Below are 57,671 nucleotides of genomic sequence, written 5' to 3'. Positions count from 1 at the left end.
AAATAGTTTCTGGCGCGATTTTGTAAAAGTTGGCGAGTGCGCCGACGGCTTGCCCACTGCGATTCATGTAAGTGGATGGCAGTAATAAACGCACGCTGTGATTGCCGATCAATACTTGTGCAGTGCTGCCGGCAAATTTTTTTTCTTCTTGCCAGTTGGCGCGGTATTCGTCGCCCAGCAAGCTGACAAAATCTGCGCCCGCATTGTGACGCGTATGTGCGTATTCGCGTCCGGGGTTGCCGAGGCCAACAATCAGTTGAATGACTTCACTCATCAGTTTTCCCTGCTAAAAAAAAGGCCAGCAACGCGCTGGCCCTTTTCTGTGCGGAGGCGAATTACTCTTCGCTGCCGCCTTTTACTGCGTGTACTGCAACGATAGGCAGATCGTGATCTGCACCGTGTGACAAAGCAACAGACTCAACACCTTTCGGCAGTTTCAAATCAGAAATGTGAATAATTTGATCAACCATGACATTCGCCATATCAATTTCGATGAACTCAGGCAGATCAGCTACCAAACAGCTAATTTCTAAGTCATTCATGCTGCGGCTGATCGCACCGCCTTGTTGCTTAACGCCAGCACAATTGTCTTCATTGATGAAGTGGAAAGGAACGCGGATATAAATTTTGCTGGTAGCGGAAACGCGTTGGAAATCTGCGTGCAAAATGCGTGGTGCAGAAGGATGGCGCTGCAAATCACGCAACAGCACTTTTTGTGCTTGGCCATCGACATTGAGCGTGATGATGCTGCTGTAAAACGCTTCAGATTCTAAACATTTCGACAAATCTTTATGCGGAACACTGAGTGTGGCAGGTTCTTTGTTGTCGCCGTACAGAATGGCTGGAACTTGATCGTTCAGACGACGCAGGCGGCGGCTCGCACCTTTCCCCTTGTCGGCTCTTGCTTGAGCTTGCAGAGTAAAACTGGACATGGTTATTACCTCATTTTGCGGCAGTGCCGCGTGGTTGTTCACTGCATTTGCGACCAATGCAGCGCTGTGGCCATCGTGCGTGTTCGGTCAGTTGAACATCGCACTGACGGATTCTTCGTTGTTGACGCGGCGAATCGCCTCCGCCAACAAACTCGCCATGGATAACTGACGAATTTTGGAACAGTTTTTCATTTCAGCACTGAGCGGAATGGTGTCGGTAACAACCAACTCGTCGATGCTAGATTTTGTAAGATTTTGTAGCGCATTACCGGATAAAACTGGGTGCGTGCTGTACGCCACCACACGGCCTGCACCGCGTTCTTTTAGTGCGTCGGCAGCTTTGCATAGTGTGCCGGCGGTATCGACGATGTCATCCACCAAAATGCAAGTGCGGCCTTCGACTTCACCGATGATGTTCATGACTTCACTGACATTCGCTTTCGGGCGGCGTTTGTCGATGATCGCCAAATCGCAATGCAATTCTTTCGCTACTGCTCGTGCGCGCACCACGCCGCCGATATCGGGTGAAACAACCAGCAAGTTTTCGTATTTTTGTGCGCGAATATCGTTGAGCAACACAGGTGAGCCGTAAACATTGTCTACGGGTACATCAAAAAAACCTTGAATTTGTTCAGCGTGCAAATCGACGGTGAGTACGCGGTCTACGCCGGAAGCCGTCATCATGTCTGCGCAGACTTTGGCGCTGATCGGCACGCGAGCTGAGCGCACACGGCGATCTTGGCGCGCGTAACCAAAATACGGTACGACCGCTGTGATGCGTGCAGCGGAAGCGCGACGCAGTGCATCAGTAATAAACAGCAATTCCATCAAATTGCGATTAGGTGGCGCACAGGTGGGCTGCACGATGAACACATCACCGCCGCGAACATTTTCGTTAATCTCGACGCAAATTTCGCCGTCAGAAAAAGTATTTACTTCGGCGTCACCCAATTTAATACCGAGGCGCTGCGCAATGCGCTGTGCTAATTCTCGGTTGGCGTTGCCAGAAAAAACCATAAAGTTGGACATGAGCGGCACTCGGAATCTATCAGCGCAAAGGAATGGTGAACTGCACAAGTCAAACAAGAAAATGGCAGGGGTAGATGGATTCGAACCACCGAATGGCAGGATCAAAACCTGCTGCCTTACCGCTTGGCGATACCCCTGTAGTCTGCCTCCGGATGCAACAACTGGCAGTGCGCAGGAGATACATTCACTCCTTTTGCTACGAACCCTGATACATCGTTGGGCTTTTTTGCCAGTACAGCTTCAGCGGATTCGCGCGATGGAAAAGCGGCAAAGACGCTGGCACCGGTACCGGTCATTCTGCTGGGTGAAAAAGTGGCGAGCCAAGACAGCGTGTTTTTTACGGCTGGATAGGCTTTTTCCACTACAAATTGGCAGTCGTTGCGCGTGGCAACGGGGCTACCCCCCCGCAGAAAGGCGGCTATTGTGATGGCGGCTGTGTTGCGTGTCAATTCCGGCGCGTTAAAGATTTCTGCGGTGCTGACATGGCAACCGGGTGTGAGTACCACGAACCATTGTTCGGGCAGATCAATCGGCGTGAGTGCGTCGCCCACACCTTCTGCCCAGCTGCTGCGACCTCGCACAAAGACTGGCACATCGGCACCGAGTTGCAGACCCAGTGTGGCGAGTTCGTCTATCGACAAATCAAGCTGCCAAAGACGGTTTAAGCCCAGCAGCGTAGTCGCAGCATCGGAGCTGCCGCCGCCCAAACCGCCGCCCATCGGCAAGTATTTGTCGAGCGTGATGTCAGCGCCCAAGGCGCAGCCTGTGTGTTGTTGCAGAAGTCGCGCTGCGCGCACGATCAGGTTTTGCTCTGGCGGGACGCCTGAAATGTTGCTGTGCAGATGTGTCTCGCTGTCGCTACGCAGCATGAAATGCAATGTGTCGCCCACATCCAACAACTGAAAAACAGTTTGCAGCAGGTGGTAGCTGTCAGCGCGTCGCCCGACAATATGCAGAAACAGGTTCAGCTTAGCCGGTGCGCAAAGTGTCAGCGAAGCCATCAATCCAGTTGCCATGTCTTGATGATGAGCGTGATGCGCAACTCGCCGCGCGTAGCATCAATACGGCCGGGCAGTGTTATACGCGGCGCGGGTTGCTGTGGGTCGCTGAAGTGAATGGTCCAGCCGTCTTGCTCTAGCTCTGCCAGCCAGCCTTCCGCTGCGTAGCTTGCTTTTTGTGGCGAGGGTTTCGGTGCGGGCAGGCCGCGCAGCCACCAAGTCAGTTGTGCGGCGGGCAGCGGCCAGCCGATCAATTGTTGCGATAACTCCTCTACCGATGCTGCGTGTACGCGTTGCTCGCCCTGTTCAAAATTCACATCATTCGGCGTGCCGTGTATGCGTGTGGCTTTCAAACCAGCAGGCCCCGACAGTTGAATATCAAATTGCTCACCGTTCTGTAGCCATTGCAGTCGCGCCGATTCGGAATTGTTCGTCGAGCGCACAGCCAATTTGCCGCTGGCGTCCCAGCGTTGTATCTCGGTGAGGCGTTGCTGTAGCGCGAGATCAGGCTTGCCGTTGGTTGCCATCGGCTTCGTAACGCAACCGGTAAGCAATGCACTGAGCAACAGTAGCAACAGAAAGTGCATTTTGAGAGCAGGTGTTCTTTGCATATAAAGCTATTCTGTGTGCGCGCAAGAGCTGCGTACCATACCCTAGAATGTGCAATGCGTAAAAAGTGAGGGAGTGTATGGAGAATTATTGTGTCGCACAGAATGACACGCAAGCCATGATTGTGGATTGTGCGGGTTATGAAAAAGGTAAGCGTGTACGCACATTAGCAATACACGAGGTGCAAGAATGGATTACACATCCTCATCGTTTTGTTTGGATAGGCTTGCACGAGCCGAGCAAAGAATTGCTACACGAAGTGCAGCAGCAGTTTGGTTTGCACGATCTTGCGGTTGAAGATGCTGTTAACGCACATCAGCGCCCCAAGCTAGAGTTTTATGACGATTCTTTGTTTATGGTTTTGCGTACAGCGCAGAGAAAAAATGACGCAGTTGAATTTGGTGAGACGCATGTTTTTGCTGGGCGCGGCTATGTGGTCTCGGTTCGTCATGGTGCGTCGATTTCTTGTCGAGAATTGCGTGCGCGCTGTGAAAGAATGCCGGAGATGCTCGCCAAAGGCTCAGATTTTATTGTCTATTCTTTGATGGATTTTGTGGTGGATAACTATTTGCCGATCATTGATGAAATGGAAGGAGAGGCCGAACAAATTGAAGGTAATATTTTAGAGGGTCGCGTCGATCGTAAGATGGTGCATCGCGTGTATGAGTTGCGCAGACATTTGCGTGCTCTGCACGGTATGACAGTGCCGGTGATTGATATATCGAGTCGTTTGGCGCGTTTTGATTCGGGTTTAATCGACGATGATATGCGTCTTTATTTTCGCGATATACAAGATCATGTCATTCGTATTGATCACGATATTAATGCTCTGCGCGATTTACTGTCCTCCGCCTTGGAAGCCAACATTATGTCGGCTTCTGTCGAGCAAAATGAAGTGATGAAAAAATTAGCGGCGTGTGCTGCGATGTTGGCTGTGCCGACAGCTATTGCCGGTATTTACGGTATGAACTTTGAATTTATGCCGGAGTTGGAGTGGAAATACGGTTATGTATATGCGCTGGGTTTGATGGCATCGGCAAGTAGTTATTTGTATTACCGTTTCAAGAAGGCCGGATGGTTGTAATGCTATTGAAAACGGGTGAGGTGCATATTTGGTTATTACCGTGCTTGCAAATATTGCCCAACACCTTGTTAGATTTTTTGCCACTGGAAGAAATAAAGCGTGCTGAAACAATGAATAGTGTGCGCAGAAAGAATGAATGGTTGGCGTCACGCGCTTTATTGCGCGCTTGTTTATCGCATTACACGGCAAATGATTCTTTGGCGCTAGTTTTTGAAAAAACAGAAGCTGGAAAGCCTGTGTTAATTAAGCCAATCAGTGACTATGTGTTTAATTTAAGCCACGGACCGCGCTGGATAGCCTGTGCGGTGGCGCGTGCGCAATGCATAGGCATCGATATCGATAGCGAATCGCGCCGTAATCGCACAGATGATATCTCTAAGTACTATTTTCATTCCGCAGAACAAAAAGTTTTACAGGGCTTGCCCGATGAGGTGCAGCGTAAACGACAATTCTTTCGCTATTGGACTTTGAAAGAGGCGTACATCAAAGCGCGCGGTACAACGATTAGCAGCTCTCGTTTGCATGAAATGGGATTTGCGCTACAAGAAAAAGAAAATCCAGAGCCATTGTTTGATTTGCCGGAAGGAAAATGGTCGTTTAAGCAGTGGTACTTTGATCGCGATCATCATTTGTCATTGGCTTGCCATTGGTCGGCGTGCGACACTGGCGCGGACACCACGAAGCTGCAGTATCATTTTTGGCAGTGGCATCCTGAAACAAATCAGCGTACTAATTTTGTGATGAATGAGTCCTAAGTATTATGCAGCAGCCATTCGTTTTAACAGCACAACAAAAAACACGCTTTGATCTATTCGGCTATCTTGTGTTTCGCGGCTTGCTCGCAGATCGTATGCACAGTTTGCGTGCGGCATTTGATCAAGTGTTTGCTGAGGCGCGTGGCGATATTATTCCTTGGGATCATGTAGTGCATCACAATCGCCCGCGACAAATCATGCCAGCGATTGTTGAAAAAAATGCATTGATTCGAGAGTTGGCTAATAGCGATCCGATTGCTTCTATTGTTAGTGGTTTATTGGGTGAGCCGTTTCGGCTATTGGGCAGTGACGGCAATATTTATGATTGCGGCACGCGTTGGCACACCGATATTACTGGGCTGCCTTACAACTGCCGCAATGCAAAAGCGATTGTGTATTTCGATGAAATGCGTGCCGGTGAAGATGCGTTTCGCGTTATCCCTGGCAGCCATCATCACACAGATCGCTTTGCTAAATTACTCAAGAAAAGTATCAAGACGCCAGAAGAAACGGTGGGGCTTTCCCTCACGGAAGTGCCTTGTGATGAAGTGCCAACGCGCCCCGGTGATTTGGTGGTGTTTGATGCACGCATTTGGCACGCAGTGCCTTATGCGGGAAATCGTCGACACATGATGTCTTTTTTATATGTGGACAAAGATTACCAAGAGCAACAAGCGCCGATCAGCGAAGATTATCGTTGATCGGCAGGGTGCTTTATTTCGTGTTGTTTTTAGCTTGTGTTGGCAATAGAGGTCTGTCGCGTTGTTCTAGCATTTCATAAGATTGACGCGCTTTGAGTATGCCCACCCAACGCGGCTTGGCGACAAATTTTTCGCTAAAGAAATCATCCTCTGCATTGCATTCTTTGTATTGAATAGCGGCTAATTTGCACCACCCACTCATAAAATAAGACAGCGATATAGGGCGATGTACAGTGTTTTTTATTGCATTCATATCGTGTTGTGTGGACCAACTCGGTGAAGGCCAAAGAATAAACGGCACATCGTACATGCCGATGGTTGGTTTGCTCATGTCGCGACCGTTATAGTCGCGCACATCAAATACTTCTTCACCGTGATCAGCAAAATACAAAAGAAAACCGTAAGGATCTTTGGCGCGATAAGTGTCGATTAATTGACGCACAACGAAGTCGTTGTAACGCACTGCGTTGTCGTACTCATTGTATAAATGAAAAGCTTCTTTGTTGGTGACGAATGGCGAGGCAGGTTGTTGGCCTGTGAAGACATCAAAAGATTCTGGATAGCGGTATTCGTAGGCAAAGTGTGTACCAAGGAGATGCACCACAATAAATTTGCGCGGCGCTTGATCGGCTAATGCCTCGGCAAAAGGCTGAAGCACTACCTCGTCGTGGCTGTTGGCATTTTGGCGTCTGTTGTTATTTAAAAAGGTAGGTTCATCAGTCAAGTTGGCGAATGCCGTTAGCATCGTGTTGCGGTGCGTTAGTGTTTGTTGGTTGGTGATCCAAAAAGTTTTAAAGCCTGCTTTTTTCATCATTGTGACGATATTCATCGCACTGTAGGCTTTGTTGTATTGCTCCGGCGTTGTGAATGTCAGCGTGCTTGAAAGTGATTCAATGGTGTAAGGGATGTTGGCCACGACATTGTCGTATACCAATAATTCATTGCGAATTTCTTGCAATTTTGGATTGGTGTCGCGTGTATAACCATACAGCGATAAACGGTTGCGATTGGTAGATTCGCCTATCACCAAAACATAAGTTTGTACTGCAGTGTTGTCTGTGCTGGCAATGACAACATTTTTAGCAGCAGCTTCCATATTTTCTTCAATGTGTTCAGCTGCTTGTAGATTTTTTCTGTAATCAGAAAAACTGTGTATGGTGCTCCATGGTTCTGTTGTGGAAAACTTATCCTGTAAATCATCTGCAGAAAATCGATTAAAGCCATCGGAAATAAAAGGCTTGAGTAACAGCGTGGCAGTAAGTGCGATATAAATACCGCGTGCTGTATTGCTGGGTGTTGCTGCTTTTATGCTGCGACGATAAAACCACCAAGGCGGCAAGCAAAAAAGAATACCGACAGGAACCATCCACCAGCGCAAAAACTGTTGCAGAAACTCTATCGATTCCCTTGGTGGGCTTTCCATGATGGCGACAAAAACACTTTGTGACATTTCCTGCTGAAACATCAAGAAATAGCCTACTTTCATCAGAGCGCAGGCGCCCATTACAAAACCGAGAAGCCCGAAAACAATCGCCCAACTGCGGCGCGGCAAAAGGGCGGGCAGTAGTAACCAAGTCAAGCTGTACAGCAGTGCATCGCGCGGACCGGCCCAGCCGGTGTTGTCGGTGGCGAAAACAAGCAGTTGTGGCGCAACAGAAAACCAAGCAAAAAACAGATAGAACATCAAAGAAGGGTGCATAAGTCGAGTGACATCTAGAGGGGGGGGGGAAAGGTGGCGCACTGTATCGGTGGAAGCGTTAAAAAAATGTTAACTAAGGATGCCCGTCGCGTAAGCGTTGGGTGGGAATCACGCTCACACCATCGGCGGTGCATTCAATGCGGCAATCAATGCCGTACACCTTGCGCAAATTGTCTTGCGTTAAAACTGCTGCCGGCGTGCCGTGGCAGTACACCTTGCCGTGGTGCAGCAAATACAGTCGATCGCAAAAGCGCGCCGCGAGGCCGAGGTCGTGCAGCACTACCATGCCTGCTTGCTCACCCTGCGCGTGTGCGCGCAGCAATTCCATGACATGCAATTGGTGGTAGGGATCGAGCGCGGCGACGGGCTCGTCGGCAAACACCATGCGCGGCTGCGTGGCAAAAATCCGCGCCAGCATTACCAGTGTTTGCTCGCCGCCAGAGAGTGTGGTGGCGATGCGCTGCCGATACGCGACCACTTCTGCCATCTGCATGGCTTGTTCGATGGCCGCTGCGTCGGCGGCATCATCTTTCTGCCATAAACCGTGATAGGGCAGTCGCCCCAGTGCGACTACGCGCTCCACGGATATCGGCCACTGCGCACGCGCACCTTGGGCGAGGTAGCCAATCTGCCGTGCGCGCGTGTCCAGCGAGAGCGATTGAAGCGCTTCACCCTGCCAAAATACTTTGCCTTGAGAGCTGGGTTCGATGCCACACAGCAGGCGCAGCAGTGAGCTTTTACCCGCGCCGTTGGGACCGATCAAGCCGATCAATTCGCCGTTGCGCACGTCGATATTGATATCGCGCACGATATCGATGCCATCAATCGCAACCCCCAATGCTTGTCCTGCCAGTAAGGGTGCGTTCATGACCAGTAATTCCGCGAGCGCAAAATCAAATACAAAAAGAACGGGCCGCCGACGAGAGCGGTGACAACACCGAGTTTCATCTCGCCGCCCTGTGACAGCAGTTGCACGGTGATGTCGGCCAAGAGCAGCAAAATGGCGCCGCCCCAGAAGCTCACGCCCAACAAACGGCGCGGTGAATAGCCGACCAAGGGGCGAAGTAAATGCGGTACTACTAAGCCGACAAAACCGATGTTGCCGCTGACGGAAACGGCTGCTCCCACGCTGACTGCCACACCGCCCACCAACCACCAGCGCAAGCGGCGCACATCAAAACCGAGCGATTTCGCGGTGTCTTCGCCCAGCGTGAGCGCGTCCAGAAAACGACCGCAACGCCACATCATCACCCAGCCTAAAGCCATAAACGGCAAGGCGATGGCGACATCGTGCAGACTGCGGTTGGTCACCGAGCCGAGCAGCCAATACACGATTTCTTGCATGGCGTAGGGGCTGGGCGCGAAGTTGAGTGCCATGGCGATCAGCGCGCTGCCGATGGCGTTGATGGCAATGCCGGCGAGAATCAGCGTCAAGACATTGCTGTTGTACGGCACCAGTAAAATCAAACAAATCACGGCGACGCACGCGCCGAGCAAGCCGCCGACGGGCAGCAAATACCAGCCGAGGTTGGCGAAGCCAAAATAAAACATCACCACCGCGCCGAGCGCCGCGCCGTTGGATACGCCGATGATGCCGGGCTCGGCCAACGGGTTGCGCAGCAGACCTTGCAGTGCAGCGCCCGCTACACCCAAAGTGCCGCCGATAAACAGCGCCAGCAGCGCGCGCGGTAAACGCAGTTCGCCAACGATTAAGGATTCCATCGTGGTCAAACCGTGATAGAGATCCGCGATGCCTTTACTAACAGAAATACGGGTCGAGCCGGTATTGAGTGAGAGAAAAAAACACAGCAGTGCGGCGATGATGAGCAGCGTATTCAGTGTGCGTGGTGAGTCTTGCAAATATTTCATCGTTGATCGGCCAACCACGCAATTTCATCCGCAACTTGCGGGCCTGCGCAATCGCGCAATTGTGAAGGCACATACATACGATTTTGTTCAGGAATCATTTGTCGCACAACGGGATGGTTGATGTAACTGTAAGCCAAGGATTGGGATTGTACGCATAGTTATCGATGATGATGCGATCCGGCTGTGCGGTAATCAATTGTTCCAGAGAAATTTGCTGAAAGCGTTGAAAACCCATTTCAGCAGCAAGGTTGCGATAACCCGCTTGCGTCAAAATATCATTTTCTAATGTATCGCTGCCGATGGTGTAACCGTTGGGTGAATAAATCATCGTGCGCGGCGAATATTTATTGTGGTTACGCTGTTTTGCATCCTGAATTTTTTTATCCATTTGTGTGATTAGCGCTTTGGCTTTTTCTGTCTCACCTAACCACTCACCAACTTGAAGTAACATCTGATGAATGCCTGCAACATCGGTAGGCAATGGCATAACCTCCACGCGATAGCCGAGTGCTTTCAAAATGCGAATGGCATCGGGCGAGCCAAAACGCGTGCTGATAACGAGATCGGGTTTGTACGAAATAATTTCTTCGGCGGCACCGTGATTGAGTGGAATATTACCTACAGCTTTCGCCATGTAAGAGGCTTTGGGGTTGGCAGCTTGATAATTGATAGTCGCAATACGCGAAGGATCAACCAACATCAATAAAACTTGATCGGTACACAAACTGAGTGACGCAATGCGTTGTGGTTTCTTATCGGGTGTTGCATTGGCATAACTGCCAGTAGAAACAACTGACAGTAGCAGTGCGAGCCCAAGCAGAAAAAAACGCTTCAAGGTTTGAATACCGAAATGTATTTGAATTGCTGCGAGCAGAGAAATTGTGCTTGCAGGGCACTCATCACACCGCGTTCGCAATACAACAAATAATGCTGTTCTTGATTGAGTTCGATATGGCGTTTGTGCAATTGATAAAACGGCAAGTGCATTACGGTTGTTTCTGCGATGTGCAGCGGTTTTTGTTGTTGCTCGTCGGGGTGGCGAATATCCAACACAATGCTGCCTGCAGGTGCTTGCTGCAAAACTGGCACACTTATCGTTTCTTGTGCGGTGTTGGTGATTTCATCGATATTGGTGGCGACACTATCAGCCACCGCTTGCTGCAATACTTCAAAGTTAAAGAACGCTTCTTCACGCGCAATACGCTCGGCTTTGGCGCGTGTGGTCGGTTTTTGTGAAATCACACCGCAGTATTCGGGAATGTTTTTAGCAAACACTTCGGTACCAATTTTTCGTGCGCAGTCGATGATGTCGGGCTTGTCCATCATCGCCAACGGCCGCAGCACCAACATGTCAGTGGCTTGTGAAATCACAGCGAGATTGGGCAGTGTTTGACTAGACACTTGCGCGACGGCTTCGCCTGTGACCAATGCTTGAATCTCTAACGATTGCGCGACTTGGCTGGCGGCACGCAACATCATGCGTTTCAAAATTACGCCCATTTGCGAATGGTGCACGCGCTCTTGAATTTCGCGCACCACATCGGCAAACGGCACGCTGACAAATTTCACGCGATGCGATGCGCCGTACTTCATCCACAAATACACGGCAATTTCTTTCACGGCAATTTCGTGTGCATCGCCACCGAGATTGAAAAAACAAAAATGCGTGAGCAGGCCGCGCTTCATACTGAAGTAAGTGGAAATTGTGGAATCAAAGCCGCCAGAAATTAGCGATAACACTGATTCTTGCGAAGCCATCGGGAAACCGCCCAGTCCGCGATAATCCTGTTCGACCACATAAAAACGATCGTCACGAATTTCTACAGACACATTGATGTCGTAATGTTTAAGTTTGACGCCGCCCGTTGCGCAGTGTTGATTCAAACCGCCGCCGATGTAACGCTCGATATCAGCGGAAACAAAATCGTGATTGCCTAAACGGCGGCAACTCACGCGAAAAGTTTTGCCGGCCAACAGCGGCTCGTAAAGCTGACGCGTGTGTTGGTAGATGCCATCCCAATCGACAGTGGGCGCAGTCTCCGCATCGGTTTGCACTACATACAACGTAAACTCGTGTACGCACTGAAAATGGCTGATCCCTGGCGTGCGCTGTAAGAGGTCAATAATTTGCGCCTGCACCGTGTGGTCGGCGTGGCTGACGATGCTGAGGTGATCCCAGTTGCGCTCGATGTGTGCATCGGCATCCAGCGGCTTGATCAGGGTGCGCAGGTTGTCGCGCAGCATACGCACCAAGCGTTGACGCACCGGTTTGCTTTTGATGGTGATTTCAGCAAACAGTTTGATGGTGTACTGCATGAGGCGCCGTCCGAACAAGGGGAGCGGCATTATAGGGCAGGGCGTTAGAGGCGAGCGTGGATAGCGTTTTACTTCTAGCACTGTTTTGGTGCATTCGAGATAGGTCTACGCACTTCTATAGTGCAAACACGGATGTTTTTTTTGTCACCCATGCGCCAAAAATAGCCGCGCTATCTTTGCTTCGGGTGATGGCATATATTTTGCACCCCGTTATGTGCTCGAAAACTTTTTCCTTTTTTATACCCCGTGTTATGCGGCTATCCGGAGAAGACCATGTCAGAAAAAACCTTAAAGTTGATTAAAGATCACGATGTGAAATGGCTTGATCTCCGTTTCACTGATACTAAAGGCAAGGAGCACCATGTTACTTATCCAGCGAAGGGCGAAGACGAGAGCCTGTTTACCAACGGCAAAATGTTCGATGGGTCTTCATTGGGTGGTTGGAAAGGCATCAATGAATCCGACATGATTCTGATGCCAGATGACAGCACCGAGGTATTGGATCCTTTCTTCGAAGAGCCAACCGTTATCTTGCGCTGCTCTATCGTAGAGCCTGCCACCATGCAGGGTTATAACCGCGATCCTCGTTCTGTGGCGCAACGCGCGGAAGATTATTTGAAAACCATTTACGGCGCGGATGCGTTTGCCATCATGGGTCCTGAGCCAGAGTTCTTCGTATTTGACGATGTGAAGTGGAAAGTCGATATGTCCGGCTGCAGCGTCAAAATCGGCTCTGAAGAAGCGGCGTGGTCTTCTGATCACAGCTTTGAAAGCGGCAACATCGGCCACCGTCCTGGTGTAAAAGGCGGCTATTTCCCTGTTCCACCGGTTGATTCTTTGCACGAAGTGCGCGGTGCTATGTGTAACGCGATGGAGCAAATGGGCTTGGTGTTGGAAGTGCACCACCACGAAGTGGCGACTGCAGGTCAGTGCGAAATCGGCGTTGGCGGTAACACGCTGGTGAAAAAAGCCGACGAAGTGCAGATCCTGAAATACTGCGTACACAATGTGGCGCACGCTTACGGCAAAACCGCGACTTTCATGCCTAAGCCTATCGTGGGTGACAACGGTTCTGGTATGCATGTGCACCAGTCCATCACTGCGAAAGGCAAAAACATTTTCGCAGGCGACGCCTACGCAGGCTTGAGCGAAACGGCTCTGTTCTATGTCGGCGGCATCATCAAACACGCCAAAGCATTGAATGCGTTCTGTAACCCAGGCACCAACTCTTACAAGCGCTTGGTTCCTGGCTTCGAAGCGCCTGTTATGTTGGCGTACTCTGCGCGCAACCGTTCTGCTTCTATCCGTATTCCTTGGGTTAATAGCGAAAAAGCGCGTCGTATCGAGACTCGCTTCCTGACCCAACCGCCAACCCTTACCTGTGCTTTGCGGCACTGTTGATGGCAGGCTTGGATGGCATCAAAAACAAAATCCATCCTGGTGATGCAGCGGATAAAGACTTGTACGACTTGGAGCCAGAAGAAGCGGCAGAAATCCCAACCGTGTGCTCTAGCCTCGATATGGCGTTGGAAGCGTTGGATAAAGATCGCGAGTTTTTGACCGCTGGCGGCGTGTTCGACAACGACATGATCGACGCTTACATCACCCTGAAAATGGAAGAAGTCACCAAGCTGCGTATGACTACGCATCCAATCGAGTTTGAGATGTACTACAGTTGTTAACTTCAGCTGCTAAGAACAGCTACTAAAAACAGCTGGTTCGACAAAAAAGCCCAGTCAGCGCGCTGGGCTTTTTTTTGTCTTGTGGATACGAGTAAAGTGGTGGGCAAGTGCTGTCTCATAAAGGAGTGAGAGCCATGTTAAAAACGCTAAAGACTTTTTTGATGATTGGGTTGCTGTCAGGCGCGAGCATCGTTGTGTACGCGCAGGCTGGTGATGATGCAGCTAATTCGACCGAGAACGCCGTTATAGATGAGCAGGCGCAGCCTCCGGTGAATCCCAATGTCGTTTATAAAAGCGTCGGTAAAGATGGACAGGTTATTTTTACGGACAAAATGCCGACAGATCGTCCATCCACACCAGTAGAAGTGAAGCAGGCCAATCGCGTACCGCCGCCGAGTGCCAGAGGGGATTCGGCCGAACAAAATAATGAAAAAGTTTCCAATAAGTACGATCGCTTGGTTGTCACCAGTCCCGCCAATGATGATTACTTTGATCAAGAAGCGGCCATGGTCAATTTAAGCGCGATGTCAGAGCCGGATGTGCGAGAACAGCATATCGCCCAGCTGTACTACGACGGCCAGCCAGTGCCAGAGCAAGGATTTTCGTATTCCGTTTTTGATATGGAAAGGGGAACGCACACCGTAGTGGCGAAGATATTGGATAAATCGGGCCGTGTGCTGATTGAATCGGAGCCCGTCAAATTTCATGTGCGTCGCACTTCCATTTTGAATCAACATAAATCCATGCCCATTAACGGTAACAACACAAGCGCTACACCGCCGCCGCCTTCTGGGTTTGGTGGTGCGAAAGGTTTTGGCGGAATGGGTGGTGCAGGCAGTGGTGCAAGTGCGGGTGGTGCCGGTGGCGCTGGCGGGCTTGGTGGTGCTGCACCGACCCCCGCTCCTGCACCTAAAGCAAAACCCGTGGCTCCTTAATTGATAGATGCAGCCTTCACCACGATCTTCTAAGGCTCAATTTCCATCATTGATGCTGGAGCATTTATCCAGTGCAGTGATTTTGTTGGACGACGAACTGCGTGTGCTGCACTGCAATCCTGCGGCTGAAAACTTGCTGGCGGCTAGTTGTCAGCATCTATTGGGGCAGCCGTTGGCGGATTGGGTGCGCGATGCGGATGAGCTGTTGCCGCGCTGCATCACGCTCTGCAAACGCAAACGCCGTTTATTCAACGCCAAGCCAATGTTGTGTTGGGTTTGGCGCGCCAGAGTGTGCCGCTAGATATTACTGCGAGCCCCATTTCTGAGCGCCGTTTGCTACTGGAAATGCAGGCGATTGATCGCTTGCTGCGCATCAGTCGCGATGAAGCATTGTTTCCTCGCAGCAAACCAGTCGCCATTTGGCGCGCGGTTTAGCGCACGAAATTAAAACCCGCTCGGCGGTATTCGCGCAGCGCAGTTGTTATCGAAAACATTGCCTGATGCGGGCTTGATGGAATACACCAATATCATCATCGAAGAAGTAGATCGCGTTTGCGACTTGGTGGATCGCATGTTGGGGTCTCGCTGAGCCGTCATTATCGCCGCTCAATATTCACGAAGTGCTGGAGCGCGCACAGAGTTTATTGCGCGTGGAGTGCGGTGAAGCGATCGCGTTTGAACGCGATTACGATCCCAGCGTGCCGGATGTGTTGGGCGATCGCGATCAGCTATTGCAGGTGGTGTTTCAATGTCTATGCAATGCTGCGCAAGCTTTGCAAGAAAGTGGTACGAATTTTGCTCGAGTAGTTTTGCGTACTCCGTGTGTAACGGCAATTCACCATCGGTAAACAGCAACACAAATTAGTTTGTCGTGTGGATATTGTGGATAACGGTCCAGGTATTCCTGCTGATATTCAAGACACGATATTTTTTCCGATGATTTCCGGGCGCGCAGAGGGGACGGGTTTGGGCTTGGCAATCGCACAATCCATCATGGCGCAACATCGCGGCATGATTGAGTGTGACAGCACGCCGGGCAACACACGTTTTTCACTGTATTTACCGCTGGATGTATAAGTTATGGAAAAGCCAATGCGGCTGATGTTTGGGTAGTAGACGATGATCGCTCGATTCGCTGGGTGCTAGAAAAAGCCTTGGATCAAGCAGGTATTGTGTGCAGAACTTTTGAAACAGGTGATGCGGTACAGCGCGCGTTGAAAGAGCAAGCGCCTGCGGTATTGCTCAGTGATATTCGTATGCCAGGGATAGATGGTTTGGCGTTGTTGCGTGCAGTGAATCGCGATTTTCCTACCATGCCGGTTGTTATCATGACGGCGCACTCGGACCTCGATAGCGCCGTTGCTTCTTATCAAGGCGGCGCGTTTGAATATTTGCCGAAACCGTTTGATGTTGATGAAGTGGTGGATGTAGTGCGCCGCGCTTTATCGCAAGTGCAATCTACAAACAGTGACGAAACTTTTGTTGAGCAATTGCCGACAGAAATGATTGGCGAAGCGCCGGCGATGCAAGAAGTATTTCGCGCGATTGGTCGTTTGTCGCATTCCAACATCACCGTGTTGATCAACGGTGAGTCCGGCACAGGTAAAGAATTGGTGGCGCAAGCTTTGCATCGCCACAGCCCGCGCAGTCAGAAACCGTTTATTGCATTGAATATGGCAGCCGTGCCAAAAGATTTAATGGAGTCAGAATTATTTGGCCACGAAAAAGGTGCGTTTACCGGCGCGGTGACGCAACGGCAAGGTCGCTTTGAGCAAGCCGATGGCGGCACACTATTTTTAGATGAAATTGGCGATATGCCGCACGAAACACAAACGCGTTTGTTGCGCGTGTTAGCAGATGGCATGTTTTATCGCGTCGGTGGTCATACGCCGGTAAAAGTGGATGTGCGCATCATCGCCGCGACGCATCAAAATTTAGCGCAATTAGTACAAGAGCATCGCTTCCGTGAAGATCTTTTTCATCGTTTAAATGTGATTCGTATTCAATTGCCGCGTTTAGCGGAGCGACGAGAAGACATTCCCGCCTTGGCGCGATTTTTTCTCAGCAAGGCGGCGCGTGAGTTGGGTGCGGAACAAAAAACACTGCTACCAGAAACTGAAGCGGCAATGAGCAAGTTGGATTGGCCCGGCAATGTGCGCCAGTTGGAAAACGCCTGTCGTTGGTTGATGGTGATGGCGCCGGGGCGCGATATTCATTCGCGTGATTTGCCGCCAGAAATTATGCAGCAACAACCGTGCAGCGATGCAGTAGCAACGGGTTGGGAGCAAGCGCTGCGCTTGTGGGCAGAAAAAGAATTGCAGCGCGGGCATGAACGCTTGCTGGATGAAGCGACTCCTGTGTTTGAGCGCATTTTGATTGAATCTGCATTGAAACAAACTGCGGGTCGCAAGCGCGATGCTGCCGAACTCTTGGGCTGGGGACGCAACACTTTGACGCGCAAGTTAAAAGAGTTGGGTATGAATGCTGACGATGACGATGGGGCAGAATAAAAAAAAGACGGTTATTTGTCGCTGTCTGCGCGTGTTCGCGTGGGCAGCTAGTCTGTACGCTCCACCGCTTCTCTCTCGGCAGCTTCTTTCACGGAAGCTTCTATGTCGGAAACTACGCACTAACAAATAGCAAGGCAGACATATAATAAGCATTACTTACTATATGCGATGTTTTGCTATGTCATCCCCTCTCTCAAAGCAGCACACCGAGTTGGAAGGCTCTTTTGGCTTTCTGCTGCACGATGTCGCGCGCCTGATTCGCCGCCATTTCAACCATCGTGTGCAGGTGTTGGGGCTGACGCAAGCGCAGTGTCGTGTGCTGCTGCACTTATCGCGCAATGAAGGCATTCAACAAGTGGCACTGGCAGAAATCCTTGAAGTGCGGCCGATGACACTGGCGCGTCAGCTGGACAAGTTAGAGGCTGCAGGCTTGATTGAACGGCGGCGCGATGCTTCAGATCGCCGTGCTTTCTGCCTTTTCCTGACAGCAAGCGCTCACCCCTTGCTAGACCAAATTTGGATCTTGGCTACCGAAAGTCGAGAAATTGCCGTGGGCGAGCTGTCGCCCAATACTATGACGCAATTTATTACCACGCTACAAACCATGAAGGACAACCTGCTCAGGGTCGAGAGTGATGTACTCGGCAGCGCCGATTCTGAGGAGCCTGCACCATGAATACCCGCCGTTTGTTGTTAGTCAGCGTGCCTGTTTTGGCTGGCGTGATTGCCGCGTTTTTTTATCTGACGGGCGAGCGTTATGTCGATACCGACAACGCCTATCTGAAGGCGGATAAAGTCATGGTCGCGTCGGAAGTGTCGGCGAGCGTGAGCGATGTACTGGTTGCGGAAAACGAAGCGGTAAAACAAGGTCAGCCTCTGTTCAAGCTGGATTCTGAACTGTTTGATGCAGCAGAAGCTGGCGCACAAGCCAAGCTCGACAAAGTGCGTACCGACATTGAAGCGCTGCAAGCGGGCTATCGCAGCAAGCGCGCAGAATTGGCGTTGGCGGAAACCAACATCGCTTACGCGGACAAAGAATATCGCCGCGTGGCAGATTTAGTCGGGCGGCACTTTGTATCACAAGTGCAGTTGGATGAGCGCCGTCAGGCCTTGGATTTGGCGCGTCAAAAATTGGCTGTGCTGCAACAGGAAATTGCCAGTGTGTTGGCGAATTTGAATCAGCACCCTGATGCGCCCGTGGATCAATATCCTGCCTATCAAGAAGCAGCAGCGGATTTTGCCAAAGCCAAAATCAATCAAGCGCACACCATCGTGTTTGCGCCTTTCAATGGCGTGGTGAGTCACTTGCCGAAACGCGGACAGTATCTCAATGCCAGCAGCCCCGCTTTGGCTTTGGTGGCGAGTGATGCGCCGTGGATTGAAGCCAACTTCAACGAAACCGATTTAACGCATGTGCGCGCAGAGCAAAAAGTTGAGATCAAAGTGGACACTTATCCCGATCGACGCTGGCAGGGGCATGTCGCCAGTATCAGCCCTGCGAGTGGCGCTGAGTTTTCTATCCTGCCTGCGCAAAACGCTTCCGGTAACTGGGTGAAAGTGGTGCAGCGCATTACGGTGCGCATCGAGTTGGACGATTTGCCTGCGCAAGACGCATTGCTGTTGCGCCCCGGCATGAGTACGACCGTGGTGATTGATACGGAACGCAATCGCTGGCAACGACTATTGCACTGATTGTCTATGACGCCTGTGCAGCGCAAAACTTTTGTCGATCGTTTGCCGCCAAATATTCGGCAGATGTTGCTGGCGGCTGCCGTTATGTTGGCGGCCATCATTCAAATTTTAGATACCACAATTGCCAATGTGGCGCTGCCGCATATGCAGGGCGCGTTGTCGGCAACCGAAGATCAAATTTCGTGGGTGCTGACTTCGTACATCATCACTTCTGCGATTGTGATGCCGATGACTGGTTTTATCGCCGGTCGTTTTGGGCGCAAGCGTTTGTTAGTGACTTGTGTGGTGGGATTTACCGTGGCGTCGGGGCTTTGCGGTATGGCGCAATCGCTGCCGGAAGCGGTCTTAGCGCGCATGCTGCAAGGTGTTTTTGGTGCGTGTTTGGTGCCGTTGTCGCAATCCATTTTGCTCGACACTTTTCCGCGTGAGCAACACGCAAAAGCAATGGCCTTGTGGGGTATTGGTGTGATGGTGGCACCGATTCTTGGACCAACCATCGGTGGTTGGTTGACGGAGTATTACAGTTGGCGCTGGGCGTTTTATATCAATTTGCCCGTAGGTATTTTGTCCTTGTTTGGTGTGATGGCCTTGGTGAAAGAATCACCTTTGGATTACGAACGGCGCTTTGATGTATTTGGTTTTTTTCTACTGAGTATCAGTATTGGTGCGTTGCAGTTGATGTTGGATCGCGGTCGAACACTGTATTGGTTTCAATCACCAGAAATTATTGCGGAAGCTGTTGTATCCGTTGTTACTTTTTATATGTTTATGGTGCATATATTTACGCATCAACGCCCTTTTATTGAACTGGCATTGTTTAAAGATAGAAACTTTAGTGTGAGTTTGGTGCTGATTTTTTTCGTCGGCATCGTGTTGCTGGCGACACTGGCATTGCTGCCGCCTTTTTTGCAAAGTTTGGTGGGTTATTCCGTATTGGATACCGGCTTGATGTTGGCGCCGCGCGGTGCTGGCACGATGTTGGGCATGATCGTTGTGACGCGTTTAATGGATCGTATTGATCCGCGTTTTATTATTGCAACCGGAGGTATTTTTACCTGTGGCTCGCTGTGGTTAATGATGGGGTTCACCGTTGATGTGAGTGAATCTGCGGTCATTTGGGTGGGAGTTTTGCAAGGGGTCGGATTGGGGTTTATTTTTGTGCCGCTATCGACAATTGCTTTTTTGACCTTGGAGCCATCGTTGCGCACCGAAGGGTCATCCATTTTTAGTTTGGTGCGCAATATCGGCAGCAGTATTGGTATTTCCGTGGTGATGACGCAGTTGGCGGATAATGTGCAGCGCAATCACGCTATTTTTTCAGAATACATCACGCCGTTTAATCACAATTTGGATTGGGGAGTGTTGCCGCAAATTTGGAATACCAGCACCGTGCAAGGCTTGATGGCGCTAGACGGCGAGTTGCTGCGTCAAGCTGCGCAGCTGGCCTATTTACAAGATTTCCGGCTGATTATGTGGATGACGGTCGCCATTATTCCGTTGGCATTGATGATGAAAAATACAGGCGCATTGGATGCGCAGGTAGCTAAGCATGATGCAGTGCTAGATTGAGTGTTAGCGAAAACCTAATCGCCTTTTCAAAATCAGCCACAACATTTTTGTGCCAGTTTTTAAGATGGCCAGCTTGCTGCCTGAGTGTTTGGAAATATCGCCAATGCGAGGGCGATAAGTAACAGGAATTTCGATAATTTTTCTTTCGGAACGCAACACTTCCACCATCATTTCTGGCGAAAACTCAGGGCCAACGGCCGATAAATTGTCACGAATAGTAAGGTAAGTATCGCGCCAAATAGCGCGATAAGTGCAGCCGAGATCGGTGAAGCGTGGTTCCTGTCGAATCCAAAAAAATTGCAACACTTTGGCCGCTAATACATTACCCCAGCGCAAAAAAGCATCCATGTTCGCGCCTTGCTCAATCATCTGCTTGGTTGTGCGTGTGCCTATCACCATGTCCGCATCGCGCATATACGCCAAAAATTTTGGCAAATCATCGGCGGTGAAAGACGCGTCACCTTCCATCAACACCAAAATGTCGCCGGTTGCGTTTTGTAAAGCGCAGCGCAGTGCTTCGCCGTAACCGCTTAAAGGTTGTGAAATTACCGTTGCGCCTTTTGCGAGAGCGATTTCTGCTGTGCCATCCGGTGATTGATTGTCGGCGACAATAATTTCATCCACTTTGTCGCGAAAATCTTCAATGACATCGCCGATGGCTGCGGCTTCGTTGTAAGTAGGGATCACTAAACTGACGCGGTATTGGTCGAAGTTTATTTTGCGATATAAATTCATCGCGCTGATGTAATCTTCCGCGTAATTGATATTGCGATAGCCACCTTTCAAAAGAGCGGCGCGCACATCCGCACCTTGTTGTGCGAGTTGCCCAATCACCTCGGTCAATTCCACGCGTCCTGTTTTTGTTGAAGGCGATGTTTTCTCAATGGCGTCGAAAATTTTTGGCGAAAAAATATAAGTGCCGCAACCTAGATAATGCGTCTTCACCACTTCCGGTTTTTCTTCCAGCGCGGTGATGCGGTTGCCATTGACAGTCACTGCATAGTTTTTGCGAATCAGTGTGGTGTCGCCGGTGGTTTTGATGCCACACACCACATCAACCGGTGCGCTGGCGTATTGCAGGAGTTGTTGGTGATTACTGTCGAGGTATAACTCGTCGCCGAGAATGACAGGAAAAGGCTGCTGAATTTTGTCGCGCACCGACAGCAATCCGCGCGCTAAGCCTGCGCCAATATTTTCGCATTCTGCATATTCGATCTGTACGCCGAGTTGGTGGCCGTCACCTATCGCTTTGCGAATCTGATCGCCGTGGTGGCCAATGATCAAAATGATTTTTTTGACGCCCAGTTGCTCGCGCATGATTGAAATGTTGCGCACTAATAGCGATTGCCCGCCGATTTCCAACAGGGTTTTGGGTGTGGCTTGGGTGTAGGGGTAGAGTCGCAGACCTGCGCCAGCGACGGGGATAACGCCAATTTCAAACATCGCCAGCTTCAACCTCGACTGCTGCTGTTATTGATTGTTATACGCTGTTATGTGGCTTCACAGTGCTGAAACGGCGATAATAACAGGCTAATTTGTATTTGAACGAATCCTTCTGATGAAACAGTCCTTGGCTGCCTTGCTACAAACTGCGCTGATGCGTTTGCAAAGCGAAGGCGTTTTGTCTGCCGGTGATTTGCCTGCGGTACAGCTCGATAATACGCGCGACAAAGCGCACGGTGATTTGGCAAGCAATATCGCCATGGTGTTGGCGAAGCAGGCGGGCAAGCCACCACGCGATTTAGCGGCTGCCATCATTGCTGCATTGCCCAACAACGCAGTGGTAGAAAAAGCAGAAATTGCGGGCCCCGGCTTTATCAATGTGTTTTTAGCGCGCGCTGCGCAAACAGCCGTGGTGTCGCGCGTGCTCACCGAGCGAGAACAGTTCGGTCGCAGCAACACAGGTGCGGGGCAGCAAGTGCAGGTGGAGTTTGTCTCTGCCAATCCCACGGGTCCCTTACATGTCGGCCACGGTCGCGGTGCAGCTATTGGTGATTGTCTGTGTCGTCTGCTGGCTGCAACAGGTTGGTCAGTCACACGCGAGTTTTACTACAACGATGCTGGCGCGCAGATCAACAATTTGGCGCGCTCGGTGCAAGCGCGCGCTTTGGGTCTTACGCCCGATGACAGTGCGTGGCCAGAAGACGGTTATCGCGGCGACTACATTACTGATGTCGCCAATGCTTACATGGCGGGCGAAAAAATTGATGCCGACGATCAGCATGTGATCGGTGCAAAAGACGCGCAAAATATTGAAGCGATTCGTCATTTTGCGGTGGCGTATTTGCGTCGCGAACAAGATTTGGATTTGCGCGCCTTCGATGTGCGTTTCGATGTGTTTTATTTGGAATCTTCTCTGTACGCGGAAGGTCGCGTTGAAGCGACGGTGCAGCAGTTAATCGCTAGTGGTCACACTTACGAAAAAGACGGTGCGTTGTGGTTAAAGACAACTGATTTCGGCGATGACAAAGATCGTGTGATGCGTAAAACAGAAGGCGGTTACACCTATTTCGTGCCGGATGTCGCGTATCACTTGAACAAATGGCAGCGCGGTTTTACGCGTGTAATTAACGAGCAGGGCGCGGATCACCATTCAACGATCACGCGTGTGCGCGCTGGGCTGCAAGCATTAAATGTTGGCATTCCTGCGGGTTGGCCCGATTATGTCTTGCATCAAATGGTCACGGTGATGCGCGGCGGTGAAGAAGTAAAAATATCCAAACGCGCCGGCGCTTATGTCACTTTGCGCGATTTGATTGAATGGTGCGGTCGCGATGCGACGCGTTATTTTTTAGTGTCGCGCGCAGCAACATCGCAATTGGTTTTTGATGTGGATTTGGCTGTTGCAAAAAGCAATGACAATCCCGTGTATTACATTCAATACGCGCACGCACGCGTGTGCAGCGTGTTGCGTCAAGCGCAGGAAAAACAATTGCCGTGGGATGAGTCAGCGGGTTTAGCGTCATTGGATCGCTTAACCACTGCGCATGAAACCGATTTGCTCAATACCTTAGCGCGTTACCCTGATGTCGTTGCCAATGCCGCACAGGATTTAGCCCCGCATGTGATTGCGCAGTATTTGCGTGAGCTGGCGGCGGGCTTGCACGCTTGGTACAACACCGAACAGTTTTTGGTGGACGATGCGGCGTTGCGCAATGCACGCTTGGCGTTGGCGGTTGCGACGCAGCAAGTGTTGCGCAATGGCTTGCTGCTGTTAGGTGTCAACGCACCGGAATCCATGTAATGTTTGTGCTTGTAATAAAGTTTGATAGTCAGGGAGTGAAGTTCACCTCATGAGCCACGATTTCGCCCGTAGCCAGCGGATCCGTAAGGAAACTTCTCATCGTCGTTCACCGCAGCGCAAAAAAAGCAGTGGCGTACCTTCGTGGTTGTGGCTGTTAGTCGGCACGCTGGCTGGCTGTTTGATTATGTTTTTGGTGTATCTCTCTGGTGTGCGTCCTCCGTTGCCTGCACCAGCAATGCCTGTAACTACTGCCCCAACAACAACTGCCGTGCCCAGTGAACAACCACCGGCACCGCCCAAGCGCGTTAGCCCTGTATTTGAGTTCTATACCAAGTTGCCGGAAGGTGGGCAGCCCGTAACGGATATCGCTCCTACTGCTCAACCTGAAGCGGCTAACACAACACCTGCGCCAGCCGCGCAAACACAGCCTGCGATCGCCGCGCCTGCAACGACACCTGGCGCGATGACGACGCCAACGCCAGATGCATCGCAGCCCGTCACAACGACTACAGCAGCGCCGAGCGCAGTGGTTACGCCTACCCCTGTGGAAACAACTGCTAAAAAAGCTGTGGAGAAACCTGCAAGCGATACAGCTTCTATGGATCCCATGGAGCAGCTATTGGCTCAAAAAGAGAAAGAAAGACAGGCTAAAGCTGCAGCAAAGCCTGCCCCCGCCGCCAAGCCTACGGCTGCCACTACCACAAACGGTGCGCGCTACTTACAGGCCGGTGTTTTTCGCAATGCGGCGGAAGCCGATAAGCTGCGCAGCAAGCTGTCTCGTCTGGGTGTCAGCTCTTCTATTCGCAAGGTGAATAGCGCGAGTGGCGAGAGCTTGCAGAAAGTCGTGGCGGGCCCGTTCCGCACGAGTCAAGAAGCGGATAAAGCGCGCATCATGCTCAACGGTAATGGCGTGAATACTATCCCCATCAAGTAATACACCTTGAAACAGTGGCAGACAGCCCATAGATAGATTGTCTCTCCCGCTGTCAGGATTTCTCCCTTGGAACAATTTCACGGCACTACTATTTTGTCTGTGCGCCGCAATGGGCGCGTGGTTGTGGGTGGCGATGGTCAGGTATCGCTCGGCAATACAGTGATGAAAGGCAATGCGCGCAAAGTGCGCCGCATCTATCGCGATGAAGTGATCGTGGGCTTTGCCGGCGGCACTGCTGATGCTTTCACGCTGTTTGAACGCTTTGAAGCGAAACTGGAAAAATACCAAGGACATTTAGTGCGCGCAGCCGTAGAGCTGGCAAAAGATTGGCGCACGGATCGCATGCTGCGGCGTTTAGAAGCATTGTTAATCGTGGCGGATAAAACCAGCTCGTTAATTATCACCGGCAATGGCGATGTCATTGAGCAGGAAGATGATTTGTTGGCAATCGGTTCTGGTGGTTCATTTGCGCAATCGGCGGCCACGGCACTGTTGAAAAATACCGATTTATCCGCACGCGATATTGTTGAAAAAAGCTTAGCAATCGCCGCTGATATTTGTATCTACACCAACCACAATCGCACGATTGAAGAAATGGAGTGCGAGCATGTCTAACATGACACCGCGAGAAATTGTCAGCGAACTCGATAAATACATCATCGGTCAACACGATGCCAAGCGTGCCGTCGCTATTGCGCTGCGCAACCGTTGGCGTCGCATGCAGCTGCCTGAAAATTTACGCACAGAAATCACGCCAAAAAATATTTTGATGATTGGTTCTACAGGTGTGGGCAAAACAGAAATTGCGCGTCGGCTCGCCAAATTGGCGGATGCGCCATTTGTCAAAGTGGAAGCCACTAAGTTTACCGAGGTTGGCTATGTCGGGCGCGATGTGGAATCCATAGTGCGTGATTTAATCGAAATTTCGATCAAGTTATTTCGCCAGCGCGCAATGGATGCTGTGCAAGTGCGCGCACAAGATGCAGCAGAAGATCGTGTATTGGATGCGCTGTTGCCCGCAGCGCGCGGTTTAGATCCGCAAGAAAAAGAAACCGGCACGCGCCAGATGTTTCGCAAAAAGTTGCGCGAAGGTGAGTTGGATGACAAAGAAATAGAAATTGAAGTGTCGGCTGCGCCTGTGGGTGTAGAGATTATGGCGCCGCCCGGTATGGAAGAAATGACCAGCCAGTTACAGAATATGTTTTCTAATATTTCCAGCGATAGAAAACAGCTGCGCAAAATGACCGTGCGCTCGGCAATGAAACAGTTGCAGGATGAAGAGGCGGCACGACTGATCAATGACGAAGAAATCAAAACCAAAGCTATCGAAGCCGCTGAACAAAACGGCATCGTGTTCATTGATGAGATCGATAAAGTCTGTCGTCGCGGCGAAACCAGCGGCGCTGATGTCTCGCGCGAAGGCGTGCAGCGCGATTTATTGCCTTTGATTGAAGGCTGCATCGTCTCCACCAAATACGGCATGATCAAAACCGATCATGTGTTGTTCATCGCCTCCGGTGCTTTTCATTTGGCAAAGCCTTCAGATTTGATTCCTGAGTTGCAAGGGCGTTTGCCGATTCGTGTGGAATTAGATTCGCTATCACCGGATGATTTTGAACGAATTTTGCAAGAGCCGGATGCCTCATTGACCGAGCAGTATCGCGCGTTGATGCAAACCGAAGGCTTGCAAATTGCTTTTGGCAAAGACGGCATTCGACGCATCGCGGAAATTGCTTGGGAGGTGAATGACCGCACCGAAAACATTGGCGCGCGGCGTTTGCATACCGTGATGGAGCGATTGTTGGAAAGTGTATCTTTTTCGGCGGGCGATTTAGCGGCGGAGGGCAATACAGTGACGATTGATGCGGCTTATGTCGATCAGTCGCTCGGTGCGCTGTCACAGAATGAGGATTTGAGTCGGTTCATCCTCTGAGCCGACTCTGTTTTTTCTCGGTCAAAAAATAAAAAGAAAAAATAAAAAGAAATTATATTTTTGTCGCTGCCGCCATCGTGCTGTTGAAATCCCAATAAGCGCGCAAGTTGGTGACTTTGCCTTCAGCGTTGACATGATAAATAAACACGCCTTTGGCTTCGATTTTCATGTCGCCCATGGTGTTAAGAATGGAGCCGACATTGGCGCAGGCGATGTCGCTCACGGGATAGGATTCGCGAATATTGAAATCGACATTGCCGGTGGCGATGCACATATCCCAAAACGCAGCGATAGCCTCTTTGCCGCGGTGACCGTTGCCAGTAGCATCCAGCGGTGATTTGCCAACGGGATCTTCAATGCAGGCATCGTCAGCAAAATTATTCACCCAAGCTTCTTTGTTTTTAGCGCGCACTGCGTCAATAGAGCGCTGCGCTGCGGCTTGGGCTGGATTGGTAATGTTGATGTCGCTCATGATTTTCTCTCCTATTAAAAGCGTGCAGTGTTTTACGGTTGTTTATTTGCAGGTAAAGGCAGCGGTTCATTAGCTTTGCCGGTCAGTACGCGTTGCCACAATGTTTTTGCCAAAGGCCAACTGAACAGCGTGTTGATGGTCATCGCGCATTCGTAACTGCATTTGCACTGCTCTTGTACGATTTTTCTGCGCAGTGCGACAGCTTGATTATTCGTCACGATATTTTTGAAATTGTTTTCTGGTTGATCGCCCAATATGTTGCCCACGGTATCCGGCAGCATTTCACAAGCATTGACGCGCCCGTCTTCCCAAATCACATAAGTAAGATCGCCTGCGGTGCAGGGTGTGACAAATTCATTAAAACGCATCACACGATAAATTAATTCTTTTTGTACCGTTTCTTTGGCGCGCACAATCATGCCACCCAAATAGCCAAATGCGGTCATGGTTTTGTGTTGTATATGCCATTCGTAGCGTTCAACAGCAGTTTTATAGGCATCAAGAATATTGATAGAAAGATTGGGTTGTAAAACTTGCGTATCGCGCACCAGATTGATGCTGATTTGGTTGGGTTGAAAAGTATCGGTTAATTCGTCGATGAAGTTGGGGTAAACATGCGCATTGGCTTCATTGACAACGGTGATAATCCCCAGAGAAAGGCGCGGGTAGACGCGTTGAATTTCTTTCAGTTTTTTCCAAGTTTTCAGTAGGTGATGCCAAGAGTCTTTGCCGCGAATGGCGTCGTGAATAGTTCTAGGCCCATCGACAGAAATTTGCACCGTCAACGCGCCGTGATGCATTTGTTGCAGCATGGCGAGTGTGCTGAGATAAGTTTTGTCGGTGTACCAGCCGTTCGTTGGTATGCTCACCATCATTGGTTGGCAATTGCGCATGATGGTGTTGTGAATCTCTGGCAAATCGCTGCGAATAAAAGGCTCGCCGCCACCGAGTGCGTACCACAGTACGGAGCCAATTTCTTGGGTTGTTTTGTTGAGTTGTTGCAGTGATTGTTCACCTGGGTCTTTAAGATCTAGCGTTTCTTTGTAGAAGCAGTGCTCGCAGCGCAAATTACAGCGCGAAGTAACAAAATGAATAATGCTGATTGGCATGCCGCTACGAAATAAAATGCGTTTTGCGAGTGTTGTGGAAAAAGGAATTCTAGTAGAGAAATATTTGATGCGGCGATAAATATGATGAAGCTTTGCTATGACTACACCTGAGCAAATGACAGCGCCCATGCACGGCCATAAAAGTAAGCCGGTGATTTTTTCGCGCCAGCGTGATGTGGTGAACACTTCATGCGCTAGTGCCAGTGGTGATAATAGGCAGGCAATGAGTAATCCTGCTACCCAGGTAGCGGATAATAGATGGCTAAATAAAGTGAACGCCAATATCAAAGGCATAACGCAAGAGATAATCAAGCTAGTTTTGAAGCGAGTACTGAGCTGATTTTCAACACGCTTAAAAATAGCAGGGTTATTACTTTGTGTTTCTTGTGCTAGAAAAGCTTTGTAGCCGTGATCCAACATCAAGCTTTTAAAAGAAAATATTTTTATATGGTTCGCTAAAAAATCTGGGTAGACATTGATATCCACGCCAGCATTGATAGCGCGAATACAAATTTCTTTGTCTTCGTGCATGCGTAAGTGTGGATTAAAAAATCCTATTTTTTTGTAGATATCACGACGCACTAATAAATGTGACGATTGGCCGTAGCGATAGTGATTGCGTGAAAACTCACTCTCAAAACGGTGATGTTGTATGTTGACGATAAAGCGGCTGATGCTGTTGTAATCTTTGCAATCTAAGGTGTACAAACCAAAAGCCATATCGTGTGCATGAGCGAGAGTATGGCGGCGCACAAATTGCCGTCCTTCTTCGGCAAGCACCACATCGGCATCCACAAATAATACATAGTCGCCTTGCGCTTCACGCCAACCCGCATTGCGCGCTGCACCAGGAAAGGCGCGTTCGGTCAGGTGAATTAAACGAACGCAGGGGTGACTCGGCAATGGCGTGGGTTGTGGGCTGGAATCACAGACCAAAATTTCTAGTGGTTCAAGCGGCAGCAGCGCTTGAATGACGCGCGCAGCCTGCCACGCGCCGTACACAGGAATCACGACGGACAATGTGGCAGACGAAGCGAGTGTTGAGGATGTGATGACAGGTTGCATCTTTCCATTTAACCATGCGGATGCAGAAAGCGTCATCTATCGACTTGTCGTAGCATACGATTCGTTTTCAGCGTAACGGAGCATAAAAATGCCTACAAAGTTGTTACAACAGCAGTGGCAGATTTTTCCGATAGCAAAAAAGTATTGTGGTGTTGCGTGGTGTGAGCAGGGTGTAACGCATTTTTTGTTGCCTGAAGATGCGCCAACGCGAATGCGAAAAGAGTTGCAAACAGCTACGAGCCAGCATCTGCCTGCGGCAAAAACGCCTGTGTGGGTTGCGCGTTTGATGCGACAAGTGGCTTTGCATCTCGATGGGAAATCACAAGACTTTTCGGCAATTCCTGTGTTGGTTGAAAAAGCTACGCCGTTTATGCAAGCCGTGTATGACGAAGCGCGACGCATTCCAGCTGGTGAAGTGATCAGCTACGCAGAATTGGCGGCGCGTATTAAAAAGCCAGGGGCTGTGCGTGCGGTGGGAACGGCGCTGGGGAAAAACCCTGTGCCGTTAATTATTCCTTGTCATCGCATCATTGCCGCGTCAGGAAAACTGGGTGGTTTTTCAGCACAGGGCGGCGTGGAGACCAAAAAACAGTTATTGATGGGTGAAGGTGTCGCGATAGAAAAGCCGCAGTACATTACGACGGCTGCGCAATGGCGCGCTGGGTTGCGCTATTTGAAAAAAGACAAAATCTTTCATCAATTACACAAGCAAGTCGGTGATTTTTCATTTAAGCCGCAGCTTAATGTTGAACCGCTAGAAGTATTTATTGATGCCATCGTTGGGCAGCAATTATCCAATAAGGCGGCAGCGACGATTCGTGCGCGCGTCGCGCCTTTGATTGCAAATCGCGGTAAGCCTTGTGCGAAAACCTTGCTTGCTTTGCCTGATGAAGTGTTGCGCAGCGCAGGTTTGTCTAGCATGAAAGTGTCTTATCTCAAAGACCTTGCGCAGCATGTATTGGATGGTTCTTTTCCGTCATCAACCGATGTAAAAACCATGAGTGACGAGCAGTTGGTGCGCTGTTTTTCTGCGGTAAAAGGCGTGGGGCGCTGGACCGTAGAGATGTATCTGATTTTTGATTTGGGACGCGCAGATATTTTTCCCGTCGATGATTTGGGAATCCGCAAAGCGATTGCGCAGCTCTATGATTTGAACGAGTTGCCTCCACCCAAACAGATGGCGCAGTACGCTGAAGCTTGGAAGCCGTATCGCAGTATTGCCTCGCTGTATCTGTGGCGCTTGTTGGATAACTCGTAGCGTTACTTAAATTAAGAATGTGTGATGACCATTGCTGTGACGATCAGTGTCACTAACTCGGCTATCTGTTGCGCGCCGCCCAAGCAGTCGCCGGTATAGCCGCCGATACGCTTGCGGTAGTACCACGCCGCCCAACTGCGCACAACCCACAAACCGAGCAGCAGTGGTAGCCACGCACGCAGCGGCAGTAAGAGCAGTGCAGGTGCGGCAGTGAGTAGAGTGAATAGCAAAGCAGAGCTGTCGAAGTGGGCGGGCGGTGATTTGGCTTGTGCATCTTCGGTGTCGCGCACATAGGGCAAGCTGAGCAGTAACGAGGTGGCGGTGGCGCGGCCGAGCACATGACCAGCGACAAGCGCGTACAGCGCCGTGAACAGCGGCAATTGCGCTAACAGACTGATTTTGCTGGCTAACATCAGTCCCAAGCCGAGCGTGCCGTAGGTGCCGAGGCGCGAGTCTTTCATGATGCGCAGCACCTGCTCTTTCTCCCAGCCGCCGCCAAAAGCGTCGCACATATCAGCAAAGCCATCCTCGTGAAAAGCGCCAGTGAGCAGAATGGTCAAAGCCGTCGCGAGAATCACCGCAGGCACCCAAGGCAGAAGGTGTGCGCTCAGCCATAACAGCAGCGCAGCAATGCCGCCCACCAGCCAGCCGACAGCAGGAAACCAGCGCGCCATGCCTAGCTGCAAGGTGGCATCGTGCCGCACCCAGCGCGCCACAGGCAGGCGTGTGAGAAACATCACCGCCATAAGAAATTGTTGCCAGTGTTGTTGCGGTGTCATTGGTTGTTTTATCCAGTAAAAAATACGCAAATAGGATGAATTCATCGAATCGCGGAGACAAATCCGAAGTAGTTTACTGTAGAATGCCGCGCCAACTGCAGTTCTGCTGCCGGGGAGCCCGCGGTGAAATCCACCAATATCCAAGATCCAGAATATTTCCATAAAGTCGTCGATTGTCAGTACGCCTGTCCGTCACATACGCCTGTTCCAGAGTACATTCGTTTGATTGCCCAAGAGCGTTACGCGGAAGCGTATATGGCGAACTGGGAATCGAATGTTTTTCCAGGCGTATTAGGGCGAACTTGCGATCGCCCTTGCGAACCTGCCTGCCGTCGCGGGCGCGTCGAGGAAAAACCGGTTGCCATCTGTCGTTTGAAGCGCGTCGCTGCGGACAATAAAGGCGATGTGTTGGCGATGATGCCAAAGATCCCTGAACAGAAAAACGGTAAAAAAGTTGCTTTGATCGGTGGTGGTCCTGCTGCATTGACGGTGGCGCGCGATTTGATGCCACTCGGCTACGAAATTGATTTGTACGACAACCAATCTGCTGGTGGCGGTTTCATGCGCAGCCAGATTCCCTCGTTCCGTTTACCAGCGGAAGTGTTGGATCAGGAAGTAAACTTTATTACCGATATGGGTGTGGTGACGCACTACAACACGCATGTCGATAGTTTGAATAGCGTATTGGCGAAAAATTACGATGCGGTTTTTGTTGGCACCGGCGCGCCGCGTGGTCGCGATTTGAAATTGCCGGGCCGTGAAGAAGCGGATACCAATATTCAAATCGGCATTAATTTTCTCGCCAGTGTTGCATTTGGTCACACTACACAAATCGGTAAACGCGTTTTAGTTATCGGTGGTGGTAATACGGCGATGGATTGCTGCCGTACAGCGCGTCGCCTTGGCGGCGAAGATGTCAAAATTGTGGTGCGCAGCCCGTTTGAGGACATGAAAGCCTCGCCGTGGGAAATTGAAGACGCGCAGCACGAAGGTATTCCCTTTTTCAATAATCATGTGCCGAAAGAATATGTCGTCAAAGATGGCAAATTGGTGGGCATGAATTTTGAAAAAGCTGAAGTGACTTACGATGCCGATGGCAAACGCGTCATGAAAGCTACTGGCGAATTTGTATTTTTTGAATGCGACGATGTGTTGATGGCCGTTGGCCAAGAAAACGCCTTTCCGTGGATCGAAGCCGATAGCGGTGTGGCGTTTGATAAGTGGGGCATGCCAGAGTTGGATGCTGTCACTTTCCAATCGTCTAACCCGAAAGTTTTCTTTGGTGGTGATGCGGCGTTTGGCCCCAAAAATGTTATTACTGCGGTTGCGCAAGGGCATCAAGCGGCAATTTCGATTGATTTGTTCTGCATGGGCGGTGATGTACAAAATCGCCCTGCGCCTGGCACCAATTTAATCGGTCAAAAAATGGGTATCCATGAGTGGAGTTACGACAGTGCGATTTCGCACGAGCTCCGCCACCTTGTACCGCACGCGCCGACAGAAAAAACGCTGTCGGATCGTATGTTGGAAGTGGAGTTGGGCTTTGACCGCGACACAGGCTACGAAGAAACACAGCGCTGCTTGAACTGCGATGTGCAAACTGTTTTCACTGCGAGTAAATGTATTGAATGCGATGCCTGCGTGGATATTTGTCCAACGCGCTGCATCACATTTACGCACAATGAAGAAGACGAAGAAACGCTGCGCCAAAACTTGAGTGCGCCAGCAGTAAACCATGAGCAAGCTTTGTATATCGCTGACGGCTTGAGCACAGGGCGCATCATGGTGAAAGATGAAGATGTTTGCTTGCACTGCGGTTTGTGTGCCGAACGCTGCCCAACATCCGCATGGGATATGCAGAAATATCTTTACAGTGTCACCAAAGCTGGCCAGCAGGGTTCTGGCGAGCAGTGTGCGGCTTGAGCCGGGGTGTGATCGTGAAAAAACTCGAAGCAGTCAATGATTTTGTCGTCAAGTTTGCCAATGTAAACGGTACCGGTTCTTCCAGTGCCAATGCTTTATTGGTGAAAGCCGTTTTTCGTATGGGCATTCCTGTTAGCCCGCGCAATATTTTCCCATCGAATATTCAAGGTTTGCCCACTTGGTACGAAGTGCGCATTTCGGAAAAAGGTTATACCGGTCGTCGCGGTGGTGGTTGTGATGTGATGGTGGCGGTGAACCCACAATCTATCGAACGCGATTTTCACGATGTCACACCTGGCGGTTATTTTATTTACGATTCCACCAAGCCGCTCGATAAAAAATTAGTACGCAGTGATATTCATGTTTTGCCCATTCCGTTGATGGAATTGTCGATGCGCGAATACACCGATGCGCGTCAGCGCCAGTTGTTTAAAAATATTATTTATATCGGTGCCTTGGCTGCATTGTTGGATATTGAATTCAGCGTGTTGACTGGTTTGATCGGTGATCAGTTTAAAGGTAAAGAAAAATTGATCGCACCGAATGTCAAAGCCTTAGAGTTGGGATTCAAATACGCAACAGAGCATTTCACTTGTCCGCTGGGCTTACGCTTACAGCGTAGCAACGGTGTAGGTGATCGTATTTTGATGGATGGCAACACGGCTTGCGGTCTTGGTGCTGTTTATGGCGGCGCAACAGTTGCCGCTTGGTATCCTATTACACCTAGCACTTCCGTAGTGGATGCTTACGAAAAATACGCCAAGCGTTTGCGCGTGGATCCTGATACTAGTGAAAGAAATTTTGCCATCATGCAAGCGGAAGACGAATTGGCGGCAATGGGTATGGTTATCGGCGCTAACTGGAACGGTGCGCGTTCTTTTACCGCAACTTCCGGCCCGGGTGTTTCGCTGATGAGCGAATTTCTCGGCTTGGCTTACTTTGCAGAAATTCCTGTGGTGTTGATTGATGTGCAGCGTGCTGGGCCTTCCACCGGCATGCCAACACGCACGCAGCAGTCTGACATCATCGCTGCAGCGTACGCTTCGCATGGCGACACCAAGCATGTGTTGTTGTTCCCATCAACGCCGAAAGAATGTTTCGACATGACGGCCGATGCATTTGATTTGGCGGAGCAGTTGCAAACGCCCATTATCATGCTGACCGATCTCGACTTGGGCATGAATGATTATTTATCGCCGCCTTTGCAGTGGGATGATGCGCGCACTTATCAACGCGGCAAAGTATTGAATGCAGAGCAGCTCGACAAAATTCAAAAGTTTGGTCGTTATTTGGATGTGGATGGCGATGGTATTTGCTACCGCACCATCCCTGGCACACACCCTAGCAAAGGCGCATTTTTTACACGCGGCACTTCACGCGACACTTATGCAATCTACACAGAAGATGGCGATAAGTATGTGGAGAATGTGGATCGCCTGCTGCGTAAATTTGAAACAGCAAAACAATATGTACCTGCGCCAGAAGTTTATCCAGAGCAAGCAGGCGCCAATTACGGCGTGATTTTCTTTGGCACTTCTGCTGCACCAACCGAAGAAGCCTTGGATTTGTTGGCGGAAGAGGGTGTGCGTTTGAACGCGCTGCGTATTCGCGCATTCCCGTTCAATAAAACGGTGGATGATTTTATTGCGCGTCACGACAAAGTGTTTGTGATTGAACAAAATCGCGATGCGCAGTTGCGCACGCTGTTGATGGCAGAAAACGATGTGTCACCGCAGCAAATGGTTTCTGTGTTGAATTACGACGGTATGCCGATTACTGCCGAGTTTATCCGCAGCAAGATTCAGAATTACCTGCAGCTTGCTCCTGTTATTCCACTTCACAAAAGCGTCTAGGTAGTTGCCATGACTTATGTGCGTAGCCGTTTCCAACATCCTTCTGCTCAGCCCAACAGCTTAGGTTTTACGCTGCGCGACTACGAAGGCTCTTTGTCTACTCTGTGCGCGGGCTGTGGGCATGATTCAGTTTCTGCTGCCATTGTGCGTGCGTGCTATGAATTGGCGATAGAGCCACATCGCGTGGCGAAGTTATCTGGAATCGGTTGCTCGTCCAAAACGCCGACTTATTTTCTCGGACAGTCGCACGGTTTTAACTCGGTACACGGGCGTATGCCCTCGATTGCTACGGGCGCAAATTTAGCGAATCGTGATTTGCTGTACATCGGCGTGTCCGGCGATGGTGATACCGCGTCTATCGGTATGGGGCAGTTCGCGCATGTCACGCGCCGTGCGTTGAACATGGTTTACATCGTCGAAAACAACGGCTGCTATGGGCTGACCAAAGGTCAGGATTCCGCTACTGCCGATGTCGGCTCCCTGAACAAAAAAGGCAGCGCGAACCAATATCAACCGATGGATTTGGTGAGCCTCGCGCTGAAACTGGGCGCTACTTTTGTCGCGCGTAGCTTCTCTGGTGATAAAGAGCAGTTGGTACCACTATTGAAAGCGGCGATGTCGCATCACGGCTTTGCATTTATTGATGTTATTTCGCCTTGCGTAACTTTCAATAATCATAAAGGCTCCACCAAAAGCTACGAGTATGTGCGCGAGCATTTGGAAGCCACGGGCGCAGTCGATTTTGTGCCTATGCACGAAGAGATCGTGACCAATTATTTGGAAGGCACGGCGCAGGAAGTTACTTTGCACGATGGCTCTACTATTCGCCTGCAAAAAACCGGCAGCGACCACGACCCGCGTGACCGCAGTGCGGCACTGGCTGCGCAGTTGAAAGCGCTGCATGAGGGCGAGATTCTCACCGGCCTGCTCTACATCGACCCAGAGGCTGAGGAAACGCACGATTTCCTGCGTACCAGCACACGCCCACTCAACAGCATGACCGAAAAAGAGCTGTGCCCGGGTGGTGCCATGCTGGATTTGATCAACTCTAGCTTTCGTTAAACCCTTGACGATATAACGGTTTTCTCTCAAACTTACTCGCAAGTAAGTTTCTTTCTCGTGAGTAAGTTTATGTTCAATCGTGTCTGGACGCGAAGCCGCCTCTACCGTGTGCTGTTCGGTTTTGAAGAGTGGTTCAAGAAGCGTGTTTTTGGCTGTCACAGTTGCGGTCAATGCGTCCTGCGCTCTACCTCTCTCGTGTGTCCGCAAACTTGCCCGAAACAAATGCGTAATGGTCCCTGCGGTGGCTCCATGTTTGGCAAATGCGAAGTGTTTCCGGATCGCGATTGCGTGTGGACCAAAATTCACGAGCGTGCCGACACACAAGTGATGCAAATTTTTGATATGAGCGAAAAAATTGTGCGCATTCAACCAGCAGTGGATTGGTCGATAGTCGGCACATCAGCCGTGGGCAGTATTTTGGAAGGAAAAACAGATAGCGATGGCGGTATTAAATCGCCGCATCCAATACCGAATACACAAATTGACCAGTTGATTGCAAGCAGTGCAGCAGCGGGAGCGGGAGCGCAAGCATGAGCGCACTGTACGAAACCAGTCAGCTGTATAAAAAAATAAAAAATGGTGAGTTTGTTGTCACTGCAGAATTATCACCACCGAAAGTGCCCGATTTATCGCGTTTAGATAAACACTTAGCGCATTACCGTCGCGGCGTGGATGCAATCAATATTTTGGATATGCCATCGGCAACTTTGCGAATGTCGTCGATCGGCACGGCGATCTATGTCAAGCAACAAGGCTTAGAGCCGGTGATGCAGATGACTTGTCGCGATCGCTCAAAGTTAGCGATGCAAGCTGATTTAATTTCTGCTTACGCGCACGGTATTCGCAATATTTTGTGTTTGACAGGTGACTATGTCACTTTTGGCGATCATCCCATGTCAAAACCTGTTTATGACATGGATTCCACCAACGCCATCATGATGGTGAATCAATTGCGCCGCTTAGGAAAATCTTATGGCGGTGGCGCAATCGCTGACAACGCGAAAGAAGAGCCTTTCAAAATGCAGTGGTGCATAGGCGGCGCTGCGAATCCGGCGGGCAATAAACCTGAGCATCTCGCGCGTGCGATGGCAAAAAAAGCAGCGGCCGGCGTGGATTTTTTGCAGACACAACCTGTGTTTGATTTGGATGTGTTTGATAAATGGTGGAAGGCGATGGAGCGTGAAGGCGTGACAAAAAAAGTTGCGATTCTTCCCGGTATTTTGCCGCCGCGTTCGCACAAAGGTTTGGAATTTATGATGAATCATGTGCCGGGCATTTGGGTGCCGCCGCATGTCGAAAAACGCATTCGCGAAGCACAAGATCAAAAACAAGAAGCGCTGATTTTTTCACTCGAAACCATGCGAGTTTTGAAAGAGCGTTATCCGATTGCAGGCTTTCATTTGTACCCCTTGGCGTGGACAGAAAATGTGCCGTACATTTTGGGTGAGTTGGGCTTGTTGCCGCCGGAAAACACAGTAGCGGCGTGAGTAGTTATCTAGGCGGTAAGGCTGTATGAACTCCACGGTTACTCGCATAGAGAATGTACAGTACTTACGCGGTATTGCTGCCTTGGCGGTAGCTTTAGCGCACATTGCTAGCCTACAACATAGCCTTGCGCCAAACACCTCCCCTGTATTGCCTGAGTTTAATGGCTTCTGGGGCGTCGATATTTTTTTTGTGATCAGCGGATTTATCATCGTGTACATCACGCGAGATATTGAAGCGAGTGGTCGCGCGGCGGCTTTGTTTATGCTCAAACGTGCGGTGCGTATTGTGCCAGCGTATTGGGCGTTTACCGTTCTCATTTACTTCTCTGATACGCAGCACTGGTTTAGTGATCAGCCTAATCTTACAAATGTAGCGATGTTGATTAAAAGTCTATTGTTTGTGAAGCCGGGTTTTCCGTTGCTGTTTGTTGGATGGACGCTGACTTTAGAAATGTTCTTTTATGTTTTGTATGCATTAATGCTATGGCGTTTTAATGCTGTTGTACGAGTGTGGCTTGTTGCGCTATTTTTGGCTTCGCTTACTGTTCTACCTATTTTGATTGGACAAGAAAATCGATATATAAAGTTTTATACGCAAACGATATTGCTGGAATTTGTAGTAGGCATGTTGATTGCTTATTTTTGTTTTATGAAACAAAAGCAGTTGCCACAAGTTGTTGCTTGTACTTCGTTTATCATCGGATGGCTTTTGTTGGCTTGTGTTACTTTCTACCAAAAAGATGAAGTGTTAATCTTTCATCGTGCATTTTGGTGGGGAATACCTGCGCTTCTTATTGTGCTAGGTGCTGTCAATATGCAGCTTTTTTGTAAAAGTAAAGTGCTCAGTTTTTCTGGGGCTGTTTCGTATTCCTTGTATCTGTGTCATATGCCTTGTGCATACCTTGCTACACTGTTGGCAAAAAAATATTTCACTGACTCTGTATATTTTTTATTGGCGTACTTGATTTTCGCTATGGTGTTGACGGCAATATTTACGATAATTTCATGGCGATTGTTGGAATGTGTCCCGCAACAGATACTGCGTCGCAGTCTGCGAGGTGCTGCATGATAACTCCGGTATCTGATCGTGCTTTGGTTAATCGCTTGACGAATTATCGCTATCGATTGGATCGCAACAGCGTGCTCAATTTCATGGGCTACGGTGATCCAGAAAAAGCGCGCAAGCCTGTTTTGAAAATTTTGGATGAGCAAATGCTGCGCGCTCACGAATTTGCTGAGCCTTGGGCGGCGGCGATTGAAGTGCCATTGTGCGGCATCGAAAATGACAAAATTCATTTGAAGCGCGGTGTGGAGCAGGTGGTGCTGCACAGCGAGCAGCTACCAAAAATTCTGCGTCACGCGGAATCGGTAGTGATTTTATTGGCGAGTGCGGGCAATGCTGCTACACAAGAATCCAAGCGTTTGATGGATGAAGGAAAGCTGGGGCAGGCATTGGCGATGGATGCCGTGGGTTCCGCCATGGTAGTGGAGGCGATGAAAGCACTTACCGATCAAATATCTGCCGAGGCGCAACAGCGCGGTTACGGCACAACGCTGCGAGTGGGGCCTGGCTACACCGGTTGGCATTTCGGTGATCAAGCGATTCTGTTTCGTTTTTTTGACGGTATGGACGCACTGCCCATTACCATGAGCGATGGCATTATGATGCGCCCTCAGAAATCACTGCTCGGCATGGTGGGCTTAAACCCTGGCGCGAAGAATGCGCCTGAAATTGAACCTTGCCGCCTGTGTGATCTCAAGAACTGTGCAATGCGCAAGGCGCCGTTTCGCGGCGTGGACGCCTAGCGCGTCAGTAAGCGGATTGCTCATGTTGTGCCCAGCATTCTTTATCTAAAATTAGCCTTCGACCTACGGAGAAGTTGTCGATGAACCGACCTAACACTGCCACGCTACTGTTGCGCTGTCCTGACCGCAAAGGCTTGAATGCAGCGATTGCCAATTTGTTGCTGCGCAATAACATCAACATTTTGGATGCGCAGCAGCACACCGATGAAGAGCACAACATTTTCTTTCATCGCGTGTATTTTGATATTGCTGATATGTCTGTCAGCAAAGAAGCATTGAACAAACAATTGGCTGAAGAATGTGCAAAGCACGACATGGAGTGGCAGCTATTTTTTGCTGACCACAAAAAACGCGTAGCCATTTTTGTTTCAAAATATGAACACTGTATTTATGATTTGCTGCTGCGCTACAAAGTGGGCGAGTTGAATTGTGATATCCCACTGATTATTTCAAATCATGAAGATTTGCGTTACTTTGCGGATGTTTTCAAAATTCCTTATTTTGTTTTTCCAATCGCCAAGGAGAACAAACGCGAGCAGGAGCAAAAAGAAATTGCCTTGTTGCGAGAATACAATATCGACCTCGTGGTGATGGCGCGCTATATGCAGGTGTTGTCGGATGAAATGATTGCGGAGTTCCCCAATCAAATCATTAACATCCACCACTCAACATTGCCGGCGTTTAAAGGTGCAAAACCGTACCATCAAGCGTTTGAGCGCGGCGTAAAATTGGTGGGTGCAACGGCGCACTACGCAACAGCCGATTTGGATGAAGGTCCTATCATTGCGCAAGGTGTAGAAGGTAGTTCGCACGAAGATACGATTGATGATCTGGTGCGCAAAGGGCGCGATATAGAACGAGTGACTTTGGCACAAGCGGTACGAGCGCATTTGGATGATCGAATTATTGTTCATGGTCGCCGCACAATAGTTTTTTAATAATTTTTACTTTCACGATAAATAATCAAGGGGTTTGTATGAGCACAAGACTGGATGGAAAAGTAGCCATTGTGACTGGCGCGGCGAGTGGTATCGGTCGCGGCACAGCAGAATTGTTGTTGCAGCACGGCGCGAAAGTTGTCGTTGCCGACATGAATGAAGAAGGCGGCAAAGCCGTGGTTGCGGAATTGGGCGCCAATACACGCTTTTTTAAGTGTGATGTCACCAGTGAAGATAGTGTAAAAGCAATGATTGATTTCGCTGTCGCTGAATTTGGTCGGTTAGATATTTTGCACAACAATGCCGGTGCTTTTGGCGCGCGCGGCACAGTAGAAGAAATTTCTACGAAAGATTTTGACTTTACTTTTGCTTTGCTGGTTCGCTCGGTCTTTTTGGGTTGTAAATATGCAGCGATTCAAATGCGCAAACAGGGCAATGGTGGTTCTATCATCAACACCGCCAGTATTTCTGCGACAACGCCAGGCTATGGCCCGCATATTTATCAAGCGGCAAAAGCGGCTGTGTTGCAGTTGTCAAAAACCTTTGCCTTGGAATTGGCAGAGCAAAATATTCGCGTAAATTGTGTGTCTCCTGGTGGCGTTTACACGCCGTTGGTGGGTAATGCGATTGGTTTGGATCCAGAAACTACGAAAAAAGTAGGTGAAGGGATGGGGGCAACATTGCCGATGAATCGCCCTGGCTATCCTTTGGATATTGCGCGCGGCGTGTTGTTCTTTGCGTCAGAAGATTCGGAATTTATTATTGGTCAAAATATGATTATTGACGGTGGTGAATCACTGGGTAAAAAGTTCAAAGACCAAGGTATTCATTGATTTTTAAGTAGCAATAAAAAAGCAGGCCTAGAGCCTGCTTTTTTTACGACTAAAGAAGGAGATAAATTAGTAGTCGTAACCTTGTTCCCAGTTGTTTTCTTCGGCAACGGAATTGAAGAAATCATCTTCCTCTTTTTCTTCTTCATCGTCAGACCAAAAACCATCTTCCTCATCTTCGGGTATATCGTCCTCTACCGCATTGCCTTCCATATCTTCAATTTGAAAGCCGTCGGCATTTTCAAAGGTTTCTTCTTGGTTTTTTTTACGTTTGGCCATGTTTTTCTCCAGCGGAATACATGCGAATCACTCAGCTTTGCAGGCGTATTGTGGCAGAATACACGCTCAGTTTGATAGCTCAGTAATGGGCGTGGAGAAAAAAATGGCAGATATAAAAATTACCTATTGGGGTGAGATTCCTTGTTCGGTCATGGTGCGCGAAGGGCGCGGAGAACGCTTTAATATTCAATTACCTAAGATTTACATGGTCACTGTCGATGCCATCGCTGTGAAGATTGGCGCAGTGAGCGCTGAGGATTATGCCAAGGGCTTTCGCGTAGAAAAATCAGAGCAGGAAGGTGACCCAGCTACCCTGGCGCAGAAAATTGTGGATGAATTGGTGGCGAAATATCCACGGGAGTGGTTGTGGGAGCAGCGCGATAAAGCGGGCATTGATGCAATAGGGCAGGCGCAAGCTGATGCGGACGCCAAATAGGAGAAAACCATGCGCAGCATGACGGCCTTTGCGCGCACAGAGCGCGCAGAAGTGTGGGGGACTTTGGTTTGGGAGATCCGCTCGGTGAATCACCGCTATTTGGAGCCAGGGTTTCGTCTGCCGGAAACTTTTCGTTTTTTAGAGCCGGCGTTGCGTGAGCAACTGCGCAAACAATTGCAGCGCGGCAAAGTGGATTGCAGTTTGCAATTTCAACCAGCGGTAACTCGTGATGCAGTAACGGTTGATGTGGATTTAGTGCAGCAATATGTGAGTGCGGCTGAACAAATTCAGCCGCTGTTGAAAAATGCTTCGCCGATGAATGCGGTGGATTTTTTATTTCGCCCTGGCGTGTTGCGTGAGAACAGTGTAGAGCGCGATGTGTTGTCCTCTGTCGCAACATCGTTGTTCACAGAAGCGGTTAAAGAGTTGCAAGTTGTCAGAGCGAGAGAAGGCGTTGCATTGGCTGCCGTTATTCAGGCGCGCTTACAGCAATTGCGCGAGCAGGCCATGGTTGTGCGAGAGGCGTTGCCTACTATTTTATCAATGCAGCAACAAAAACTGCGTGATCGTTTGTCGGAGTTGCAGGGTGAAATCAATCAAGACCGCATTGAGCAAGAGTTGGTGCATTTAGCGCAGCGCTGTGATGTCGATGAGGAATTGGATCGCTTGGATACACACATCAAGGAAGTTGAGCGCATTCTGGGCGGCAAAGAAGCCGCAGGTCGAAAATTGGACTTCATGATGCAGGAGTTAAATCGTGAAGCGAATACGCTGTCGTCAAAATCTATCAGTGCAATCACTACGCAAGCTGCTGTGGAAATGAAAGTATTGATTGAACAGATACGTGAGCAAGTACAAAACATCGAGTAACACAGCGATTGATGCAGGGAAAGCTGATGAATTTGTCGCTATCTATCGTTATTCCAACTTACAACGAAGCAGAAAATATTGGCAAGCTTTTGCAGTGCTTGCATGATGGGTTGAGTAATCAGGTTGTCGCTTATGAAGTGATCGTCGTAGACGATGCGTCGAGTGATGGCACGGTATCTGTTGTGCAAACAGCGGTGAAGGATATGCCTGTAATTCGTTTGCTACAACGCAAGGCTATGCGCGATTTGTCGTCTGCTATTGCAGCAGGTTTTGATGAAGCGCAGGGCGAATATCTGTTAGTGATGGATGCCGACTTCCAGCATCCACCCGCAATGGTTTCTCATTTATTACATGCAGCACAACAACAGCCAGTGGATCTGGTGATAGCCACACGCTACGCAGAAGGGGGGGGGGCTGTGCAGGCGTGGAATCGCGGGCGTTACGCATTGTCGCGTTTCGCCACTTTTATGGTGAGAGGTGGCTTGCCGAATAAAGTATCAGATCCGCTGAGCGGCTTTTTTTTAATGCGTAAAACAGCGTGGCTGGATATTCGCGCGCAGCTACAGCCACAAGGTTTTAAGTTGTTGTTGGATATTCTGATGGCGAAGCCGTCCTTGCGCTGTACGGAGTGCGGCTACATATTTGCAGCGAGAAAGCATGGGCGTAGCAAACTGAGTGGCAAAGTCGGCGTAGCATTTCTACGCGCGCTGTGGCGTTTATGGCGGCGATCACCGTGAAGATAGAAAAGCAAAGCGCTATCGGTATCGCATGCGCAGCAGCGTATCTGTTGCTGTTAGTGCTACCTTTTTTGACGCACTACGGGCTGTGGTTTGATGAAGTTTTCAGCATCGTCATGTCGCGCAGTATCGACAGCATCGAGAATATGGTACAAACACAAGAAAATAATATGCTGTTGCATTATTTATTGTTGTGGCTTTTGCATCCTCTGAGTGGAGACAGTGAAGTTTTTTGGCGCAGCACATCCATTGTTTTGGTTTTGCTGTCGTTATTGCCATTGCATGCTGCGGGACGCCGTTTGTCTGATGTAGCAACAGCGAATGTCGCACTGTTGTTGTTTGTTGCGCAATATATTGTGTTGGAGCACACGCGCACTTGTCGTGGTTATTCGCTGGCATTGTTGTTGTCGACGCTGGTGTTTTGGCGCTGGGTGATTGCATGTGAAAGTCAGCGATTGCGCGATTGGTTATTAGTGGGTGCGCTATCGGGTTTGGCTGTGTGGACGCACTACTTTGCGGCGCTGCTGCCGATAGTGTTGTTGATTGCGATGTTTTGGCGCGATGGCTTGAAACAGTCGTGGCGTTATTTATTGCCTGCCGCGTTACTGTTTGTGTTGCTGGCATTGCCGATTGTGTTGACGCGACCGCCTGATGGTGCGGCACAAATTGGTTGGGCGAATGTGCCGAGTTGGAAATCTATCCAATCTACATTGTGGATGTTGGCTGGTAATAATGGTTTATATCAAGAGCCGGTGATTGCGGCCATTTTATTGAGTGGATTGCTGGCAAGTTTACTGCAATGGCGGCAAGATTTTTCACATTGGCGCCATGTTGCGGTGGGTTTGGCTGTTGGCTTGTTGGTAGTCATTTTATTGGTGTTGATAGAAAGTTTTATTGGTCAGCCAGTATTTGTGGTGCGTTTTTTCACACCGCTGGTGCCAATCTATTGCGCGATATTGGCTATCGCTCTGCGCAATACAGTGTGGTGGTTGCGTGCACTGTTAGTGTTCGCGTTATTGTTGTCATCGGCATTTGAAACATGGCGCGTGTTTGCGCTACAACCGATGCCCGCACGATTTATTTGGCGACCGATGACGCAAGTCTTGGTCAAGCAATTTCAGCCAGATGATGTGGTATTGGTATATCCCGCGTTTAATCGCATGCCTTTGAATTACTACTTGGATCAGCGTGATCCTTGGTTTCTACTGCCGCGCACGCAAGAGTTTGTCTCTGCGCCGTACAGAGCGGGTGGCGGTGTGGAACCAGCACCGGACTGGCAGTATTTACAGCGCGTAAATCACAATGCCTCGCGCGTTTGGTTGATTGCTGATGAGCAAGATGTACCAGCTTGGACAAGGCTACAGCGCGCGCAAGCACCAGCGATTCGTGCGTTGCTATTGCAAGAACGCGTACTGGCCTACCACTGGCGTTATCAATCCATTTCGGTGCAGCGTTATGATCGCATTGCAAAATAGCAACATCATCTTTTGTTGATTTGTAGTGGCAAATCGTCCACCGGTTTTGCAAAAGGAAAATGTTGTAGCTTGGTGGGAAAGTAGCGGTCTTGTTGGAATTGAAAACGGTTGTGTCGAATCAATTCTGCAAAAGTATTTTTGAATAACAGTTCCGCAAAGTGCATGCCGATACACTTGTGCGCGCCACCGCCAAAGGGTGACCACATAAACGGATGTTTTTTATGCTCGGCAATGGTTTCTGAAAAACGCTCTGGCCAAAAAGTTTGCGCGCGCGTCCACCACGCATCCATTTGCTGAATGTAATGCACGGGTGCAGAAATCATGGTGTGCGCTGGAATATGAATGTCATCGATCGTGCAATCGCGCACCGTGCGACGAAAAATGTTGCTCACGGGTGGATGCAAGCGCAGCGTTTCACGAAATACCTGATCCAGCAGCGGCATGCGTTCCATCATGTCGTCGTAATCAAAAGGATAAGGCGTGTGGCTGTAGATGCGGTCTTGTAACTCTGTGTCATTGGCGAGGTAGTAGCCGGCCATGGTGATGGCGCTAGTGGTGGTGTCGTGCGCCGCCAGCATTAAAAAAACCATGTGCTCAGCAATTTCTGTATCGGAGAAATATTCGCCTTCCTCATTTTTTTCACGACAGAAGTGACTAAAAATATCGTTGTCATTGCCAGCGCGTTTTTTCTGCACCAAGTTTTTGAAATAGTGAGTGAGATAGCGACGGCCGTTCATACCGCGGCGATACAGCAGTCCGGGCCAATCCTTGCGGATCATGCCCATCGAGCCTTCCATCAAATCAATAAAAGCGCGATTGATGTTTTCTTCATCACTGTCTTTCGCGTCAACTTTGCAAAACACTTCAAAGGCAATGCTGAGTAACAGTTTTTTGATTTCGATATAAAAGTGTATAGATTGTTTTTTTTTTGCCACTGTGCCACGGCTTTTTGCACGATACGATGAATGATCTCGCTGTACTCGCGCATATTTTCTGATTTGAACGCGGTCTGCATGATACGGCGATGCATACGATGCTCGTCGAAGTCACGCATCAACAAACCGCCGGCAAAAAAATCACTCATGAAAATATCCCAGCCTTTTTTTACCGAGAAATTGCGCTCGGTATCCAGCAGGATGGTTTGCAGGTATTGCGGACCCAGCAACAGCACCGCTTTTTGCCCTGTGATCGAGATGCGGCTCACTGCGCCAAATTGCTGATAGTGCTGATGAAAAGTGCGGATGGGGTCTGCAAACATGGCGATGGTTTTTCCCACGAAGGGCAGACCGTATTCACCTTGGATGTGGTCGAGCTGTTGGTTGGTGGGGGCTTGGCTGTAATCGTGTTGTGGGGAGGCTGACATCGACGCGCTACTTAAAAGTATTGAGGTTGCGAGGATGATAGCGGATGGCAGCGGCAAGGTGCGGGTCGCCCATGTAGAATACGCCCTCATTTCCTACCCATTTCCGAGCGAGCCATGACGGATCTGCAAGACAAAACGCATTTTGGCTACCAGCAAGTGCCTGTCGCTGAAAAGCAGCGCAAAGTAGCAGATGTTTTTCACTCCGTAGCATCGCGTTATGACTTGATGAACGATTTGCTCTCTGGCGGCGTACACCGTTTGTGGAAGCGTTTCACGATTGAAGTTTCTGGTGTGCGCGTGGGGCACAAAGTGCTGGATATCGCCGGTGGCACAGGTGATCTCGCGTACAAGTTTTCGCGTTTAGTGGGCGTTGAAGGCTTGGTGGTATTGGCGGATATCAATGCGTCCATGTTGAGCGTCGGTCGCGACCGTTTGATTGATCGCGGTGCAGTGGGCAATGTGCAATTTGCGCAAGCAAATGCCGAGTGCCTGCCCTTTCCTGATAACACTTTTGATTGCATCACGATTGCTTTTGGTTTGCGCAATGTCACGGATAAAGACAAGGCACTGCGCTCTATGTTGCGCGTGTTGAAGCCGGGCGGTCGTTTGTTGGTGTTGGAATTTTCTAAACCGGCAAATCCTCTACTGGCGAAAGCGTATGACACTTATTCCTTTCGCGCGATGCCGCTGATTGGAAAAATGGTTACCAACGATGAAGAAAGTTATCGTTATTTGGCAGAATCCATTCGTATGCATCCCGACCAAGAAACACTCAAAACCATGATGCAAGACGCAGGCTTTGCTGAGTGTGATTTTTACAATATGACTGGCGGTATCGTGGCGTTGCATCGCGGAGTAAAACCCTAATGTCGAGTTTGGGTGGTGCGGCAACCATTAAAGCCGGTGTGTTGTTGGCAATGGAGCGCGCTATCAACACCAGTTTGGCTTTAGATCCTGCGACACAAAAAGCACTGCAAGATTTAGATGGTTCTGTGTTGCATATCGTCTGCACGCTGCCTTCGCATTCTGTGTATGTATTGTTTGTCGATCAGCATGTGGAGTTGTGGTCGCTGTTTGAAGGTGCGGCGGACACCACTTTGTCGGGCAGTGCGAGTGCGTTTTTTTCGCTCTGGCGTTTGCGGCATAAAACAACGGCGTTGTCAGAAAGCCATGTGGTGTTAACGGGCGACAGCGCCTTGTTGCAGCGCTTGCAAGCGATTGCTGCGCACTTGGATATCGATTGGGAAGCACTGTTAGCTAAACGCACGGGCGATGTGGTGGCGCATCAGTTGGGTCGCGCTGTGCGTCATGCGGGCGTTTGGTTTTCCGGTGCGCGCCGTGAAGCTGAACGATTAGCGCGCGAGTTTTTGCAATTTGAAAGTGACACCGTGCCGAGTCGCCATGAGGTGACACAATTTTGTCGTGAAGTGGATGATTTGCAATTGCGCACGGATCGCCTGCAAGCGGGTATTGCTGTGTTAGCGCAACAAAAGCAACGCGAGGGTTGATGCATGGCAGCGCTGCGTCTGTTCACTATTTTGCGTGTGCTGGTGTATTACCGCTTAGATGATGAATTGCAATTATTGCGCTTGCCTGTTTGGGGGCGTTTTTTATTGCGTGTCTCGCCGCTGCGGTTTTTGCCTCGTTGTGCAGCGCAGTTATCGCGTGGTGAGCGTCTGCGTCTTGCTTTGGAAGCATTAGGTCCTGTGTTTGTAAAGTTCGGTCAGTTGTTATCGACGCGACCGGATTTAGTACCCAATGACATCGTAAAAGAATTGGATTTTTTACAAGATCGCGTCACACCGTTTGCCAGTGACACTTTGATTGCCATTGTTGAAGCGGCGTTTGGAAAAAAAATTGACGAAGTGTTTTTCTCGTTTGATCGCGAACCGCTCGCCTCGGCTTCGGTGGCGCAAGTGCACAGCGCTGTGCTGCCCAGCGGTGAAAGCGTAGTGGTGAAAGTGATTCGCCCCAACATCGCCGCGACGATAGAAAAAGATCTCGCCTTGATGGATTTGATCGCGCAACAAGTGGAACGCTTTTTACCCGATGGCCGCAGGTTGCGCCCAGTGGAAGTGGTGGAAGATTATCGTCACACGATTCTCGATGAATTAAATTTGCAGCGTGAAGCGGCCAATGCGGCGCAGTTGCGGCGCAATTTTGATCAGTCGCCGATGCTGTATGTGCCGAAAATTTATTGGGATTACTGTCGCCCTACTGTGATGGTGATGGAGCGCATCTACGGCATCCCTGTCACAGATCTTGCTGCACTGCAAGCGCAAGGCACAGACATGAAATTGCTGGCGCATCGCGGCGTGGAGATTTTTTTCACACAAGTGTTCGAGCACAATTTTTTTCATGCCGATATGCACCCGGGCAATATTTTTGTGGCTACGCAACACCCGACACGCCCGCAATACATCGCGGTGGATTGCGCCATCGTCGGCTCTCTATCGCGTGAAGATCAGTATTATTTGGCACGCAATTTATTGGCAATTTTTCATCGCGACTACCATTTGGTGGCGCAGTTGCACATCGAGTGCGGTTGGGTGCCAGCGCAAACGCGTGCCGCTGATTTTGAAGCCGCGATTCGCACGGTGTGCGAGCCGATTTTTGAAAAGCCGATCAGCGAAATTTCTTTTGGACAGATCTTGGTGAGTTTGTTTCAAACCGCGCGCCGTTTTGACATGACGGTGCAGCCTTCCTTGGTATTGCTGCAAAAAACGCTGCTCAATATTGAAGGGTTGGGGCGGCAGCTCTATCCGCAATTGGATTTATGGCAGACGGCAATGCCGTTTCTCGAACGCTGGATGCACGAGCGCTATCACCCCAAAAATGTATTGGCAGAATTGCGCCGTCACGGACCTGGTTGGTTAGAAAAAATGCCAGAAGTGCCGGAGTTGTTGTTCGATGCTGCCGAGCAAATTCGCCGCTTTGAGCAAGTGGTGCCCGCTATTCAATCGACAGCACAGCAAATGGTGCAGTTGGAGCAACGGCAGCAACAGAGCCGTCGCCGCAATCGCGCACTGCTCACGCTGTTATTAGCGGCAGGAATATTGTGGCCATACTGGCAAGACAGTATCAGCGTGCAGCCGTGGCAGGGCGTTCTGCTGTTGTTTGCCGCCCTGTGGTGGATGAGTTAAAACCTCAGCGCCAGCCCTGCGGTAGCCAGCGGTTTGCCAATTTTTCCGCCCATTGTTTAGGCCGCGGCGTGAAATAGCCGTAAGCCATCGACTGTGTGGCAATCAAGGAGCCGCCGACCGCCACATCGGTAAACCAGTGCGCGCCGGCGACCATGCGTGGCGTTACAAATAGAAAAAATACCGCTAAAACATAGATGCTCCAACGGTTGAAGCGCTGTAGCAGCAGAAAGCTGGTGATGATCATCAGCACCGCCGAGTGATCGCCAGGGAAGCTGCTGCTGGAGGCATCTTTAGGATTCCAATTGGGGTACAACTCACTCAAAAAGTAGGCGGGTTGCAGAGTGCGCGTGGGGCTGTAGGCGCGCCATTCCAGCGCCTCGGTGATTTCTTTGACGATCACACGAATGACTAACATAGCGAGCAGAATCAGCGCCACTTGTATGCAGGCGGTTGCGCGCTGTGAGCGCGGAATGATGAGATCGGGCACCAGAAACAGCGGGGCAATCGCTATAAGAGGCAATAAGTCCATCGGACGAAAATTGAGTATCGCCCAGAATTCTCCCCACAATGAAGGCGCAGGATTGAGCGAGCCATTCAGGGTGTAAAACACGGTTTTATCAATGGCATCCCACAGTACGCGCGTGGCGGGAAACAGCCAGCTGGCCAGCAAGCCTAAGCCGAGTAATTGGCAAACAATAAAACCGCGCCAGTGTTGAGTCGTCATGGAGGCATCCCAGTTTATGATCTGCGTGTAGTTGCGGCAAGATTCTAGTGAAATTTTCGTGAAATACTAAGTGACGCGATGGTGTGGTCAGCGTTGTAAGTGCTTGTGTTTAAGGGCACAAATATTTGATGTGCTAGTCTTGTCGCCGTTTTTATGCAGGTGGATCGCCGTTGCTATGACTCAATCAAAGAAGTGGATGTTGCTAATCCTTGCGCTGCTATTGGCTGTGGGCTTGCTGAAGTATTTGCGTAAGCCGGATGCACTGCCTGTGCCGGTGGTTGCTGTGGATCAGGGGGTGGTGGAAACCACGGTGGCTAACACGCGCGCGGGAACGGTAAAAGCTTGCCAGCGTTCAGAGTTGTCAATGGCGCTTGGCGGCTTGGTGCAGAAACTCAATGTTAAAAAAGGTGACAAAGTTGCAGCGGGCGAAGTGTTGGTGGAGTTGTGGAACGAAGATCGCAAAGCCAATGTCGCGCAAGCTGCGGCGAGTCTGTCTGCCGCTGAGCATCAACAGAAACAGGCCTGCATCAGCGCTAATCAAAACGCGCGCGACAGTCAGCGTGCAAAATCCTTGTATGAAAAACGCTTAATTTCCAGCGCACAAACAGAAGCGGCACACACTTTGTCATCTACAACAAAACAGGCGTGTGATGCGGCAGAAGCGCAGGTAAAAATGAGTCGTGCTAATTTGGATTTAGTGCAATCACACTATGACTTAACTTTCCTGCGTGCTCCTTATGATGGCGTAGTGGTCGAAATTAACAGTGAGTTGGGTGAATATGTCACGCCCTCACCTTCTGGTGTATTAACAAAACCAGTAATTGAGATGATGAACAATCAATGCTTGTACATCACTGCACCGATTGATGAGGTGGACGCAAAATCCCTACGCGTTGGACAACCGGTACGTATCACACTTGACGCATTTCGTGGGCAATCTTTTGCAGGGCATGTGACGCGAGTTGCACCTTATGTAGATGAAGTTGAAAAACAAGCACGCACGGTGGATGTCGATGTGCGCTTTGATAATCTTCCAGAAGGTATCAATTTATTAATTGGTTATAGTGCAGACGTGGAAATTATTCTTGATGCTCGCAATAGCGTGTTACGAGTACCAACAGAATCCATTATGGATAAGAAAAGTGTGTATGTTTTAGAGAGTGATAAGTTGCATAAGCGAGACATCGTGACAGGTTTAACAAACTGGACTATGACAGAAGTGAGTGGTGGTTTGCAGGCGGGAGATAAAGTGGTGTTGACGCCGGATAGACAAGGTGTTGAAGACGGTGTTTCTGCGCGTGAAGAGACAGAAGAAGATAGAAAAGCTGCTGCGAAAAAACCGTTGTGATTCGTTTAGAGAATATCGTTCGTCAATTTACGCTCGGTGATGAAGAAATTCGCGCGTTGAATGGCGTGAGTCTAACCATTGATGCTGGCGATTATGTTTCTGTCATGGGGCCTTCTGGCTCTGGCAAATCTACTTTATTAAATGTGATGGGTTTGTTGGATACGCCCGATAGTGGATCCTATATTTTGGGCGATGTGGAAACAGTAGGTCTGCATGAAGAAGCGCGCGCTCGTGTGCGGCGTGAAAAAATTGGTTTCGTGTTTCAGGCGTATCATCTTGTGCCGCGCTTAACCGCAAGAGAAAACATTGAGTTGCCCATGGTGCTGGCGGGTGTTGCCCCTGCAGAGCGTCGTGTGCGTTCATACGATGTTTTGCAGCGCCTGCATTTAGAGTCGCGCGCCGATCATTTGCCGCAGCAGTTATCAGGCGGGCAGCGACAGCGCGTGGCGATTGGTCGCGCTGTAGTCATGAAGCCGCAAATTATTTTAGCGGATGAGCCAACCGGTAATTTAGACAGTCGTTCCGGTCACGATGTGATGGTGTTATTGGAAGAATTGAATGCGTCGGGTATCACGCTATTGATGGTGACACACGATAAGATTTTGGGCGCGCGTGCGCATCGGCAAATAGTATTTAGTGATGGACGCATCGCCAGCGACAATAACAATGCATCCAGTCAGCAATAATTTTTCACAAGATTCGGTTCCCGATTCTTCGCTTAATTCTGTAACAGGAATCAGTTGGCGCGACAGTGTGCATTTCGCCGTTGTCGTTCTGCGCCGCTACCGTTTTCGCACCGCGATGATGTTGTTAGCGATGACGCTCGCCGTAGGTTCTGTTGTGGCTTTTACTGCATTGGGCGAAGGCGCGCGCGGCTATGTGCGCAATGAATTTGCATCCATGGGAACGAATTTATTGGTGGTGATGCCTGGACGCAAAGAAACCACGGGCGGTGGTGGGCCGCCGCCAGTTGGTACGGCAACACGCGATGTTACGCTCGCTGATGTCAAAGCCTTGCACACACGCTTGCACGGTGCATGGCGTATTGCGCCGCTGATGGCAGGAAAAACAGAAGTCTCTGCTAATACACGAACGCGTGATGTAATGATCCTCGGTACAAACGCAGATTATTTTTCGATACGCGAATTGAGAGTCACGAATGGCTCCATTTTTCCTGAAGTGGATAACGATATCGCACAACCGATTTGCGTAATTGGCAGCAAAGTACGGGATGAATTATTCGGCAGCCAACAGCCTGTGGGTGCATGGCTGAAAATTGGTGATCGCCGTTTTCGTGTCATTGGTTTGCTATCGGGTAAGGCAGACTCTTCCGGTTTTGATCTCAGTGATGCCGTGATTGTGCCAGTGGCTTCAACGCAAATGTTGTTCAATCGTGAAGGTTTGTTTCGTGTGATCGTACAGCCGCGCGAGTATTACAACATCGACAAATTACAAACAGAATTATTGGATGCATTTCGTGAATTGCATCAAGGTGAAGAGGATGTCACGGTCGTCAAACCTGATTCCATGATGAAAACTTTCGACAATATTTTTGCGGCACTAACGCTGGGTGTCGGTGCCATCGCGGGCATTAGTTTGCTGGTGGCTGGCGTGTTGGTGATGAATTTGACGCTGATCAGCGTTTCGCAACGCACGAAAGAAATTGGGTTGCTCAAAGCACTTGGCGCATCCGATCATCATGTGCGGCGTTTGTTTTTATTGGAATCGTTGTTGCTGTGTTTGGCGGGTGCGTTGTGTGGCGTATTTGTCGGTGAGTTGCTGGTGTTGGTTGGGCGATGGTTGTGGCCTAGTGTGCCGTTTGCTGCGCCGTGGTGGGCTGTGGTGACATCCATGTGCATCGCGCTTTTTTCTGGTTTGGTTTTTGCGTGGCTGCCTGCGACGCGCGCGGCGCGACAACAACCCGTCGATGCGCTGGCAGGAAAAATGACATGAGAACAGCAGACGCGTTGCAATGGATTTTTTGTGCGCTGCGCGCTGGTCGTCTGCGCACATTGCTGACGGCAACAGGCATTGGCATTGGTATTGCCGCTGTTATTTTGCTAACAGCGGTGGGCGAAGGCTTGCGCCTGTATGTGCTGGATAGTTTTTCGCAATTTGGCTCGCGCATTGTCAAAGTCTCGCCGGGAAAAAATCAAACCATGGGCATGGCGGGCGTATTGAGCACCGTGCGTCCGTTGACTATTTCGGATAGCGAAGCACTGCGTCATTTGCGCGATGTGCAGTATGTGGTGCCGATAGTGATGGGCACGGGGCGTGTTGCTATCGGCTCGCGTTCGCGCGACACCGATATTTTTGGTGTGGGCAGTGAGGCCTCTGCCGCGTGGCAAATGCCGGTAGCCGTGGGCAGTTTTTTGCCGGCGGACGATCCCAATAATGCGCGACCTTTCGTGGTACTGGGCAGTAAATTGCGACAAGCCTTGTTTGCTGACGATAATCCATTGGGGCAATTTGTACGCATTGGCAGCGCGCGTTTTCGTGTGGTCGGTGTGATGGAAAGCAAAGGCAGTTTTTTAGGCACTGATTTGGATGAGATTGCTTACATTCCTGCCGGTCGCGCACTGCAATTGTTCAATCGTGAAAACTTGCAAGAAATGGATGTAGTTTTTTCTGACAACACCACATCAGAAATCATCTCAGAAAAAATTAAACAAAAAATTCGTGACTTACACGGCGATGACGATGTCACGCTATTCACGCAAGACGATATGTTATCCAGTTTGGATCGTATTCTGAGTTTGCTGACGATGGCGATTGCAGCTTTGGGCAGCATTTCGTTATTGGTGGGTGGTGTTGGTGTGCTCACGATCATGACAACCACTTTGCGTGAACGCACAGCCGAAATTGGTTTATTGCGCGCGATGGGAACAACGCAGCAACAACTGCTGTTACTGTTTTTGGGCGAAGCGATTTTTTTGTCGGTATTGGGTGGAGCGTTGGGTTTACTCAGCGTGGCGTTATTATTGGGTGGACTAAAAGCGGTGATGCCCAGCATGCCAATCACTATTCAGGCATTTTATTTTGTGCTGTCGTTTGGTTTGTCGGCAGTGATTGGGCTGTTTTCGGGGATTGCGCCCGCGTGGCAGGCTTCGCGGCTAGATCCGATCGAAGCCTTGCGTGCCGAGTAAATTAATACTTATTGGTGTCCTGCAAAATAAAATCCACCGCGCGGTTCGCAATCATCATCGACGGTGCATTGAGTGCGGAGACAGGAATGACAGGAATCACCGAGGCATCAGCAATACGCAAGCCGTCAATACCTTTCAGTTTTAAGCGCGTATCTACGGGCGCGTCATCCTGTTCGCCCATGGTGCAAGTGCCGCAGTAATGAAAGGTGGTCATGCTGGTATTGATAATCCATTTTTTCAGCACTTCGCGTTTACTGGAGCGCGTGGGTGGTGCCATTAAACGATTGCCCCAGGTTTTTAAGCCTTCGTGCGCGCCAATTTTTTTAGCAAGCTCTACGCCGTTAATCATCGTTTCCATGTCAGCGGGATTGTTGTAGTAAGCGAGATCGATCACGGCCGGATCTTTCACATTGCGCGATGCCAAGCGCAGCGTGCCGCGCGACAGTGGTTTGCCCAGAATAATCACAATGCCGTACAAATTATTGATAAAGCGATTCACTGGCGGCAATAGCAGTGCAATTTTTAATGCGCAGCGAATCAAACCTTTCAACACTGGATTAAAAAACTTTTTGCCGTGCAGTATCGTTGCAGGTGCCATGCGCGTCATCGATTGTTGCATGGTCACTGGTGCAGCTAACCATGCAAAACAAGTATCGGCTTGATCGGCAGGTAAATCTAAATCTGGATTGCAACGCGTGAAGCCATACATTTGTGGGTAGCGAAAATCGACCGGTTTTCTGCCTTGAAAAAACAGCGACACATTGGGGTGGTCTTGTAAGTTGCTGCCTATGCTGGCGACATCTTTGATCACGGGAATGTTGAAAGATTGCAAATGCGCCTGTGGACCAACACCAGACAACATCAACAATTTTGGTGTTTCCAGTGCGCCAGCACACAAAATAATTTCTTTATTGGCGTGAAAAGTTTGCAGCTTGCCTTGCACAACAGCTTCAATGTCTACGGCGCGTTGTCCGTCAAAAAGAATTTTTTGTACTAAGCTTTTGGTTTTTACTGTCAGCGTAGAAGATTTATTTTCTGCGATGAAAGCGACATAAGAACTGCGGCGTTTGTCGCCTTCATAGTTCATGTCGTTGTAACCCATAAAGCCATTTAATTGACCGTCATTCAAACCGTGCTTGCGTTGGAAGCCAGCGGCTTCGGCGGCGGTGAGTGCAGTTTCGGTGAATGCGGTGGCTTCGCGGTGGCGCGGGCGCAGGCGCTCTTCGAGTTTTGCATAGGCGGGCGCGACATCGTCCCACTGCCATCCTTGAGGCCACTGCGCGAAATCGTGTTTGTCGCCACGGGTATAGACCATGCCGTTGACGCTGCCGCTGCCGCCCATGCCACGACCAGAACCAGCGTACAGCGTGCGACCGCCGCACTGTGCTTGCTCGGCGCTCATGCGATCCAACATCACTTTGTCGTTGGCGAAGGCGTATTTGAAACCGTCAGCGCTCAGCGTTTCGGGGTTTGCTTCGGCGCGATCGGCGCCTTCCAGTAACAGCACGCTGCCCGCGCCTGCTTCAGCGAGCCGTCCGGCAACGATACAGCCGGTGGAGCCGCCACCGACCACGATGTAGTCGTAGTGGTTGTCGTTGGTTTTTGCGTTGCCCATATCCATCATCCCGTGCAAAAAAGGTTTTCACTCTACCAAGAAATGGTGAAAGAGAAGTAGATAGTCGCTAGTTAAAAAGCGCAGTGTCTTGCGTTGTGTTTTTGTCGGCTGCACTGGTAGTGTGAGCAGCTATTTTGACGGATAGGAAATGCGCCATGAATGTACTGCCACTCGAAAACCCTGCTGATCGCACACTGGGTCGCATTTTGATGTTGCAGGCGCAAGCGATTCCCGATGCGCCGTGTTATTTAGTGGATGATCGCTGCTACACCTATGGCGAAGTAAATCGCACAGTGAATCGCTACGCGGCGGGATTGAAAAATCTTGGCGTGCAAAAAGATGATCGCGTTATTATTTTTATGCGCAGCTGTGTGGAATTTATCATGATGGCATTTGCTGCCAACAAACTCGGCGCAGTGTGGGTGCCGATCAATGGTGATTACAAAGGCGAGTGGTTGCGCGAAGCTATCGAAGAAAGCAAAGGCAAAGTGTTAGTCACCGATACGGATAAATATCCGCGCCTTGCAGACGCTGTGGATAGCAAGAGTTATCAATCTTTAGTTGTAAAAGTTAATGCAGGCGGCAGCTTGCCTGCTGGCGCGGTGGATCTAGCCGCGTTTGAAAAACTATCGGATGCAGAGCCTGATGCTGTTGATGTTTCTTACGGCGATACTTGCGCTATTTTGTGGACATCTGGCACCACCGGAAAATCCAAAGGCGTGATGCAGCCGCACAATGTGTGGATCAACGCTGCAGAAAGTGCGCGCGAATATTTTGCAGCAAAAGCCGGTGATGTGATTTATAACTGCATGCCGCTGTACAACACCGGCGCGTGGATTACCAGTGTTTTCCGTGCATTGATTGTTGGGCTTCCCGTTGCGCTGGATGAGCATTTTTCCGCATCTAATTTTTGGGATCGCATCAAACACTATGGCGCGACAGAAACGACAACACTGGGCGCAATGCACATGTTTTTGTGGAACGCGCCAGAAACGCCAGACGATGCCAAAACCACACTGCGTTATGCCAATGTGATTCCGCTGCCGCCGCATATGACAAAACCGTTTATGCAGCGCTTTGGTATTGAGCGCATACAAAAAGGTTTCGGGCAAAGTGAAGCGGCACTGATTTTGCGCTGTTTAGAAGATGGTGAAAAGCAGTGGAAGCCTAATTGTCTCGGTAGTGTTGCCACGGGTGTGGAAGTTTCTATTCGCGATGATGCAGGCAATGAATGTCCTGCGGGAACGCCAGGGGAATTCTGTTTACACCCGCTGCGGCCGTTTGCGATTTTCAATGGTTATTTTGAAAATCCAAACGCCACCAACAATGCGTATTTTGGCGAATGGTATCGCACCGGAGATCTCGGTGTGCGCGATGCAGATGGCGATTACTTTTTTGTCGATAGAAAAAGCGATTACATTCGTGATAAAGGCCGCAATATTTCTTCTCTGCAAGTGGAGCA

The 57,671-nt window shown here is 50.0% G+C and carries 53 protein-coding genes, 1 tRNA gene and 2 pseudogenes (2 of these 56 running past the window's edge); 36 read left to right on the top strand and 20 right to left on the bottom strand.

The genetic code is table 11. The annotated features are described in order from the left end of the window. From pth to lolB, 6 genes are all read right to left on the bottom strand, one after another. Positions 1–274, bottom strand: partial view of an aminoacyl-tRNA hydrolase gene (gene pth, locus R3E63_04165; protein ID MEZ5539148.1) — the start only. Its footprint begins 314 nt before the window's first position; 274 of the gene's 588 nt are visible here — the first part of the coding sequence; it begins with the start codon at positions 272–274; the stop codon falls past the left edge of the window. A gap of 61 nt (positions 275–335) precedes the next feature. Then, positions 336–932 (bottom strand): 50S ribosomal protein L25/general stress protein Ctc, encoded by a 597-nt coding sequence (locus R3E63_04160; protein MEZ5539147.1) that lies wholly within the window; start codon positions 930–932, stop codon positions 336–338. Positions 933–1,019: 87 nt separating this feature from the next. Further along, positions 1,020–1,961, bottom strand: coding sequence for a ribose-phosphate pyrophosphokinase (locus R3E63_04155; protein ID MEZ5539146.1), 942 nt, complete (start codon positions 1,959–1,961; stop codon positions 1,020–1,022). 62 nt (positions 1,962–2,023) lie between these two features. Beyond that, positions 2,024–2,098: transfer RNA gene (locus tag R3E63_04150), tRNA-Gln, on the bottom strand. Beyond that, on the bottom strand, positions 2,078–2,977 hold the full coding sequence (ispE, locus tag R3E63_04145; GenBank protein MEZ5539145.1) for a 4-(cytidine 5'-diphospho)-2-C-methyl-D-erythritol kinase: 900 nt from the start codon (positions 2,975–2,977) through the stop codon (positions 2,078–2,080). The genes R3E63_04150 and ispE overlap by 21 nt, the downstream gene beginning before the upstream one ends. After that, the gene (lolB, locus tag R3E63_04140; protein ID MEZ5539144.1) at positions 2,962–3,546 is read right to left on the bottom strand and encodes a lipoprotein insertase outer membrane protein LolB; all 585 of its coding nucleotides are present in this window, start codon (positions 3,544–3,546) and stop codon (positions 2,962–2,964) included. The genes ispE and lolB overlap by 16 nt, the downstream gene beginning before the upstream one ends. Before the next feature lie 101 nt (positions 3,547–3,647). Between lolB and corA the strand changes: the two genes are divergently transcribed. From corA to R3E63_04125, 3 genes are read left to right on the top strand one after another with little or no spacing between them, the layout of a single operon-like run. After that, positions 3,648–4,652 (top strand): magnesium/cobalt transporter CorA, encoded by a 1,005-nt coding sequence (gene corA, locus R3E63_04135; GenBank protein ID MEZ5539143.1) that lies wholly within the window; start codon positions 3,648–3,650, stop codon positions 4,650–4,652. Then, entirely contained in the window at positions 4,652–5,407 is a 756-nt protein-coding gene (locus R3E63_04130) for a 4'-phosphopantetheinyl transferase superfamily protein (protein MEZ5539142.1), read from the top strand. Before corA ends, R3E63_04130 begins: the two co-directional genes overlap by 1 nt. Before the next feature lie 5 nt (positions 5,408–5,412). Then, the gene (locus R3E63_04125) at positions 5,413–6,108 is read left to right on the top strand and encodes a phytanoyl-CoA dioxygenase family protein (GenBank protein ID MEZ5539141.1); all 696 of its coding nucleotides are present in this window, start codon (positions 5,413–5,415) and stop codon (positions 6,106–6,108) included. 13 nt (positions 6,109–6,121) lie between these two features. Here R3E63_04125 and cptA read toward each other — a convergent pair whose 3' ends face one another. From cptA to thiI, 5 genes are all read right to left on the bottom strand, one after another. Continuing rightward, complete coding sequence (gene cptA / locus R3E63_04120; protein ID MEZ5539140.1) at positions 6,122–7,792, bottom strand: phosphoethanolamine transferase CptA; 1,671 nt, start codon at positions 7,790–7,792, stop codon at positions 6,122–6,124. Positions 7,793–7,880: 88 nt separating this feature from the next. Then, complete coding sequence (locus R3E63_04115; GenBank protein MEZ5539139.1) at positions 7,881–8,675, bottom strand: ABC transporter ATP-binding protein; 795 nt, start codon at positions 8,673–8,675, stop codon at positions 7,881–7,883. Next, the gene (locus tag R3E63_04110) at positions 8,672–9,676 is read right to left on the bottom strand and encodes an iron ABC transporter permease (protein MEZ5539138.1); all 1,005 of its coding nucleotides are present in this window, start codon (positions 9,674–9,676) and stop codon (positions 8,672–8,674) included. The genes R3E63_04115 and R3E63_04110 overlap by 4 nt, the downstream gene beginning before the upstream one ends. Before the next feature lie 94 nt (positions 9,677–9,770). Then, positions 9,771–10,511: an ABC transporter substrate-binding protein gene (locus R3E63_04105; protein MEZ5539137.1), complete on the bottom strand. Its 741-nt coding sequence runs from the start codon at positions 10,509–10,511 to the stop codon at positions 9,771–9,773. Then, positions 10,508–11,992 carry a tRNA uracil 4-sulfurtransferase ThiI gene (gene thiI, locus R3E63_04100; GenBank protein ID MEZ5539136.1) on the bottom strand — a complete coding sequence of 495 codons (1,485 nt, stop codon included), beginning with the start codon at positions 11,990–11,992 and terminating at the stop codon, positions 10,508–10,510. Before thiI ends, R3E63_04105 begins: the two co-directional genes overlap by 4 nt. A gap of 273 nt (positions 11,993–12,265) precedes the next feature. Between thiI and glnA the strand changes: the two are divergent. The 7 genes and pseudogenes from glnA to R3E63_04065 all read left to right on the top strand — a co-directional run bounded on the left by glnA (position 12,266) and on the right by R3E63_04065 (position 20,380). Next, positions 12,266–13,674, top strand: a pseudogene (gene glnA / locus R3E63_04095) (glutamate--ammonia ligase). 134 nt (positions 13,675–13,808) lie between these two features. Then, positions 13,809–14,609 carry a DUF4124 domain-containing protein gene (locus tag R3E63_04090; protein MEZ5539135.1) on the top strand — a complete coding sequence of 267 codons (801 nt, stop codon included), beginning with the start codon at positions 13,809–13,811 and terminating at the stop codon, positions 14,607–14,609. 7 nt (positions 14,610–14,616) lie between these two features. Next, a pseudogene (glnL, locus tag R3E63_04085) lies at positions 14,617–15,686 on the top strand (nitrogen regulation protein NR(II)). Next, positions 15,683–17,119: a nitrogen regulation protein NR(I) gene (gene glnG, locus R3E63_04080; protein MEZ5539134.1), complete on the top strand. Its 1,437-nt coding sequence runs from the start codon at positions 15,683–15,685 to the stop codon at positions 17,117–17,119. The pseudogene glnL and the gene glnG overlap by 4 nt, the downstream one beginning before the upstream one ends. A 178-nt stretch (positions 17,120–17,297) precedes the next feature. Then, a complete protein-coding gene (locus tag R3E63_04075) occupies positions 17,298–17,795 on the top strand; it encodes a MarR family winged helix-turn-helix transcriptional regulator (protein MEZ5539133.1) in 498 nt (165 codons plus the stop codon). After that, positions 17,792–18,811 carry an HlyD family secretion protein gene (locus R3E63_04070; protein MEZ5539132.1) on the top strand — a complete coding sequence of 340 codons (1,020 nt, stop codon included), beginning with the start codon at positions 17,792–17,794 and terminating at the stop codon, positions 18,809–18,811. Before R3E63_04075 ends, R3E63_04070 begins: the two co-directional genes overlap by 4 nt. Positions 18,812–18,817: 6 nt before the next feature. Further along, complete coding sequence (locus R3E63_04065) at positions 18,818–20,380, top strand: MDR family MFS transporter (GenBank protein MEZ5539131.1); 1,563 nt, start codon at positions 18,818–18,820, stop codon at positions 20,378–20,380. A gap of 3 nt (positions 20,381–20,383) precedes the next feature. Here R3E63_04065 and R3E63_04060 read toward each other — a convergent pair whose 3' ends face one another. Further along, complete coding sequence (locus R3E63_04060) at positions 20,384–21,823, bottom strand: glycosyltransferase (GenBank protein MEZ5539130.1); 1,440 nt, start codon at positions 21,821–21,823, stop codon at positions 20,384–20,386. Positions 21,824–21,938: 115 nt separating this feature from the next. On the opposite strand from R3E63_04060, the gene argS reads away from it, so the two are divergent. The 4 genes from argS (at position 21,939) to hslU (ending at position 26,491) form a co-directional block, all read left to right on the top strand. Further along, complete coding sequence (gene argS, locus R3E63_04055) at positions 21,939–23,624, top strand: arginine--tRNA ligase (protein MEZ5539129.1); 1,686 nt, start codon at positions 21,939–21,941, stop codon at positions 23,622–23,624. Between the two features lie 49 nt (positions 23,625–23,673). Next, positions 23,674–24,558 carry an SPOR domain-containing protein gene (locus R3E63_04050; protein MEZ5539128.1) on the top strand — a complete coding sequence of 295 codons (885 nt, stop codon included), beginning with the start codon at positions 23,674–23,676 and terminating at the stop codon, positions 24,556–24,558. A gap of 66 nt (positions 24,559–24,624) precedes the next feature. After that, on the top strand, positions 24,625–25,173 hold the full coding sequence (gene hslV / locus R3E63_04045) for an ATP-dependent protease subunit HslV (protein MEZ5539127.1): 549 nt from the start codon (positions 24,625–24,627) through the stop codon (positions 25,171–25,173). Next, entirely contained in the window at positions 25,166–26,491 is a 1,326-nt protein-coding gene (gene hslU / locus R3E63_04040; protein MEZ5539126.1) for an ATP-dependent protease ATPase subunit HslU, read from the top strand. The genes hslV and hslU overlap by 8 nt, the downstream gene beginning before the upstream one ends. A 52-nt stretch (positions 26,492–26,543) precedes the next feature. Here hslU and R3E63_04035 read toward each other — a convergent pair whose 3' ends face one another. Both R3E63_04035 and R3E63_04030 read right to left on the bottom strand, forming a co-directional pair. Continuing rightward, positions 26,544–26,963 (bottom strand): nuclear transport factor 2 family protein, encoded by a 420-nt coding sequence (locus tag R3E63_04035; protein MEZ5539125.1) that lies wholly within the window; start codon positions 26,961–26,963, stop codon positions 26,544–26,546. Between the two features lie 32 nt (positions 26,964–26,995). After that, positions 26,996–29,173, bottom strand: a complete 2,178-nt coding sequence (locus R3E63_04030) for a glycosyltransferase (GenBank protein ID MEZ5539124.1) — start codon at positions 29,171–29,173, stop codon at positions 26,996–26,998. A gap of 52 nt (positions 29,174–29,225) precedes the next feature. Between R3E63_04030 and R3E63_04025 the strand changes: the two genes are divergently transcribed. Further along, complete coding sequence (locus tag R3E63_04025; GenBank protein MEZ5539123.1) at positions 29,226–30,395, top strand: methylated-DNA--[protein]-cysteine S-methyltransferase; 1,170 nt, start codon at positions 29,226–29,228, stop codon at positions 30,393–30,395. A gap of 11 nt (positions 30,396–30,406) precedes the next feature. Here the strand turns inward: R3E63_04025 and R3E63_04020 are convergent, their stop codons facing one another. Further along, entirely contained in the window at positions 30,407–31,219 is an 813-nt protein-coding gene (locus tag R3E63_04020; GenBank protein ID MEZ5539122.1) for an adenosylcobinamide-GDP ribazoletransferase, read from the bottom strand. A 78-nt stretch (positions 31,220–31,297) separates the two neighbouring features. Between R3E63_04020 and R3E63_04015 the strand changes: the two genes are divergently transcribed. The 9 genes from R3E63_04015 to R3E63_03975 all read left to right on the top strand — a co-directional run bounded on the left by R3E63_04015 (position 31,298) and on the right by R3E63_03975 (position 41,076). Beyond that, positions 31,298–33,097 (top strand): FAD-dependent oxidoreductase, encoded by a 1,800-nt coding sequence (locus tag R3E63_04015; protein ID MEZ5539121.1) that lies wholly within the window; start codon positions 31,298–31,300, stop codon positions 33,095–33,097. A 14-nt stretch (positions 33,098–33,111) separates the two neighbouring features. After that, a complete protein-coding gene (locus tag R3E63_04010; GenBank protein ID MEZ5539120.1) occupies positions 33,112–34,950 on the top strand; it encodes a 2-oxoacid:acceptor oxidoreductase subunit alpha in 1,839 nt (612 codons plus the stop codon). Between the two features lie 9 nt (positions 34,951–34,959). Next, the gene (locus R3E63_04005) at positions 34,960–36,012 is read left to right on the top strand and encodes a 2-oxoacid:ferredoxin oxidoreductase subunit beta (GenBank protein MEZ5539119.1); all 1,053 of its coding nucleotides are present in this window, start codon (positions 34,960–34,962) and stop codon (positions 36,010–36,012) included. A gap of 69 nt (positions 36,013–36,081) precedes the next feature. After that, positions 36,082–36,546, top strand: coding sequence for a methylenetetrahydrofolate reductase C-terminal domain-containing protein (locus R3E63_04000; protein MEZ5539118.1), 465 nt, complete (start codon positions 36,082–36,084; stop codon positions 36,544–36,546). Further along, complete coding sequence (locus tag R3E63_03995) at positions 36,543–37,499, top strand: methylenetetrahydrofolate reductase (protein MEZ5539117.1); 957 nt, start codon at positions 36,543–36,545, stop codon at positions 37,497–37,499. The genes R3E63_04000 and R3E63_03995 overlap by 4 nt, the downstream gene beginning before the upstream one ends. 25 nt (positions 37,500–37,524) lie before the next feature. Further along, positions 37,525–38,568 (top strand): acyltransferase, encoded by a 1,044-nt coding sequence (locus tag R3E63_03990; protein MEZ5539116.1) that lies wholly within the window; start codon positions 37,525–37,527, stop codon positions 38,566–38,568. Then, the gene (locus R3E63_03985; GenBank protein MEZ5539115.1) at positions 38,565–39,305 is read left to right on the top strand and encodes a hypothetical protein; all 741 of its coding nucleotides are present in this window, start codon (positions 38,565–38,567) and stop codon (positions 39,303–39,305) included. The genes R3E63_03990 and R3E63_03985 overlap by 4 nt, the downstream gene beginning before the upstream one ends. 80 nt (positions 39,306–39,385) lie before the next feature. Beyond that, a complete protein-coding gene (gene purU, locus R3E63_03980) occupies positions 39,386–40,243 on the top strand; it encodes a formyltetrahydrofolate deformylase (protein MEZ5539114.1) in 858 nt (285 codons plus the stop codon). Positions 40,244–40,281: 38 nt separating this feature from the next. Next, entirely contained in the window at positions 40,282–41,076 is a 795-nt protein-coding gene (locus tag R3E63_03975) for a glucose 1-dehydrogenase (protein MEZ5539113.1), read from the top strand. A 66-nt stretch (positions 41,077–41,142) separates the two neighbouring features. Here R3E63_03975 and R3E63_03970 read toward each other — a convergent pair whose 3' ends face one another. Next, a complete protein-coding gene (locus R3E63_03970) occupies positions 41,143–41,352 on the bottom strand; it encodes a hypothetical protein (protein MEZ5539112.1) in 210 nt (69 codons plus the stop codon). 103 nt (positions 41,353–41,455) lie between these two features. Here R3E63_03970 and R3E63_03965 point away from each other — a divergent pair, with 103 nt between their 5' ends. The 4 genes from R3E63_03965 to R3E63_03950 are packed head-to-tail and all read left to right on the top strand — an operon-like array spanning position 41,456 to position 44,870. Next, positions 41,456–41,788, top strand: a complete 333-nt coding sequence (locus R3E63_03965; GenBank protein MEZ5539111.1) for a virulence factor — start codon at positions 41,456–41,458, stop codon at positions 41,786–41,788. A gap of 9 nt (positions 41,789–41,797) precedes the next feature. Continuing rightward, positions 41,798–42,658 carry a YicC/YloC family endoribonuclease gene (locus R3E63_03960; GenBank protein MEZ5539110.1) on the top strand — a complete coding sequence of 287 codons (861 nt, stop codon included), beginning with the start codon at positions 41,798–41,800 and terminating at the stop codon, positions 42,656–42,658. Between the two features lie 26 nt (positions 42,659–42,684). Continuing rightward, positions 42,685–43,395, top strand: a complete 711-nt coding sequence (locus R3E63_03955; protein ID MEZ5539109.1) for a polyprenol monophosphomannose synthase — start codon at positions 42,685–42,687, stop codon at positions 43,393–43,395. After that, entirely contained in the window at positions 43,377–44,870 is a 1,494-nt protein-coding gene (locus R3E63_03950; GenBank protein MEZ5539108.1) for a glycosyltransferase family 39 protein, read from the top strand. The genes R3E63_03955 and R3E63_03950 overlap by 19 nt, the downstream gene beginning before the upstream one ends. Before the next feature lie 5 nt (positions 44,871–44,875). On the opposite strand, the gene R3E63_03945 is transcribed toward R3E63_03950, so the two are convergent. Both R3E63_03945 and R3E63_03940 read right to left on the bottom strand, forming a co-directional pair. Then, complete coding sequence (locus R3E63_03945) at positions 44,876–45,733, bottom strand: cytochrome P450 (protein ID MEZ5539107.1); 858 nt, start codon at positions 45,731–45,733, stop codon at positions 44,876–44,878. Then, entirely contained in the window at positions 45,667–46,233 is a 567-nt protein-coding gene (locus R3E63_03940; protein ID MEZ5539106.1) for a cytochrome P450, read from the bottom strand. The genes R3E63_03945 and R3E63_03940 overlap by 67 nt, the downstream gene beginning before the upstream one ends. A 114-nt stretch (positions 46,234–46,347) precedes the next feature. Here R3E63_03940 and ubiE point away from each other — a divergent pair, with 114 nt between their 5' ends. From ubiE to ubiB, 3 genes are read left to right on the top strand one after another with little or no spacing between them, the layout of a single operon-like run. Next, entirely contained in the window at positions 46,348–47,100 is a 753-nt protein-coding gene (gene ubiE / locus R3E63_03935) for a bifunctional demethylmenaquinone methyltransferase/2-methoxy-6-polyprenyl-1,4-benzoquinol methylase UbiE (protein ID MEZ5539105.1), read from the top strand. Next, a complete protein-coding gene (locus R3E63_03930) occupies positions 47,100–47,741 on the top strand; it encodes an SCP2 sterol-binding domain-containing protein (protein MEZ5539104.1) in 642 nt (213 codons plus the stop codon). Before ubiE ends, R3E63_03930 begins: the two co-directional genes overlap by 1 nt. A gap of 3 nt (positions 47,742–47,744) precedes the next feature. Continuing rightward, positions 47,745–49,376, top strand: coding sequence for a ubiquinone biosynthesis regulatory protein kinase UbiB (gene ubiB / locus R3E63_03925; GenBank protein MEZ5539103.1), 1,632 nt, complete (start codon positions 47,745–47,747; stop codon positions 49,374–49,376). 4 nt (positions 49,377–49,380) lie between these two features. Here ubiB and R3E63_03920 read toward each other — a convergent pair whose 3' ends face one another. After that, positions 49,381–50,100, bottom strand: coding sequence for a phosphatase PAP2 family protein (locus R3E63_03920; GenBank protein MEZ5539102.1), 720 nt, complete (start codon positions 50,098–50,100; stop codon positions 49,381–49,383). 175 nt (positions 50,101–50,275) lie between these two features. On the opposite strand from R3E63_03920, the gene R3E63_03915 reads away from it, so the two are divergent. The 4 genes from R3E63_03915 to R3E63_03900 are packed head-to-tail and all read left to right on the top strand — an operon-like array spanning position 50,276 to position 54,594. After that, positions 50,276–51,448, top strand: a complete 1,173-nt coding sequence (locus tag R3E63_03915; protein MEZ5539101.1) for an efflux RND transporter periplasmic adaptor subunit — start codon at positions 50,276–50,278, stop codon at positions 51,446–51,448. Beyond that, a complete protein-coding gene (locus tag R3E63_03910; protein MEZ5539100.1) occupies positions 51,445–52,134 on the top strand; it encodes an ABC transporter ATP-binding protein in 690 nt (229 codons plus the stop codon). Before R3E63_03915 ends, R3E63_03910 begins: the two co-directional genes overlap by 4 nt. After that, the gene (locus R3E63_03905) at positions 52,115–53,401 is read left to right on the top strand and encodes an ABC transporter permease (protein ID MEZ5539099.1); all 1,287 of its coding nucleotides are present in this window, start codon (positions 52,115–52,117) and stop codon (positions 53,399–53,401) included. The genes R3E63_03910 and R3E63_03905 overlap by 20 nt, the downstream gene beginning before the upstream one ends. Further along, a complete protein-coding gene (locus R3E63_03900; protein ID MEZ5539098.1) occupies positions 53,398–54,594 on the top strand; it encodes an ABC transporter permease in 1,197 nt (398 codons plus the stop codon). Before R3E63_03905 ends, R3E63_03900 begins: the two co-directional genes overlap by 4 nt. 1 nt (position 54,595) lies before the next feature. Here R3E63_03900 and R3E63_03895 read toward each other — a convergent pair whose 3' ends face one another. Then, the gene (locus R3E63_03895; protein ID MEZ5539097.1) at positions 54,596–56,209 is read right to left on the bottom strand and encodes a GMC family oxidoreductase; all 1,614 of its coding nucleotides are present in this window, start codon (positions 56,207–56,209) and stop codon (positions 54,596–54,598) included. Between the two features lie 155 nt (positions 56,210–56,364). Here R3E63_03895 and R3E63_03890 point away from each other — a divergent pair, with 155 nt between their 5' ends. After that, positions 56,365–57,671, top strand: partial view of an AMP-binding protein gene (locus tag R3E63_03890; GenBank protein MEZ5539096.1) — the 5' portion only. Its footprint extends 307 nt past the window's final position; only the first 1,307 of its 1,614 coding nucleotides appear in the window; its start codon is at positions 56,365–56,367; its stop codon lies beyond the right edge, outside the window.

This window comes from Pseudomonadales bacterium (assembly GCA_041395665.1).
Taxonomy (GTDB): Bacteria; Pseudomonadota; Gammaproteobacteria; order Pseudomonadales; family UBA7239; genus UBA7239.
The sequence above is the reverse complement of the archived record's forward strand: the minus strand, read 5'-3'. Positions and strand labels throughout refer to the sequence as shown.

Excerpts from the sequence above, each read along its gene's own strand:
- R3E63_04160 (MEZ5539147.1), bottom strand. The coding sequence starts at position 932 with ATGTCCAGTTTTACTCTGCAAGCTCAAGCAAGAGCCGACAAGGGGAAA.
- R3E63_04155 (MEZ5539146.1), bottom strand. The coding sequence starts at position 1,961 with ATGTCCAACTTTATGGTTTTTTCTGGCAACGCCAACCGAGAATTAGCA.
- ispE (MEZ5539145.1), bottom strand. The coding sequence starts at position 2,977 with ATGGCAACTGGATTGATGGCTTCGCTGACACTTTGCGCACCGGCTAAG.
- lolB (MEZ5539144.1), bottom strand. The coding sequence starts at position 3,546 with ATGCACTTTCTGTTGCTACTGTTGCTCAGTGCATTGCTTACCGGTTGC.
- corA (MEZ5539143.1), top strand. The coding sequence starts at position 3,648 with ATGGAGAATTATTGTGTCGCACAGAATGACACGCAAGCCATGATTGTG.
- R3E63_04130 (MEZ5539142.1), top strand. The coding sequence starts at position 4,652 with ATGCTATTGAAAACGGGTGAGGTGCATATTTGGTTATTACCGTGCTTG.
- R3E63_04125 (MEZ5539141.1), top strand. The coding sequence starts at position 5,413 with ATGCAGCAGCCATTCGTTTTAACAGCACAACAAAAAACACGCTTTGAT.
- cptA (MEZ5539140.1), bottom strand. The coding sequence starts at position 7,792 with ATGTTCTATCTGTTTTTTGCTTGGTTTTCTGTTGCGCCACAACTGCTT.
- R3E63_04115 (MEZ5539139.1), bottom strand. The coding sequence starts at position 8,675 with ATGAACGCACCCTTACTGGCAGGACAAGCATTGGGGGTTGCGATTGAT.
- R3E63_04110 (MEZ5539138.1), bottom strand. The coding sequence starts at position 9,676 with ATGAAATATTTGCAAGACTCACCACGCACACTGAATACGCTGCTCATC.
- thiI (MEZ5539136.1), bottom strand. The coding sequence starts at position 11,992 with ATGCAGTACACCATCAAACTGTTTGCTGAAATCACCATCAAAAGCAAA.
- R3E63_04090 (MEZ5539135.1), top strand. The coding sequence starts at position 13,809 with ATGTTAAAAACGCTAAAGACTTTTTTGATGATTGGGTTGCTGTCAGGC.
- R3E63_04075 (MEZ5539133.1), top strand. The coding sequence starts at position 17,298 with ATGTCATCCCCTCTCTCAAAGCAGCACACCGAGTTGGAAGGCTCTTTT.
- R3E63_04070 (MEZ5539132.1), top strand. The coding sequence starts at position 17,792 with ATGAATACCCGCCGTTTGTTGTTAGTCAGCGTGCCTGTTTTGGCTGGC.
- R3E63_04065 (MEZ5539131.1), top strand. The coding sequence starts at position 18,818 with ATGACGCCTGTGCAGCGCAAAACTTTTGTCGATCGTTTGCCGCCAAAT.
- R3E63_04060 (MEZ5539130.1), bottom strand. The coding sequence starts at position 21,823 with ATGTTTGAAATTGGCGTTATCCCCGTCGCTGGCGCAGGTCTGCGACTC.
- argS (MEZ5539129.1), top strand. The coding sequence starts at position 21,939 with ATGAAACAGTCCTTGGCTGCCTTGCTACAAACTGCGCTGATGCGTTTG.
- R3E63_04050 (MEZ5539128.1), top strand. The coding sequence starts at position 23,674 with ATGAGCCACGATTTCGCCCGTAGCCAGCGGATCCGTAAGGAAACTTCT.
- hslU (MEZ5539126.1), top strand. The coding sequence starts at position 25,166 with ATGTCTAACATGACACCGCGAGAAATTGTCAGCGAACTCGATAAATAC.
- R3E63_04035 (MEZ5539125.1), bottom strand. The coding sequence starts at position 26,963 with ATGAGCGACATCAACATTACCAATCCAGCCCAAGCCGCAGCGCAGCGC.
- R3E63_04030 (MEZ5539124.1), bottom strand. The coding sequence starts at position 29,173 with ATGACGCTTTCTGCATCCGCATGGTTAAATGGAAAGATGCAACCTGTC.
- R3E63_04025 (MEZ5539123.1), top strand. The coding sequence starts at position 29,226 with ATGCCTACAAAGTTGTTACAACAGCAGTGGCAGATTTTTCCGATAGCA.
- R3E63_04020 (MEZ5539122.1), bottom strand. The coding sequence starts at position 31,219 with ATGAATTCATCCTATTTGCGTATTTTTTACTGGATAAAACAACCAATG.
- R3E63_04005 (MEZ5539119.1), top strand. The coding sequence starts at position 34,960 with ATGACTTATGTGCGTAGCCGTTTCCAACATCCTTCTGCTCAGCCCAAC.
- R3E63_04000 (MEZ5539118.1), top strand. The coding sequence starts at position 36,082 with ATGTTCAATCGTGTCTGGACGCGAAGCCGCCTCTACCGTGTGCTGTTC.
- R3E63_03995 (MEZ5539117.1), top strand. The coding sequence starts at position 36,543 with ATGAGCGCACTGTACGAAACCAGTCAGCTGTATAAAAAAATAAAAAAT.
- R3E63_03990 (MEZ5539116.1), top strand. The coding sequence starts at position 37,525 with ATGAACTCCACGGTTACTCGCATAGAGAATGTACAGTACTTACGCGGT.
- R3E63_03985 (MEZ5539115.1), top strand. The coding sequence starts at position 38,565 with ATGATAACTCCGGTATCTGATCGTGCTTTGGTTAATCGCTTGACGAAT.
- purU (MEZ5539114.1), top strand. The coding sequence starts at position 39,386 with ATGAACCGACCTAACACTGCCACGCTACTGTTGCGCTGTCCTGACCGC.
- R3E63_03975 (MEZ5539113.1), top strand. The coding sequence starts at position 40,282 with ATGAGCACAAGACTGGATGGAAAAGTAGCCATTGTGACTGGCGCGGCG.
- R3E63_03970 (MEZ5539112.1), bottom strand. The coding sequence starts at position 41,352 with ATGGCCAAACGTAAAAAAAACCAAGAAGAAACCTTTGAAAATGCCGAC.
- R3E63_03965 (MEZ5539111.1), top strand. The coding sequence starts at position 41,456 with ATGGCAGATATAAAAATTACCTATTGGGGTGAGATTCCTTGTTCGGTC.
- R3E63_03960 (MEZ5539110.1), top strand. The coding sequence starts at position 41,798 with ATGCGCAGCATGACGGCCTTTGCGCGCACAGAGCGCGCAGAAGTGTGG.
- R3E63_03955 (MEZ5539109.1), top strand. The coding sequence starts at position 42,685 with ATGAATTTGTCGCTATCTATCGTTATTCCAACTTACAACGAAGCAGAA.
- R3E63_03950 (MEZ5539108.1), top strand. The coding sequence starts at position 43,377 with ATGGCGGCGATCACCGTGAAGATAGAAAAGCAAAGCGCTATCGGTATC.
- R3E63_03940 (MEZ5539106.1), bottom strand. The coding sequence starts at position 46,233 with ATGTCAGCCTCCCCACAACACGATTACAGCCAAGCCCCCACCAACCAA.
- ubiE (MEZ5539105.1), top strand. The coding sequence starts at position 46,348 with ATGACGGATCTGCAAGACAAAACGCATTTTGGCTACCAGCAAGTGCCT.
- R3E63_03930 (MEZ5539104.1), top strand. The coding sequence starts at position 47,100 with ATGTCGAGTTTGGGTGGTGCGGCAACCATTAAAGCCGGTGTGTTGTTG.
- ubiB (MEZ5539103.1), top strand. The coding sequence starts at position 47,745 with ATGGCAGCGCTGCGTCTGTTCACTATTTTGCGTGTGCTGGTGTATTAC.
- R3E63_03920 (MEZ5539102.1), bottom strand. The coding sequence starts at position 50,100 with ATGACGACTCAACACTGGCGCGGTTTTATTGTTTGCCAATTACTCGGC.
- R3E63_03915 (MEZ5539101.1), top strand. The coding sequence starts at position 50,276 with ATGACTCAATCAAAGAAGTGGATGTTGCTAATCCTTGCGCTGCTATTG.
- R3E63_03905 (MEZ5539099.1), top strand. The coding sequence starts at position 52,115 with ATGCATCCAGTCAGCAATAATTTTTCACAAGATTCGGTTCCCGATTCT.
- R3E63_03900 (MEZ5539098.1), top strand. The coding sequence starts at position 53,398 with ATGAGAACAGCAGACGCGTTGCAATGGATTTTTTGTGCGCTGCGCGCT.
- R3E63_03895 (MEZ5539097.1), bottom strand. The coding sequence starts at position 56,209 with ATGGGCAACGCAAAAACCAACGACAACCACTACGACTACATCGTGGTC.